The sequence below is a fragment of the Cobetia sp. 5-11-6-3 genome (genome assembly GCF_013374055.1).
Taxonomy (GTDB): domain Bacteria; phylum Pseudomonadota; class Gammaproteobacteria; order Pseudomonadales; family Halomonadaceae; genus Cobetia; species Cobetia marina.
Genome location: NZ_BLWJ01000002.1, coordinates 287840 through 345510, shown reverse-complemented (window position 1 = coordinate 345510; position 57671 = coordinate 287840). Strand labels below are relative to the sequence as shown.

Here is a 57671-nt window from a genome sequence, read left to right as displayed (position 1 = left end):
AAGAACACGAAGATGACGAAGTCATAGAACTCGAGGGCGCCGCCGAGTGCGGAAAGGCCAAGTACCTTGATGTCACCACGCTTGAGCGAATTTTCGTTGGGCAAATCGTGGGCAGCGGTGGCTGAGCCCGCTGCGGGGACGGAATCGTTCATGGATCTCTGTGTTAGCGGGGGCTGGTGTCCAGCGATGGTCAAGAGTGATTCACGCGCCGCGCATCTTGTTGTCGTGTCGTCTTTCAGCACAAGCCTCGCAGACGCCACGGTCAGGCGTCCTAGCGAGCGCAATGGCGGAAAGCACCGGGGTTGCCCCGGGCGTGGCGATGGTGCGGAATCCTGCCAGCGTACGCTGCATCACTGTATTGCGAAAAATACAATATTGCTCGATGCAGTCATGCGTCTCATGTAACGCACCCAGAGTAGCAAACACGCCCGTGGCTGGGTAGCGCCCGCTCACGGATTACGGGCGGTTTCTGCAGCGAGGGACACGAAATGTCGCAAGCGCGCGAAGGGACATGAAAGCCCGGCCAGGCAGATCAGGCACGAAAGACGCAGACGAAACACCCCGGCGCCTGAACAGGCAGACCGGGGTGATGGGAAGTCGTCGGGAGACACACAGGTGCATTGGCGAGGTGAAGATGGCGCATCGACGTGAGCGATGCCCTTCTCGGGGCAGCTTCAGCTGCAGTAACCCCAGCCTTCTAGGCGATGACGGATATCCTCGACCCGCTGACGATTCTTGCCGAGGTCGGAATGTCCCATGCGTGACACGCTGCGTACATGACAGACGCCTTCCTGTTCATTGCAGACGATTTCCACGTCATCGACGAAGCCCAGCAGGGGCGTGTGGAATTCCGCATGCAGATAACCGTCATCCGTACTGATGATTTCCGCATGCCCCATGGATTCGATGATGCTGTGCATCTTCTCCATCGCGCTCAGGCAACAGTCCGTCGGCATCGGGAGCGGCGCTACGTAATGCTTGCTGTCGGAGGCCTGGGAGCTGACCCCGTTGGGGGTACTCGGGGCTGGTGCCAGCAGCCCATCATGCAGGCCGAGGTTATCGGGGCGAGGTGAGGCAAAAAGACCGTGGCGCATTGCGATTCCTTCCTGTCATCTCTGGGCATCGGCAACGGCTTCCCATGTTGCCGGCCTGATTGTTGTTCATTGGTCGTCCATCGATTCCTGCCTTTCTGAAGCCACCCTGACGCTGCCATCGCCGGGGCTTGTCGAATTTCGACACAGGCCTCGACTTTCAGCGTAGCGACTTTTGTCGATTTTGCCCGTGAACGGGATTGATCCAGATCAACTGCCTGAAAATGCGCTCCAGATGCACGACACATGATGCCCTCCCCTTCGCCCGACCAGACGCAATCCGTACACTGAGCACATCCAGACTCGGACGTCAGCTCGACCGGGTTCGTGATTCTTCTTCTGACACCGCAAGGAACGCATCGTGAGCTTCCGCTTTCTGCATACCTCGGACTGGCATCTCGGCCAGAGCTTCCATGGCCAGAGTCGCCATGTCGAACATGCCGCCTTTCTCGACTGGCTGCTGGCACGGCTCAAGTGTCTGACCCCGGACGCCCTGCTGATCGCCGGTGATCTGTTCGATGTAGTCAATCCGAGCCTCGCCGCCCAGGAGCTGCTCTACGACTTCATCGTGCGCGCCCACGAGCAGGACGCGGCGCTCGAGATCGTGATGATCGCCGGCAATCATGACTCCGGCTCACGCATCGAGCTGCCAGCCGCATTGCTCGCGCGTCTCAAGACGCATGCATTGGGTCGCGTGCGCTGGGTGGATGATTCCGCCGACGGCGGCGATGCCCACAGCCTCGACTGCCAGCATCTGCTGGTGCCCTTGCATGATCGTGATGGCAAGCGCCGCGCCCTGTGTCTGGCGGTGCCCTTTCTGCGCCCGGCCGAGGTCACCGGCCTGGGAGCTGGCGAGGATGAGTCGCAGGACGTGGACAAGCCTGAGCGCACCCGCAGCGAGGCCTATCGCGCGGGAGTGGCCCGTGTGCACGAGCAGCTGGTCAGCGCGGCGCGTGCCGCCCGCCAGCCCGGCGAGGCGCTGATCGCCATGGGCCACGCGCACATGCGAGACGGCGAGGTCTCCGAGAACAGCGAGCGTCCGATCCTGATGGGGGGCGAAGAGGCGCTCTCGACCAGCCTGTTCCCCGACGACATCGCCTATGTGGCGCTCGGCCACCTGCATCGTCCGCAACGCGTGGGCGGCCAGGAGCGTATCCGCTATTGCGGCACGCCGCTGGCGATGGACTTCTCCGAGGTCGATTACGGTCACCGCGTGCTGGAGATCACTCTCGAAGACGAGACACTCGTGGGCGTCGAGGAGCATCGCGTGCCCTGCCATGTCGCGCTCACGCGCATCGGGCCTGCACCGCTGACCGAGATCACCGCCCAGCTCACGGCGCTGGTCGCCGAGGCAGACCGTGAACTCGAGCCGGCACGCTGGCCGTGGCTTGAGGTGAGCGTGCAGCTGGAGGCGCCCGTGATCGACCTGCGCGCGCGCATCGAGGCACTGCTGGAAGACGCGCCGCTGCGGCTGATCAAGCTGGTCACCCGCTATCCGGCGCCCAGCGCCGAGAATCGCGCGCCCAAGGGCGTGAAGCTCGATGAACTGGGGCCGATGGGGCTGTTCGAGCGCCACTATCGCGCCACCTATGACAGCGAGCCGGCCCCGTCACTGATCGAGGATTTCGCCCAGCTGCTCGAGGAGGTCGAGATCGCGCGTGAGGCACGCCTGGCAGGGGAACCGAGCAAGACCACCAAGCCCAGTCGCCAGGACGACAAGACAGCCTCGGCAGACAAGGCCAAGGGAGGTCAGTCATGAAGATCCTCGCCCTGCGCCTCGACAACCTGGCCTCGCTGGCCGGCGCGCATGAAGTCGACTTCGAGAAGGCGCCGCTGTCCGATGCGGGCCTGTTCGCCATCACCGGCCCCACCGGCGCTGGCAAGAGCACGCTGCTCGATGCCCTGTGTCTGGCGCTCTACGGCACCACGCCACGCCTGCGCCAGACCCCGAGCGGCGGTCAGCTGGAGGATGTCGGCGAGCATCAGCTGACCCTCAAGGACCCGCGCAGCCTGCTCCGGCGCGGCTGCGGCGAAGGCAAGGCCGAGGTGGACTTCATCGGCCGCGATGGCCTGCGCTATCGCGCCGGCTGGACGGTCAGCCGCGCGCGCGGCAAGCCCGGCGGACGCCTGCAGAACGCCAAGCAACATCTCCAGCTGCTGCCCACGGCCGATGACACCCAGTCAGCTCAGACCCTCAATACCACCAGCAATGACGCCAAGGCGTTGATCATCGACAGACTGGGACTGAACTTCGAGCAGTTCACCCGCGCCGTACTGCTGGCCCAGAGCGAGTTCAGCGCCTTCCTGCGCGCCAACGACAACGAGCGCTCGGAGCTGCTGGAGAAACTGACCGATACCGGCCACTACTCCGATATCTCGATCGCCGCCCACGAGCGTGAGCGCAGCGCCCGCGAGGCCGTCAACGAGCTCGAACGCCAGCTGGATGGCCAGCTGCCGGCAAGCCCGGACGAGCGCCAGGCACTCGAGGATGAGGTCCGTCTACGCCAGACGGCCATGACCCGCCTCAGCGAACAGCATGATGCGCTGACGGCCTATCACCAGTGGACCACCACGGCGGGCGAGCTCGAACAGGCCCTGGGTCAGGCGCAGCTTGAACAGAAGGAGGCTCACGCCGCCAGTGCTGCGCTATCCCGTCAGCGCGAGCAACTCAGCGCCCTGGAAGCCCTCGCGCCGATTCGCCCTGCCCTGCTGCGCCTCAAGGCGATCGCGCCGCAGCATGCCCAGCTGACCACGCAACTCACCCGGGTACAGCAACAGCTCGGCACTCTGTCACCACGCACCGAGCAGGCCCGGGCCGACAAGCAGGCCGCCGATGAACGCATGCAGCGCTGCGAGACCTGGCGTGGCGAGCAACTGCCCAAGCTGGAAGAGGCCCGTCAGGTGGCCTCGCGTCTGGCGCAACAACGCGAGACACATGTCAGCCAGCAGAGTGAGCAGCAACGCCTGCGCGACACGCTCGGCCACCATCAGCAGGAGCTGGAGACACAGGATCGACAGCGCCAGCAGCTGGATCAGCAACTCCAGCAGCTGCAGGCGACGCTAGTCGACGAGTCCGGCCAGCCGCTGAGCGATGCCGAAGACCATCGGGACCAGCTGCAACGTCAGCGCGATGCATTGCTGCAGCTGAAACCTGTGCTCAGCGAGCAGATCAATGGCCTGGCCCGCCGTGATGAGGTCCAGCAGCGCCTTGTCGAGCTGGAGCAGCAGCTGCCTCGGCAGCAAGAGGCGTTGCGCGAGGTGGCTGCCCGGCAGGCCCAGGCATTGCAGGCCCGTGATCAGGCGCGCCACGAGGAAGACGCCGAGCGCCGCCAGCAGGAGCTGGAGCGTCTGGCACGCAGCGACAACGTGATGGCGCTGCGCCGTGGGCTGGTCCATGGCGAGGAATGTCCGGTATGTGGCAGCCATGAGCACCCCGCCGCCGCCCAGGCCGCGCCGGCCGAGGCGCTGATCGCTCAGCTGGAACAGCAGGCCCGCGAGCGCCTTGAACAGCGCCGACAGGCCACGGCCACCGCGCAGCACGCCATGGAGGCGGCCAGTCACGAGCACGCACGTCTCGAGCAGCAGCTCGGCTACCTGCAGCAGGAACAGGCGCAGCTGCACACGGAGCGGCAACATCTGCAGCAGCAGGCGCAGACCTGTCAGTCGAATCTGACCGACATTCTGGCTCGGCATTCGCTGTCAGAGCAGCCGCTGCTTGAGTCCCTGCCCCAGCTGCCTGCCGCACGAGCACTGGAACTGATCGAGCAGCGCCTTGGCGAACTGGACGCCCGTCAGAACGCGCTGGTGACGACGCTGCGTCAGCTGACGCCGCTGCGGGAGCAACGCCAGGCACTGGCGACACGCCACGCCACGCTGACGACGCAATGCCAGCACGGCGAAGCGCAGCTTCAGCAGTGTGAGGCACGCATCGCGGCGCTGGCGAGCGAGATCGAGCAGCTGAGCGGCACGCTTGCCCAGCAGCTGAGCGCAGACCCCAGGCGACAGCATGCCAGCGTGAGCGACTGGTCCGACTGGGTCGAATCGCTGACCACCCGCATGCGCAATGAGCAGGAAGATGCGCGTCAGGCGCTGCAAGAGCTGAGCGACCAGCAACAGCAGCTGACGCAGCAGCAGGCCAACCTGCAGCAACGCCAGACGGAGCTGCAAGAGGAGCAGCGCGCGCTCGACAGCGAACGCGCGCATTGGCAGGCCGCGAACCCTGGCCTGGATGACGCGCGTATCGAGGAGTTGCTGGCCGTCGAGGATCACGACCTGCAGGCACTGCGCCAGCAACTGCGTAGCGCCCACGAGCGAGTCGCACGCGCGGATGCCCTGTGTGAGGAGCGCAATGCGCGTCAGCTCAAACACTGGCAGGCCGCTCGGACCTCCGACTGGCAGGCAGCGCTCGAACAGCTGGCAGCGCCCGCCGAGGACACGACTGGAGACGATACGCAGGCAGACGGTGCATCAGGGGCTGAAGAGCTCGGCGTCATTCGCGGCCAGGCCGAGCAGGCATTGGCGGTGCATGCTGGTCTGCAGGCCCGCTTGCAGGAGGCCCCGGAAGAAGGAGCCGCTGGCACACTGACGGATGCGCCGCCAGGGCCCGAGGACGACACCCGCGAGCTTGGCGAGGCGCTGGCCAGTCTGATCACGGCACTCAAGGCACCGCTCAATGCCGTGCGCGAGGCCCATCAGACGGCACAGGCGGCGATACTCAATGATGATCAGCGCCGCAGTGGCAGCGCCGCGCTTGCCGAGCGTCTCGCAGCCGCGCGTGCCGAACATCAGCGCTGGGGGGCGCTGTCGGAGCTGATCGGCAGCGCCAGCGGCGCCAGGTTCCGCACCATCGCCCAAGCCTTCAATCTCGAGCGCCTGATCGAGCATGCCAATCTGCACCTGACCAATCTGGCACGTCGCTATCGTCTGGCCCGCGGCGCCAGCCCGCTGGGGCTGGTGGTGGTGGATACCGAGATGGGTGATGAACTGCGCAGCGTTCACTCGCTGTCCGGCGGCGAGACCTTCCTTGTCTCGCTGGCACTGGCGCTGGGCCTGGCGGGCATGGCCTCCGGCGAGCTGCGCATCGAATCGCTGTTCATCGATGAGGGCTTCGGCAGTCTCGACCCGGATTCGCTGGCGCTGGCGATGGAGGCATTGGATGGCCTGCAGGCCAGCGGCCGTCGCGTCGGGGTCATATCGCATGTGGCCGAGATGCATGAACGCATTCCGGTGCGTATCGCGGTGCGCCCCTCGGGCAACGGTCAGAGCCGTCTGGAGATCGAAGGCTAAGCGTCGCCAGGCCTCGCAAAGACAGATAACGCAGAGACAGGCAATGCGACGCTAGGCATCACGGAGCCGCTTGAGACGCCGGCTGGCGAGCTGATCCGCCAGTCGGGTCGGCTCGGGCAGCTTGGTCTTGCCCAGACAGTGCAGGGTCATCGAAAGCGCCGTCTCCAGATTCATGCGCTGGCCCGGCGAGACGTACACCGGCTTGACCTTCGCGCGTGAGCGCAGCACGGCGCCCAACTGGCTGCGCTGTTCGCGTTTGGGCAGCTCGGTATTCTCGATGATGCCGAGCTCGCCATCCGCCTCACGCACGCGATCCGTCAGCGCGACCCAGTCGCCGCGCGCATCGCCCGGTTCACCATGCTTGCCGCACAGACGCTTCTTGGCCACGCCGAAGGACGGCAGGTCACACCAAAGGCCAAGATGCGCCGCCACACCCAGGCGGCGCGGATGGGCGATGCCATGACCGTCCACCATCAGGCATTCGGGCGGCCGCTCGAGTGCCTCAATGGCGGCGATGGCAGCGGGCAGCTCCCGAAACGACAGCAGGCCCGGAATGTAGGGCATGCGGGTCGGCTGACGGATCAGCTGCTGCTCGAGGGGTTCCAGGGTCGCCAGATCCAGCGTCACCACCGCCGCACGTGTCACCTCGCCTGCATCCTCGAAGCCGATATCGACCCCCGTGATGGTCGCCGGCCAGGCCTCGGGACTTGCTCCCCAGGGCGGCGTCAGCGTCAGTCGCGTCGCCATTTCGCGTTGCTTGGCGACGGCGTCGGCAGGGTCGAGATTCCAATCGTGCAGTGCTGTCGTCCACTCACTCATGCACTTACTCATGCATTCCCTCACGGCGGTTGCGGGTCTCTCCCTCTCAGATGCTATCGATCGCCCTCACCTTCAAGTTGCTTGCCCAGTGAACGCAGCACCTCCGCCGCCTGGTTGCGGAAGCTGTCCAGCCCGTTGCCGACCTCCCCCATGCCGCGTTCCAGCTGACGCGAGAGCCGATTGGAAAGCGGTTGATCCGCGCGTGCCGCCAGCTGCTCCGGCGTCATGTCGAGCACCAGGCGGTAGCGGATGTCGCCGGGGGCCGTGGCGGCGAGCGGATCACTGACGGCTTCACGAGTGAAGCGCGTGAAGTCGATGCTGGCCGCCTTGTCACCGCCTTCCGGACGGATCAACAGACGATGGATCTGGCCACGCGTATCACTGAGCACATCCTCGACCCGACCCAGCACCTCGCCCTGCGGCGAGACCACCGGTGACAGCCGCAGGGCCTCCAGCGAGACCAGCGGGACGCGAATCTCCGGCGTGGCGCTGCTGGCGGGCATGCCGGACTCGGCGTGGGCCGCGCTGAGCGACAACCAGGGTGTCGCCAGCAGAGCGCATAGTATCAGCTGGCGGGCGGGCGCGGCCTTCAGGCCACGGCGCAGGGCATCGAGTGAAGAGATCATGTGGGCATCCTCGGGAAATGATGGACGGTGGACGCTCCACCGCTATGCCAGAACAGGATACCAGCCCCTGTGGCGCCTTTCGTCCAGGCACAAAAAAACCGGCACCTCGTGAGAGGTACCGGTCTTTTCAGAAGCCGTGGCCAGCACTGTGTTCAGCGCCGGCCAGACTCAGGCCTGATCAGGCGCGACGACGGTCGTCGTTGCCACCTTCACGGCGCTGCGGACGAGCGCCCGCACCGTCTTCTGCCAGTTCCAGCGGACGGCCAGCGACGCGAGCACGCGCCATCTTGGACACGATGCTGGTCGGCAGACCGCTCGGCAGCTCCACGACACTGTGCGTGTTGCGGATGTCGATGCGACCGATGCGCGAACCTTCGATGCCACCTTCGTTGGCGAGAGCGCCAACCAGCTGACCCGGCTTGACGCCGTCACGATGGCCGACGGCCACACGGTAGAGCTTCATGCCTTCACGTGCGACCGGCGCAGAGCTGCGACGCTCACCACGTTCCGGACGCTCGCCGCGCTCAGGACGCTCGTTGCGACGCGCACCCGGCTTCGGCAGGGACTGGATCGGCGTCTCTTCGGCGCGAGCCATCTTGACGAAGACCGCGGCCAGCTCGACCGGATCATGACCTTCCTCGATCAGGCTCTGCACCAGGGCGCGGTGGCCATTGGAGCTGCTGCCCAGGGCTTCGACGACGCGAGCACGGAAGGCCGCGTCACGGTGAGCACGGATCTCTTCTTCGCTCGGCAGCTGGCGTTCGGTGATGCGCTGGCCCAGGGCCTGCTCCATCCAGCGAACCTTACGCATCTCGCGACCGCTGACGAAGGTGATGGCGCGACCTTCACGACCGGCACGACCAGTACGGCCAGTACGGTGCACGAAGGATTCGCTGTCACCCGGCAGGTCGTAGTTGAAGACGTGGGTGATACGCGCCACGTCCAGACCACGAGCGGCGACGTCGGTCGCGACCAGCACGTCGACCTTGCCACGCTTCAGACGCGTCACGGTACGCTCACGCAGGGACTGGTCCAGATCACCGGACAGTGCCGCAGCGGAGATACCGCGAGCCATCAGCTGCTCGACGACGGTGGTACAGGCGGCACGAGTCCGCACGAAGACGATGGCGGCATCGACGGTCTCGACTTCCAGCAGGCGAGACAGCGCTTCCAGCTTGGCACCGCCTTCGACACGCACCATCATCTGCTCGATGGTGGAAGCGGTCTTGGATTCGGACTTGATGGCCACCTTGATCGGGTCAACCAGGTAGCGGTTGACGATACGCTCGATCTCGGTCGGAAGCGTCGCGGAGAAGAACACGCGCTGTGCTTCCTTCGGGGTATCGGCGACGACGCGCTTGACGTCATCGATGAAGCCCATGCGCAGCATCTCGTCGGCTTCGTCCAGCACCAGGGCGGACAGGCCGTCGAGCTTCAGGCTCTTGCGATCCAGGTGGTCGATGACACGACCCGGAGTACCGACGACGATCTGGGCGCCGCTCTTCAGGCTGCGCATCTGCTCGCGGTAGTCCTGACCACCACACAGGGTGGCAACTTCCAGGCCACGCATGAACTGGCCGTAACGAGTGAAGTTGACAGCGACCTGCTGAGCCAGCTCACGGGTCGGAGCCAGCACGAGAACCTGCGGCTCGCGGCGGTCGAGGTCCAGACGGGTCAGCAGCGGCAGAGCGAAGGCCGCAGTCTTGCCGGTACCGGTCTGGGCCTGACCGATCATGTCACGGCCATCGAGCAGGCTCGGGATGGTCTGGGCCTGGATGGGGGACGGTGTTTCGTAGCCCAGCTTCTCGAGAGAGGTCAGGACGGCAGGCAGCAGGGCAAGATCGCTGAAGCGATCGACGACGGAAGTCGTGGTCATGTATATCTCACACCTAAATGGCTACAAGTGAAGCTTGTAGCTGAAGAATGGGTCGGCTTGAACCGACACGAAGCGTAAGGGCTCCGTCTGGCGATGCCGTCAGGCACGAGGCGCTGGCATCATCAGAAAAAACGTACGAGTGCTTGGACGTCTTGGCATGGACGGGCCCGGGTTGCTCTGATGGCAGACGCATTTCCGCTATCAGGCACAACGCTGCGGCGACCGTACAGCAACCAGAGGCTCTCCACTTGAGAGTCTCGGGGCGCTCCATCATGCACACTGTGGACTGGGACGGGTCTTGCGTCGCGGCGGCCGGACATCGAAGGATCGAGGGGTCACGGAGGGCTCGGGGCAAGCTACGCCACTCGGTCCGGGAGGCGCGAAATTACCGTCTGAAGGCCTGTCAAGAAAGGCGATCACCGGCTTCGGCTACTCAGGATGGTGGGTCACTACATGCGAGGAGCTGGCATTCTAGCAGTCCCTCGCGCATTCTGCATCCTTTCTTTTGACCTTGGTCGCAGGCCAAGCGTCTATCGGCGCAGGCCACACTCGCCAATTCCCTCTGACAGGAGACGGCATGACTGACGTGCAAGACCCCACCACCCCCTCACCCGCCGAGCCCATCACCACGCTGTGGGTCGATGCTGACGCCTGCCCGCGCGCGGCGCGCGACATCCTGGTCCGCGCCGCGGAGCGGACCGCGACCCCCACCTGGTTCGTGGCCAATCATCAGGTGCCGCTGCCACGCTCGGTGCATGTCAAGGCGCTGTCCGTCCCTGCCGGTGCCGATGCGGCGGACCAGTTGATCGTCGAGCGCGCCCGGCCCGGCGACATGGTGATCACGTCCGACCTGCCGCTGGCGCTGGAGGCGATCGAGAAAGGCGCCCTGGTGATGACGAGCCGCGGCGAGACACTGGATGCCAACAACATCCGCGCCAAGGTTCAGATGCGCGATTTCATGGAGAGCATGCGTTCCAGCGGCGAACACACCGGCGGCCCCTCCGCCTATGGCCAGCGCGAGCAGCGCGACTTCGGCAATGCGCTGGATCGCTGGCTGGCCAAGGCCAGACGAACCAGGCCGTGAGGCCGAACGCCTCGTCCCGGCCGCCATGGCTTCAGTGGTGGCGGCGAATGCCCTGCCCTGTCAGGCGCTCACGATCATGCGGTGCCTCGAGATCCAGCGTCGGGCCGAGGGGCACGATACCGATCGGATTCACCGCCAGCTGACTGCCGTAGTAGTGGGTCTTGATCTGCGCGAGATCGCAGGTCTCGGCGACGCCCGGCCACTGGTACAGCTCGCGCAGGTAATTCGAGAGATTGGGATAGTCACTGATGCGGCGCTGATTGCACTTGAAGTGGCCGTGATAGACGACATCGAAGCGCAGCAGCGTGGTGAAGAGGCGGATGTCCGCTTCGGTCAACCACTCACCGACCAGATAGCGCGAGTCGGCCAGACGGCGTTCCAGTGAATCCAGGCAGGCGAACAGCGCGGTGAAGTGACGCTCATAGGCCTGCTGACTGGTGGCAAAACCGGTCTTGTAGACGCCATTGTTGACCTTGTCGTAGATCTCGGCATTGAGAGCGTCGATCTCGCCGCGCAGGTCCTCGGGAGAGAAATCCAGGTCATTGCCGGTCAGCGGATCGAAGGCGTCGTTGAAGATGCGCACCAGGTCAGCGGATTCGTTGTTGACGATGCGCCCCGCCTTGCGATCCCACAGCGCCGGTACGGTGACACGGCCGGTGTAGTGCGGGTCGGTCATGGTGTAGAGCTGATGGTGGTAGCGCACGCCGTTGATCGGATCGCCACTGGAGCCCTCTTCCTCGAGATAGCTCCAGCCATGTTCCAGCATGTAGGGGCTGGTGAAGGACATGCCCACGACCGACGTCAGTCCCTTGAGAGAGCGCATCACCAGCGCACGGTGGGCCCACGGACAGGCCAGCGAGACATAGAGATGATAGCGCCCGACTTCGGCGGGCACGGCAGACTGGCCGTCTGGGCCCTGCTCGGCCGCACCGGGGGGCACGACCCAGTCACGCAGGCTGGCACTCTCGCGCTTGAATTCCCCGCCATTGCTGTCGGTATCGTAACCACGGTTCTGCCAGGTGCCATCGACCAGTAAGCCCATGAGGAAATGTCCTGTCATGCAAGGTGAGGATAGCCATTCAAGGGATCGCAGAGGAGCCATGGTCCCCGCACGCAACGAATGACGCCTCTCCGACAGGTGGTAGCGCCCAGAGGCTTTTCCAATCCCCAGCCGCTTTCTCATGTGGCTCAGGAGTGCTTCACCCCCCTTGAACGCTGTGATGCAGCTGCTCGACCATCGCACGCACGCCAGGGCCGGCGCTGTCGGCATCAGGCAGGTAGAGATGAATGTCGATCTCACGCTCGCCGCCGTTGAGCAAGGGCAAGGGCACGAGTGCCCCCTGGGTCAGCGCCTGCGAGATTCGTGAACGCGGCAGCCAGGCAAAGCCCAGGCCACGCTCGGCGAGATCGACAGACGTCGCCAGATGACTCACCGTCCAGCGCTCCTCTGCCTTCAGCCAGCCGGCATCCATGCCTGTCGAGCGACTGCTGTCGCGCACCACCAGCTGTCGATGCTGTTCGAGGTCACGCAGATCCAGCGGCCGTCCCAGCGCATGCAGGGGATGCCTTGGCGCCGCTACCGCCACGAAGGTTTCCCGCACCAGCAGGCTACCAAGCTGCCCTTCCTGTGGCAGCGCGCTGACCAGCAGATCGACCTGGCCGGCATCCCAGAGCTCACTGCCACCCGTCAGGGTGGTTTCGTGCAGCTGTATCCGTACCTGGGGATAGGCCGCGGAGAACCCCTCCAGCGCACGGGCCAGCAGGTCCGAGGGAAACAACTGATCCACGGCCAGGCTTATCTCGCTCTCCATGCCTTGTGACAGCGCCTGGGCCACATCCTCCAGCGCGCTGGCACTCTCGATCAATTGGCGTGCGCGACGCAGGAGCATCTCGCCGGCCTCGGTCAGGCGCACGTTGCGCCCCACCGGCTCCAGCAACGGCACTCCCAGCAACGCCTCCAGGCGATGCACCGCATGATTGAGCGTGGAGGGGCTCTTGTGCACGGCCTCGGCGGCTCGGGCAAAACTGCCATGATCGACCACGGCGGCCAGCATCTGCCATTGGGCCAGAGTCACTCGAGACGACATCGGACATTCTCCACTGATTTCTTGTTGCCACGCGGGCGCACGAAAGGCGAGACAGGGCGACAAGAGCGACGCCACCCTGCTGTCCCTCTGGACAATCTTCGCCCCCTTCAGAGATCTCATGTTGCGACGCCAGAGCATCATGTGCCAACACGTTCGCCACTCTGCGTCACAATCCTCTGACAACAGGACGCTATCCTCGTGATGTACGCACTGACTTGCAGAATATTTCGACGAAGTTACAAAATTTAACAGCAAGCAGATATTACTGTGAGAACAGCGTTTCTTAAGCAAAAATGGCGGGATTTTCGACTGTCCTCATAAAACAGACACCGCTAGCACGACCCCTGATGATCAAAACAGGGTTGAATTCCTAATACTGGACATGTGTCCAGCCTATCGAATGCGCAAAAGCTTGGTTAAGGTTCGGATGCGAATCTGTCGTCTTCTGTTCTGTTCACTTCATCACATCATCGGTCAACTATGCTGCGAATCCTTCATTCGCTCCCACGCGTGCACAAGTATCTTCTTTTACCTGTTGCCACAATGGTCACCGTGCTGGGCGCTCACAAGCTTCTTGAAACTCTGGACTCTCAAGAGATCTCACCTGCCTCTCGCCACCTCGCCATCGACCTGGCCAATGCCAGCTCGGAGGTGACGAACGCATTGCCGGTTGCCATCGCGCACGCGCAACAGACGCCTGCTCCGCTGGCCACGGCCAGTCTTGATGCGGGGCATCAGGCACTGAGCGCAGCTGGCGAGGTGCCGCTCTCCGCGCTGACGCCGAGTGAGGTCATCGATGTCGACTTCGACATGCCGGTGATGTTGACCGACGCCAACTACCCTCCCGGTGAGGCTGAGCCCGGCCCGATCGTGGCACTGGCACCTTCTGCCGTGAAGACGGCCGAGGCGGTGATCGCCACCGCGACCGATGAGCAGGCCGGCGGGACCTCCTACGATGATCTGTCCGTCGATCCGGTCGAGCTGGGCGAGAGCCCGACGCTGCAGACCGAACTGGCAGCCAAGGAAGTCTATGTCCCAGAATGGCAGACCTACACCGTTCAGGCGGGCGACACCTTTGCCGTGATGGCGGAGCGTTCTCTGGGGCTCGGCTATCGCGAGACCACCCGCATCATCAAGTCGCTGCCGGACAAGCGTGTGCTGACCCACTGGCGCATCGGTGACAGCCTCGACTACAAGCTCGACGAGGACGGCAACCTGCTGGCGCTGCGCATCATGAAGGATGCGCGTCGCGGCTTCATGGTCAAGCGTGACCCACAGCAGGATTCCTTCAGCGTCGCCAAGATAGAGAAGGCCACTCAAGCGACCCAGCGTCTGTTCGCCGGTACCGTCAGCGGCAGCTTCTCGCTCTCGGCGGAGGCCACCGGTCTTGGCGTGGCGGATGTCACCCAGCTGACCCAGGTACTGGGCAAGAAGATCGATTTCCGTCGCGATACCCGCAAGGGCGACAAGTTCCAGGTGCTGGTCGAGTCCGACATGATCGATGGCACCAGCACCGACTCCCGCATTCTGGCCGCCCGCTACGAGGGTACCCGCAAGTCATTGACCGTGGTGCGCAATGCCGCCGATGGCCGCTACTACACTCCGGACGGCAAGGGGCTCGACCCGGCCTTCAATCGCTACCCGCTGGCTCACAAGGCGCGCATCAGCTCGCCCTTCAACCTGAGCCGTCGCCATCCGGTCACTGGTCGCATCAGCCCGCACAAGGGCACCGACTTTGCCGTTCGCGTCGGTACACCGGTCCTGTCCACGGCTGATGGCGTGGTCGAACTGGTCGGCAACCACCCGCTGGCGGGCCGCTACCTTGTGCTGCGCATGGACAACGGCTACAAGACCCGCTACCTGCACCTCTCCAGACCTCTGGTCAAGAAAGGCGAGCGCGTGAAGATGGGTGAGAAGATCGCCCTGTCCGGCAATACCGGCCGCTCTACCGGCCCGCACCTTCACTATGAGGTGATGGTCAACAATCGTCAGGTCGATGCCATGCGCGTCCAGCTGCCGAACAACAAGTCACTGTCCGGCAAGGCGCTGGCCGCCTTCAAGCGTGAGTCACAGAACATGCTGGCCAAGCTGGAAGCCGCCGACAACACCGGCGCCATCGCCAAGGCATCGACGCCGACGGGCTCTGACGAAAGCTGATTCGCGCCATGCCCTGAAACGCAAGAGGCCCTCACCGACGTGAGGGCCTCTTGCGTTTCAGGGCGTGGCATCTCCGGATACCCCGGTGATGTCGTTACTTCTTGATACCCTTGTTGGCGGCCTGCTCCAGCAGCTCTTCGGCTTCACTGGACGCCCCCTCCTCGCGCATCCTGGCCACATCCGCATACAGGCAGACGTAAGTGCCGCACGAGGCGCAGAAGACCTTGTCTTCCGGATTGTGCACCTGAGAGACGCGCATCCGCTTGCTACCACAGTCGGGGCACGGCTTGGGGATACGCAGTTCCTCGGATAGATCGGACATGTAACAGCCTCCTGTGCAGTCTCTGGAAGGCATGCATCCACGACGCAAGCCCGGGGAACGGGAAGTGCGCAGGATCCATGCGGTTGTGAAAGACATGGGGGCAGGCATCCTGCTTGCAACCCCATGGCGTGCTTGCCACCGAAGGTCGAGAAGAGCAGCCGTGAGGCGGCTGCCTGCCTCCTGCACACGACTCCCTTCCCGCTCGCGTCGTGTGCCAGGAACGCAAAGCCCCCGGCGTGGGCGGGGGCTTTGCAATGAGCTGGAGACCTCAGAATGCGCGAACTCTCAAGCCGCGCTGATGCGTTCACCGCTGACGATGGCATCCTGACGATTTCTCGCGGAGTGCTCCAGTGGGCGTCGTTGCGCATGGGAGCGGGCACCATCTCGCGTCAGACGAAACTCCTCCTGGAGTGCCATCTCACGTGCTGCCAATCGGAAGTCCCCCATGGAACACAGGACATGACCATTCGGGCATTTCAACAGGTGCTCATCGGGGAGATCACAGGCTGGCCAATGCAATGATTCATTGCACTCGGGGCAGCGAGGACCATTACTGGTCGGGATTGAAGTAGAAAACATGCGCGAACTCCTTTTCGGCGCAAGAGGTGACGTTGTCATGACCAGGCTCTCGATAAGGGGATCATGCAGACATGGCTCAGCATGCGTGCGCATGATGGAGACACGAGGCCGCAGACTCCATTGCACTTTATGTTAGAAATATCAGATTCCTTGCTGATGTCCCGGATAGCTCGAGGCATCTCCAGCATGTCTCATCCGCGATAGGGCATCAGACGCGCCTCATTCTGGCAGGACAATCTTACAAACGAATAACACTCCCACGGATGATGCAGATCAAGGCTGTCTCGAAACACGCTGATTGCCTTGTCGGATGACACACAAAAAAATCCCGGCCAATGGCCGGGAAAACACTCTCAGGCAGAACAGGACCTGAATCGGGAGCCAACGCTCACCGAGGGGGTCGACCAGGACGCTGGACAGTCGCCAGCGGTATCACGAATTCATGTCGCCTCTGACAAGGCACTTGCTCGGGGCTCCGGCAATGGACGATTGACCGAAAGGATGACGATTGCCGAAGCCTGACTCTCACATCTCACTGACCAGCATGCTGGACGACTGATGAATGCCGTATCACCTGCTGGCCGTCAGTGGGAAGAACATCTCAAGCCTGTGCATCAAGCTGCTTGATCACCTGGTTGGCCATCAAGGCAGGGTCGATGGTGGCACGCTTGCGAGCGCTGGCTTCAAGTCGGTCGCGCAGCATGAACCACACCCCGAGAAATTCGTCGCACTCGGCGCAGCTCACAATGTCGTCATCTGCCGGGCTTTCTCCCAGATTGACGCGATTGCTGCCACAACGTGAACACTCCATGGGAACCTTGCGCACTGCGTTCATCTCGATGCCCTCCGCTGGATCCTTGATGAAAACTTTCACGGCCTTCCTCGATAGACTCGACCGTGACCTGCCAGATCTCGAGCAAGGAAAGGACGAGGGCTTGAAAAGCACGCTGCGGATCTCCATTCCCTCTCTTGGCGAGGCGTTCATCGTTGGCCTCGCTGCGCTCTGACACCCTCAAAGTTAGACACTTGAAAACTGTTGTACAAGTTTTTCTGAGTATCAAAACGTATCTGTATAGCTAACGTACACCCTGAACCTCCCATCCTGAACTGCGATTACGCAGCGTTGATCCCCCTGCAAATGTCGACCTCACCACTGACGATCGTCACGCCCCTATCGTAACACTTCGCTACAAATTCAGTGATCGTGCAATGAAAACTGCAGGTTGAGTGCGGCATTCTCCTCCGCCAGCACGGATGACAGCGCGGTTGGCCATCGATATTCACTGATGGACACCTCCATGCCTTGCCCTCCTGTTCTGCCGGAAGACCGCCGTAGCCCCGCCAGACGCCGGCATCTCGCTGGCCGAAAAGTGCACCTGATTCGTGACGAGCGCATGAACTACCGTACAAGTTTTTCCACTCCCCCCTTGAAACTTGATCGCGTCATCTGAATCTTAGGAAGCATGGCTGCACGAGATGGCAGCCCGACATCGTCCATGTCCTGATTGGCCCATCACTGCAGCACGCCACGCAGTCGCCGCCGGATTACATCAGGGCAGACGGCAATGAAGAATCGACACGCAAGGAGTACGGCATGAGCAAGATGAACCGCAAACAGATTCTGGGTGCGATCACCGCGACCACTCTGCTGACCACCTCCGGCCTGGCCATGGCCAATCCGCAGGGGCTCTACTCCGCTGATGAACTGATGGATGCTGACGTCTATCTGCAGAACGACGACCAGCAAGTCGTGGGCGAAGTGGAAGATGTGCTGCTCGACGACAACATGCAGGTCGCCGCGCTGGTGGTCGAGAGTGATGAAGTGCTGGGCCTTGATGATCAGCAGTACGTGGTCGAGACCGGCAAGTTCACGCTGGAAACCCGTCAGGGTGACGACATCGACAATCTCGAATATCGCATCCATGTGAACATGGATGAGGCTCAGCTCAAGGAACAGCCGCAGTACACCACCGACTGGTGGCAGGACACTCGCAAGAGCGCGGCCGCTGCCTGGGATGAGACCAAGGACACTGCTGCCAGCGCCTGGCAGGACACTCGTCAGGCAACCGCCAATGCCCTGACCTCGGCAGGCAACGCGATCAGCGGTGCCGCCAATGACGCCCAGGATGAGATGGCAGACGAGACTCAGTGATCACCACTGACACCGAAGCGTCTCGCGCCATTCTCGTGACAGTGACATGAAGGATTCGTCGCCGCCCGCAAGGCAGTGACATCAGAGCAGTCCTTTACGACGTTCGAGCCGACGCCCCGTCGCCACCAGGCACGGGGCGTTCTGGTATCTGGCAGTGCGAAGGCGAGCCGGAACGACTGACGTGCTGATGCAAGCCCATGCGACCGAGTTCCCCGCCAGCGAAAGGCGACGAGCCACGGAGGAGAGCCGAAAGCGGAAAACCATCGATCTGGCGAAACGGGCAGGCACAAAAAAAGCCGCCGATGGCGACCTGGCAGGCGCTACAGAAAAGCGCCTCGGGATGGTGGGCCCAGCAGGACTTGAACCTGCGACCAATCGATTATGAGTCGAGTGCTCTAACCAACTGAGCTATGGGCCCGGACAGCGCCGCTATGATAGCGAAAGCCAAAGCGTCAGGAAAGCCCGAAAACTCAACAACATAGACCTCGCTGGACACGAGCCGCCGTCACCGCCTCCGATCAGCCCCATCCCGCCTGCCACCCTGTCACGAACCCTTGCGCCACTGGCGTGTCCAATGCCTCAATGCGCCGCACAGAGCTCACCCTTCGTAGCGCCCAGCCATCAGGAGTCACCATGTCATTTCCCTTTCTTCGCTGGACCTCTTCCTTCCACAAGCGCCTTCGCGCCCCTATCAAGGCCCTCGCCCTGGCCGTTGCCATGAGTGGTATCGGCATCAGCGTGCCCAGCCAGGCAGCCTGGCAGCTGATCCCGGATGCCAGTGGCGCCACCGCCACGCTGACCGAACAGAAGGCGCAGGGCAATGTCGAGCACGTCCACCACCTGCGTGGGTTGAGCGGCACCGTCGGTGATGACGGCAAGATGAGCATTCCGCTCAGCGTCGGTCAGACCGACCTGCTGGACAAGGTCGGCGAGCTGCCGCCGTGGCTGTCAGGCGTCAGCCAGATGCGTCTCGCCACCCTGACACTGAATCTGGACCCCGTGGCTCTGGCAGCGCTGGAGACAGGCAGGACGACACGCATGCAGGTGCCCTTCACGGCCACCGATGGCAACCGCACTCACCGCGATACCCTGCCCCTGAACGTGACCCGCGAGAGTGCCGACCGCCTGAGCTTCGCCAACGCCGAGCCCATGGCGCTGGACAGCGCGGAAGTCGCCAAGAACCAGGTCGGCAGTACCCTGCTTGGCCTGCTGGGCTATGGCAATCTGGTCGGCGATATTCCCATCACGCTGCAGGGCGAGATGCAGGACCGCTGATCCCCCGCCGGCGCCATCCTCCGTCGAGGCGCCCCTCTGCCAAGGACCACACTCTGACAAAGCCCGCCCTCTGACAAAGACCGCCCTCTGACAAAGACCGCCCTCTGACAAAGACCGCCCTTCGGGGCGGTCTTTGCATGTCTGAGCGCCACCGGAAGCCCCCGCCAGGCCACGTGCACGGCCCACTGACATCAGATAACAAAAATAATTCTCATTCATGGTTCAGAAATGCCAACCCTGTACGTCTTCCCTCAGGAGAGAACGACAAACAAGAAGCATTCGCAAAAACATCATTCAGGATGGAACATCGTCACTCATGAAAGACTCCGCCACGCGACACCCGCATCAATCCCCATTGCTTTCACTGCCACGGCACCCGCTGGCACTGGCGATTGCCCTGAGCCTACCCTTCACCGGGCAGGCCGTGGCGGCCGACCATCGGGATGCTCAGGACGAGCAGCTGGATACCATGACGGTCACCACCACGGCGGCTACCAAGACGCAGACCGGTTACCTGGAAACTCCCCAGGCTGTCTCCACCATCACCCGTGATGACATCGACAAGCGCGCCGCCGAGACGGTGCAGCGTGCCGCGGACTACACGCCGGGCGTGTTCACCAATCAGATCGGTGCTTCCAACCGCTATGACTATCTGGTCCTGCGCGGCTTCTCCGATGGCAGTGTCAGCAACACCTTCCTGGATGGTCTGAAGCTGATGGGTGACTCGGGCTCCTACAGCTCGATGACCATCGACCCCTACTTCCTCGACAGCATCGAAGTCGTCAAGGGGCCGTCCTCCGTCCTCTACGGCCGCTCCTCGCCGGGTGGTCTGGTCGCGATGCAGTCCAAGCGCCCCGAGTTCCAGGACTCCGGCCAGGTGCGCTTCACCGTCGGTGACGACAACGAGCGCAGCGCGGCCTTCGATCTCACCGGCCCGCTGGATGACGAGAAGCGCATCGCCTATCGCCTGACCGGCCTTGCCAGCGCCGAAGACACCCAGGTCGATTCCGTCAGCGAAGAGCGTTATGCCTTCTCGCCACAGATCACCATGGATGTCACCGACGACACCACCGTCACCCTGATGGGCTACTTCCAGAAGGACCCGGAAGGCGGCTACCACTCAGGCCTCCCCTACGAGGGCACGGTGGTGAGTCACGACGGCATCAAGCTCGGCAACGACTTCTACGAAGGCGACGAGGACTACGAGGAATTCGATCGCACCGAACGCATGCTCGGCTATGACTTCGAGCATCGCTTCAATGACGATGTCACCGCGCGCCAGAAATTCCGCTACCTGCGTTCCGACGTGGATCTCGAGCAGGTCTACGCCTATGGCTGGGCCTCGGATACCGAGCTGACCCGCTACTACTCCGGTGGCGAGGAAAGCCTGCGTGCCTGGACGGTCGACAACCAGCTGGAGACCCGCTTCTCCACCGGCGACATCGATCACACCCTGCTGTTCGGTGCCGATTATCAGACCCGCACCAACGACGTGGACTGGGAATACGGCACCGCCAGCTCGCTGGACGTCACCAGCAGCAGCGATGCCGATGTCTCCATCTATGCCACCGAGAACCAGAAGCGTGAACTGGATCAGACCGGTGTCTACCTGCAGGATCAGCTCAGCTGGGGCCGCTGGAACCTGGCCGCCGGCCTGCGCCAGGACTGGGTCAACATCAAGAATACCGATCGCGACTACAACACCAGCAGTGAGCTGAACGACAACGAGATGAGCGGCCGTATCGGCCTGATCTACGGCTTCGACAACGGCATCTCGCCCTACGTCAGCTACTCCACGTCCTTCTCGCCGAACTCCTACACCGACGAGGATGGCGACCTGCTCGACCCGACCACCGGCAAGCAGGTGGAAGTCGGCATGAAGTACCAGCCCAACGGCACGCGTGATCAGTACAGCGTCTCGCTGTTCCGCATCAATCAGGAAAACGTCGCCTCCAAGGACCCGGAAGACAGCTACTACACGTCCTACGGCGAGATCGAGTCCCAGGGCCTGGAGCTGGAAGCCCGCACCCAGCTGACCCGCGACTTCGCGCTGCAGGCCGGTTACAGCTACACCGACGTGACCTATGCCAAGGCGGAAGATGGCACCGAAGGCAACGATGCCAATCAGGTGCCGAAGCACCAGGTCAGCGTCTGGGGTGACTACGCCTTCAACGAGGGCCCTCTGACCGGCCTGAATGCCGGCCTCGGCGTGCGTTACTACGCCGACATGTGGGCGGATTCCGAGAACACCGAGAAAGTCCCGAACTACGCACTCGTCGATGCCCTGGTCGGCTACGACCTGAGCCAGGTCGGCTGGAGCGGCACCAGCGTGCAGCTCAACGTCAGCAACCTGTTCGACAAGGAATACATCGCGTCCTGCTACAGCACCAGCTTCTGCTACTACGGTGCCGAGCGCAGCGTGACCGCGACACTGACCTATGATTTCTGATTCCGACACGTCCGCCGTCCGTCGATTCTGAATCGACCCGCATGACCCGCCGGCGGCAAGGATGTCGCCGGCACCATCGCCCTGAACCACTCATCATCTGATACCTCTGGCGTGTGCCGCACATGACATCGAGATTGCCCGACACAGGGGCGCTCGGTGACGACTCACTCTCTGCCGATGCCCACGGCAGGCGTGACTGACCGCGCCAACCGCTTTGCCAACAACTTCACCAACAACAACGACCGCATCACGCGGCACTTGATGAATGTCCTGACTGGTCCTCGCACCTGTGCCACCTGCCCTGGCTGGCTGCGAGTCTCTTCCAAGTCTTTATCTGCGAACATTCGCATAAGGTTATGTAATGCACAGCCTTCATGATTCCGCCGCCACCTATGGCGCGGCTGCAGGATCCCCCGCGTCTGCCCCCCAGGCCGCTGCCGCCGCGAGCTCCCTGTCCCGCTCGCCCAGCGCCGCCCTGTTCTCACCTGCCAACATGGATGCCTGGCAGGCCGGCATGCAACGCATCAGCAGTCTGGTCGCCGAACAGCTCGAGAACGTTCAGCAACCCTTCAGCGGCATCACTCCGGAAGCCCTGCGCCCGGCCTTTGCCGAGCTGGATCTCGAGACGCCCCTCGAGAATCTGGAAGCGGGCCTGGAGGAGCTCCAGTCGCTCTACCTGAAGGATGCCGTCTATTTCCATCACCCGCGCTACATCGCACACCTCAACTGCCCGGTCGTGCTGCCGGGTGTCTGGGCGGAAAGCCTGCTCGGCGCGATCAATTCCTCACTCGACACCTGGGATCAGAGCGCCGGCGGCACCCTGATCGAGCAGCGCCTGATCGACTGGACCACCGAACGACTGGGCCTGGGTCCGACCGCGGACGGCATCTTTACCAGCGGCGGCACCCAATCCAACCTGATGGCGCTGCTGCTGGCGCGTGACGCGGTCTGCGAGAAGCTGCCCAACCACCCCGGCAACCAGACCCACGGCCTGCCGCCGGAAGCCGGGCGCCTGCGCGTCTTCGCCTCCGGCATCAGCCATTTCAGCCTGCAGAAGGCCTGTGCCCTGCTCGGCCTCGGCCACAACGCCGTCATCCCCGTCGCCGTGGATGAGCGTCGCCGCATGGACCCGATTGCCCTGCGTGAGGCGCTGGACAAGGCGCGTGCGGAAGGCCTGATTCCGATGGCCGTGGTCGGGACCGCCGGTACCACCGACTTCGGCAGCATCGACCCGCTGCAGGCCATCGGCCGTGAATGCCATGCACGTGGCATCTGGTTCCACATCGATGGCGCCTACGGCGGCGGTCTGATCACCTCGCGTCGTCACGGTCACTGGCTCAAGGGCGTCGAGATGGCGGACTCCGTCACCATCGATTACCACAAGACCTTCTTCCAGCCGGTCAGCTGCAGCGCCTGCGTGGTGCGTGATCGCACCCAGCTGCGCCACGTCACCTATCACGCCGACTACCTCAACCCGGAACTCCAGGCCCGCGAGGGCACGCCGGATCAGGTCAACAAGAGCCTGCAGACCACGCGGCGCTTCGATGCGCTCAAGCTGTGGCTGACGCTGCGCCTGATGGGCGCCGATGCCCTCGGCGACATGCTCGATTGCGTGATCGACCTCACTCGCGAGGGCCATCAGCTACTCGCGGCGGCACCGGACATCGATGTCGTCCAGGCCCCGGAGCTCAGCACCCTGGTGTTCCGCTTCCATGACGCCAACGAAGACACCCTCAGCGATGCACAGTGGGACGCCCTGAATCGCGAGATCCGCAAGCGCCTGTCGCGCAGCGGGGAAGCCATCGTCGCCGCCACCAAGGTCTCCGGCCGTCAGTATCTGAAGTTCACGCTGCTCAACCCGGACACCACCCACGACGATATCGCCGCGGTGGTCGAGCTGATCCGCCAGCATGGTCAGGCCCTGGTCAAGGCGCATCACCTCGCCGTCAGCACCACGGCCCAGGCAGGCCATGGCGCACCACTGGCCGACATTCCGGCCGCCAGCCGTCGCAGCCACACCACAGAAGCAAAGGAAAGCCGTCATGCATGACACCTCGACTCCTCACGTCACCGACACAGCTGAAACGCGCAATGAGGTGCTCGACTTCGTCGCCATCGGCATCGGCCCCTTCAACCTGAGCCTTGCCTGTCTGAGCGAGCCGCTGGAGGACGTGAACGGCGTCTTCCTGGAGCGCAAGGCCGAGTTCGACTGGCACCCGGGCATGCTGCTGGAAGACGCCAGCATGCAGACGCCCTTCATGGCGGACATGGTCTCGCTGGCCGACCCGACCAGCCACTTCAGCTTCCTCAATTACCTGAAGCTGCATGACAAGCTCTACAACTTCTACATCCGCGAAGACTTCTTCCTGCTGCGCCGCGAGTACAACCAGTACTGCCAGTGGGCGGCGCGCGAGCTGACCAGCCTGCGTTTCGATCACGAGGTCCAGGACATCCAGCATGTCGGCGACATCTATGTGGTGCGCGGCACTCGCCCCAGCACCGGCGAGGCCTTCACCTATCGCGCACGCAAGCTGGTGCTGGGCACCGGCACCCAGCCGTATCTGCCCGGCGCTGCCGATGCGGTACGCGGCGAGGTGCCGGTGGCGGGCAGCCGCGTGTGCCACAACGCCCACTACCTGGCGCGCAAGGACGAACTGACGTCCCAGCCGGCCATCACCATCATCGGCTCCGGCCAGAGCGCCGCCGAGATCTATCTCGACCTGCTGCGCGAGATCGACCAGCACGCCTACCAGCTCAACTGGATCACGCGCTCGCCGCGCTTCTTCCCGCTGGAATACGGCAAGCTGACGCTGGAGATGACGTCACCGGATTACATCGACTACTTCCATGCCCTGCCGCGCGAACAGCGCAACACCCTGCTGGCGACCCAGAAGGGCCTCTACAAGGGCATCAATCTCGAACTGATCAACGAGATCTACGACACCCTCTACGCCAAGCAGCTGCAGGGCGTGGTGCCCACCACCCTGATGACCAATACCGAGCTGACCTCGCTGACTCGCGAGAGCGCCGATGGCGACTTCAGCCTGGGGCTCTATCAGCGCGAACAGCAGCAGGCATGGCGCCACGAGACCAGTGCCGTGGTACTGGCCACCGGGTATCACTACGTCGCCCCGCCCTTCCTGAAGAGCATCGAGTCACGCATCCGTCGTGACGCCGAAGGCCGCTACGCCGTCGGGCGCTTCTACGCCGTCGACGCGCAGAGCACCGCAGACGCCGAAGGCAATGAAGGTGACCAGTCGCCCTTTGCCGGCGAGATCTTCGTCCAGAACGCCGAGCTGCATACCCACTCGCTGGCCGCCCCGGACCTGGGCATGGCCTGCTATCGCAACAGCTGCATCCTGCGCGCCATCACCGGGCGTGAGGTCTATCCCATCGAGCGGCGCATCGCCTTCCAGAGCTTCGGCGCCCCGGGCGTTGAAAAGGGCAACGGCAACGGCTTCACGCCTCTTCCCGCCGCCCATCTGGCCTACGGCGAGACCGACCTGCATGCCAGTGCGGCCAGCGAAAAGACCGCCTCGTCCAGCACCGCCCCCACCGAGCCCTCACGCGCAGCGCAACACCGGGAGACCACCGCATGAACATGCCCGTCGACATCACCACCACCCGTGCCAACGCCCACAGCGCCGCGACCCCGGCCCAGCAGATCTTCGGCGAGACATCACTGGACACCTCCCCGGCACTCGACCTGCTGAGCCCGGTACCCGGCACACGTTTCACGCGCCGCTCGGTGGAACTCGAACAGGCCCAGGCGCGCCTGCGCAAGCCGCAGGATGACAGCACGCCGGAGCGAGCGGAATTCGCGCTGCGCCCGCTGGATCTCGCCGCCGACATGGCGCTGGTGGACGAGTGGACCAGTGGCGCGCGCGCCAGCTTCTGGGGCATGAGCGAAGACCTGCTCACCACCAAGCACGATTTCTATCAGGGCCTGGAAGACAGTCGCCACTCCCAGGGCTGGCTCGGCCTCTACAACGACCAGCCGGCGTTTCTGGTCGAGCTGTATGACCCGGCACACGACCCGCTCGGCAAGCATTACGCCGTGCAGCCCGGCGACTTCGGCATGCACTTCCTCATCGCGCCGCGCAGCGATGACCAGGCCCCCATCAGCGGCTTCTCGCGTGCGGTGATCGAATCGATCATGGCGATGATCTTCGCCGGCCAGTTCCGTGACGAGCACGCCGCAGATACCGGTGAGGCAGTCCGCCCGGTCACTCGCGTGGTGGTCGAACCCGACAGCCGCAATACCGCCATTCACCCGCTGAATGCCGCCGTCGGCTTCGTCGATCACGGCCCGCTGGATCTCGACGGCAAGCCCGCGCGTCTGTGCTTCTGCACCCCGCAGGACTTCCGCGCCGCCCTGGCGAGCCGCAGCCCGCGACTGGATACCGCCATCACCGCCAATCCGGCGGCGGCCGGCCAGCATCTCACCGGGCCGGACTGGCAGCAGGCCAATCGCCTGCTGGTGCGCAAGGCACTGGCCGAATTCAGCCATGAGCGCCTGATCCACCCGCAGTGTGCCGACGAGACCAACGCCCGCATCACGGATGGCTGGCATCATTACCGCCTGTCGCTGTCTGCCCCGGCGAGCGACAAGGCCCCCGTCAGTCGTCGTGCGGTGGAATATCGCTTCGTGGCGCGCCGCTTCCAGCTCGATCACTGGTTGATCGACGCGGCCTCTCTTCAGCGTCTGGATGCCAATGGCGAGGCCCTGCCGCTGGATGCCCGCGAGCTGATTCTGGAGCTCAACGACGTGCTGGAGATTCCGCCGCGCCTGCTGCCGGTCTATCTCGAGGAAGTCAGCGCCACGCTCGCTTCCAGCGCCTGGAAGATGCAGCGCGCCGTGCGCGAGAATCAATCCGCCCGCGTGCTGGCAGGTGCCTCCTTCCAGACCCTGGAATCGGCGATGAGTGAAGGTCACCCGTGCTTTGTCGCCAACAATGGCCGCATGGGCTTCGATGCGCTGGACTACCGCGCCTACGCGCCGGAGGCCGCACAGCCCTTCGCGCTGGTGTGGATCGCCGTGCATCGCGACAACGCGCATTACTCCGGCGTGGATGGTCTCGATCCGCGCCGTCTGCTGGAAGAGGAACTGGGTCACGCCGAACTGGCCCGCCTGGAGAATCAGCTGACGGCCAAGGGCCTCGATGCCGCCGATTACCTGATGATGCCGGTGCACCCGTGGCAGTGGAATCACAAGCTGGCGATCACCTTCGCCGCCGAGATCTCAAGCCAGCGCATCGTGTGCCTGGGCCTTGGCGAGGACCGCTACCAGGCCCAGCAGTCGATCCGCACGCTCTACAACCGCAACCAGCCGGGCCGCCGCTACGTGAAGGTCGCGCTGTCGATCCTCAACATGGGCTTCATGCGCGGTCTGTCGCCCTATTACATGCGCGCCACGCCGGCCATCAACCAGTGGCTGCAGGGGCTGATCGACTCCGACCCGTCCTTCGAGACATGGGGCTTCCGCCTGCTGCGTGAAGTCGCCGCCATCGGCTATCGCGATGACGTGCTGGAAGATGCCGACCCGGCGGCCGTCGGCTATCGCAAGATGCTGGCCAGCCTGTGGCGCGAGAGCCCGGAAGACGTCAAGGACGAGGGCGAGCGCCTGATGACCATGGCCGCGCTGCTGCACGTCGACAACGACGAGAAGGCACTGCTGCCTGCGCTGATCGAGCGCTCCGGCATCGGCGCCGAAGCGTGGATCGACAAGTGGCTGACGGCCTACATGACGCCGCTGCTGCACTGCTACTTCAAGCATGATCTGGTGTTCATGCCCCACGGCGAGAACCTGATCATGCGCCTGCGCGATGGCGTGCCGTGTGGTGCACTGATGAAGGACATCGCCGAAGAGGCCGCGCTGTTCGCCACCGACGAGACCCGCGCCCTGGAGCTGCCGGAAGGAGTCGAGCGTCTGGTGGTCGAGGTGCCGGAACCGATCCGCATCCTGTCGCTGCTCACCGATATCTTCGACTGCATCTTCCGCTTCGCGGTACCGCTGCTGGTGCGCGAGCAGGTGATGACGGAAGACGCCTTCTGGTCACGCGTCGCGGCCTGCATCCATGACTACCAGGATGCGCACCCGGAGATGGCCGACAAGTTCGCGCGTCACGACCTGTTCGCGCCACGCTTCACGCTGTCGTGCCTCAACCGACTGCAGCTGCGCAACAACCAGCAGATGGTCGACCTCACCGACCCCTCCGGTGCCTTGCAACTCAAGGGAGAGCTGGACAACCCCATCGCCGCCTTCGCCCGCCACTGACGGCGTCGCGCCTCCCGGATCATGTGGCTGAACGTGATCCGGGAGGCCGGCCCCCTCCGCGCAAGTCCCGCCTTGCGCGTCTGACCGCCTCCGAATGCTTCGCAGGCGGTCAGACGCGTGCCTGCCAGACAGACATTGATAATGATTCGCAACACCAATATGATTGAGCGCCCCATCACGCCAATCCTCATTGCGAGCCGTGGATGTCCTCTTTCTTCTGCGCATTCCAAGCACTGACAGAAGCCCGCTCAGATGAGGGCGCTGACCTGCAGACGCAACGGCCCCCCTGCGATCCGCCGGCACGGGCTGCCTGCCCGGTGGCTGACGCCCGGACGGACACCAGCGCGGTGGCCGAGGATGAGCTGGCGTCGCTGGACGCACTGTTTGCCCGCTATCACCAGGAGCTGATCGGATTCCTGACCCGTCAGCTGGCCTCGCATGATCTGGCGGAAGACATGTGCCATGACGTCTATCTGCGCCTCAGGATGACAGGGGAGCCGCCGCGCAATCCGCGCGCCTGGCTGTATCGGATCGCACGCAATCTGATCATCGATCATCACCGCCACCAGTCGCGCGCCCCGGTCTTCGAGGAAATGGAGGACGACGACGAGCGTCTCTCGGCGACACGCCTGGACCCCGAGCGCTGTCTCGCGCGGCGCCAGAAGCTTCAGGTGATCCAGCAGGCGCTCGCCGAGCAGCCCCACCATCTTCGTCAGTCACTTCTCTGGTATCGACTGGAAGGCGTGACCAAGCGTGAGATCGGCGAGCGTCTGGGGGTCTCGGAGCGCATGGCAGGCCGCTATGTCCAGCAGGCGCAACGCCATTGTGCGGATCGACTGACGGCCGCCGGCTGCTTTCGCGGTGAGCGGGCCGACAACAGGACGCGCGCTGGCGACATCCCCGGGTCTTCATCATGATTTCCACCTTCAAGCACCGCCTCGAATGCGGCTGACGGACGCCTCAATGTTCACTCTCGACCAACTGCGCTTCACCCTCGGTCAGCGCTATCTGCTGCAAGCCTCCGCGCTGGATTTCGCGCCGGGCAAGGTGCATGGCCTGATCGGTCACAACGGGTCCGGCAAGTCGACGCTGCTCAAGTTGCTGGCACGACAGATGCAGCCCACCAGCGGCCGACTGTCGCTGGATGCGCGTGCGCTCTCGGAATTCGGCAACCGTGAATTCGCACGCGCCGTGGCCTATCTCCCCCAGCACCTGCCGGCCGCCGAAGCGCTGACCGGACGAGAGCTGGTCGCCTTCGGGCGCTATCCGTGGCACGGCCTGCTGGGGCGTCCCGGCGCCGAGGATGAGGCCGCCATCGAGCGCGCCATCGCACTGACCCACACCGAGGCCTTCGCCGACCAGCAGGTCGATACGCTCTCCGGCGGCGAGCGTCAGCGCGTGTGGCTGGCGATGCTGCTGGCCCAGGGCAGCCGCTATCTGCTGCTGGATGAACCGCTGGCGGCGCTGGATATCGCCCACCAGATCGAGGTGATGGAGCTGGTCTCGCATCTCAGCCACACCCTGGGACTGGGCATCATCATCGTGCTGCACGACATCAATCTGGCGGCGCGATATTGCGACCGTCTGGTAGCGCTCCACAGTGGCAAGGTGCTGGCCGAAGGCGCGCCCGATGAGATGATGAATCCCGCCACGCTCAAGGATATCTATGGCGTCGAGATGCAGGTGATCACCCCGGCGCATGGCCAGCAGCAGATCGCGGTGCCGGTATGAAGTGGCTGATGGCACTGATCGGCCTGAGCCTGCTGGCCGCGGGGTCCGCCAGCGCCGCCACGACGGGTGACGCCCATGAGGCACCAGCGGGCTTCGTCGATCGCCCCGTCGTGGCGCTGGACTGGACCCTGGCCGAGACCCTGACCGGACTCGGGGTGCGCGCCATGGGCGTGGGCCAGGTGGAGACCTACGCCAGCTGGGTGGCTCAACCGGCGCTGCCTCAAGGCACGCGGGATCTCGGCCTGCGCACCCAACCGAATCTGGAGCAGCTGGCCGCCCTCGCCCCCGATGACATCCTGATCAGCCCGATGCTCGCCAGTCTCACGCCACGCCTGTCGGCCATCGCGCCGGTCACCAGTGTCGCCATCTATACCCCGGATGCCGACACCTGGCAGACGCTGGTCGCGGCGACCCGCCAGCTGGGCAAGCTGACGCAGCGCGAGCCACAGGCCGAGCAACTGATTCGCCAGAGCACGGCCCGACTGGCCGGCTACGCTGCCGCCTTGCGCCAGCAGAGCGCTCGCACTGGCCAGGCGCTGCGCCCCCTGCTGATGGTGCAGTTCATGGATGACCGCCATGTGCGCATCTTCGGTGACAACAGCCTGTTCCAGGCGGTGATCGAGCGCATGGGCATCGACAATGCCTGGCAAGGCGATACCAATGCCTGGGGCTTCGCCACCGTCAGTCTCGAGAAGCTGGTGACCCTCAAGGGCCGCATGGTGGTGGTGGAGCCCCTGCCACCCGGCGGACGCGAGGCCCTGGCGCGCAATGGTCTGTGGCAGGCCATGCCCGGCGTGCGCGAGAACAGCGCTGCCTCGGCGCCACTGTTCCTGCCACCGGTATGGAGCTTCGGCGCCCTGCCCTCGGCCAATCGTTTCGCCGACCTGCTCGCCGATCATCTGCTTGACGAGGATCTGCTTGACGATCATCTGTTCAACGACCACACGGACACGGCACTCGACGGCGAGCCGGCACCTGAGGGAGAGATCACCGATGGCCACCCCTGAGCAGGTCATGAGAGAGCGTTCCTCTTCCGCCCCCAGTCCCCTTCGGCTCACTCCCGGCAGAGCCTGCAGTCTGCTCACGCTGGCCCTGCTGGTGCTGGGCAGCCTCGCCCTCAACCGTGACGGCCTGAGCCTGATGCAGGGCCTGACGGCGTTGTGGTCATCCCCCGATGTCACGAATGCCGCCAGTCTCGGCCAGGCAGACAGTGCCCTGCTCTCCGCCCAGCTGGTGGCCCATGTCAGCTGGTGGCCACGGCTGATCTGCGCGCTGCTGGCCGGGGCTGCGCTGGGCATGGCGGGGGTGCTGATGCAGCAGGTGCTGCGCAATCCACTGGCCGCGCCCACCACCCTCGGGGTCGCCAGTGGCGCGAGTCTGGCGATGATGCTGGCGACGCTGTTCGCCCCGGCGCTGATGGCCGGCACGGGTCTTGGAGGTGACGGCTTCCAGCTCGGCCGAGAATGGGTCGCGCTGGCCGGTGGCCTGGCCGCCATGGGGCTGGTATTCGCGCTGGCCTGGGCACGCGGCATGTCACCGACCGTGGTGGTGCTGGCGGGCCTGGTGGTCAACCTCTACATCGGCGCGCTGGGCATGGTGCTGTTGCTGTTCAATCAGGAAGCCCTGCACGGCACCCTGGTATGGGGCGCAGGCTCGCTGGCGCAGAACGGCTGGGACGGCGTGACCACGCTGATCACCCGTCTGCTGCCGGGCATGCTGCTGGCACTGGTGCTGATGCGCCCGCTGGCGGTGCTGGATCTCGACGAGGCCAATGCCAGAAGCCTGGGCGTCTCGCTGCGCAAGCTGCGTCTGATGAGCCTGGGGCTGGCGGTATTCCTGAGCGCCTGCGTGGTCAGCGTGCTGGGCATCATCGGCTTCATCGGCCTGGCCGCGCCGGCCTGCGTGCGTCTGATGGGCGCACGCCGCCTGGGTCAGCGCCTGCTGTGGGCACCGCTGTTCGGGGCACTGCTGCTGGCGGTGACGGACCTGGTGGTCGCCAGTCTCGATGGCCTGCTGCCCAACCTGATTCCCACCGGCGCGATGACGGCGGCCCTCGGCGCGCCGCTGCTGCTGTGGCTGATTCCGCGCCTGAAGATGGCGCAGGGAGCAGGCCCCGCCAGTCATCACGGCATGTCACTGACGCATCGTCATCCCCGCCCCGACCGTCTGCTGGGCTGGCTGCTGGCCGGGGTCATCATCGCCCTGCTGCTGGCGCTTCTCGTCGGCAATGGCGTCGATGGCTGGACGCTTGGCGGTGACATGCTCCAACAGTTGCTGTCAGGCCAGACCAGCGTGCTGGACTTCCGTCTGCCACGCGTGCTGGCGGCGGCAGGCGCCGGCGTGCTGCTGGCCCTCGCCGGTACGCTGTTGCAGCGCCTGACCAGCAACCCGATGGCCAGCCCCGAGATTCTCGGCATCAGCGGCGGCACCGCCATCGCGTTGATGCTGACGCTGCTGCTGGTGCCGGAACCGGGCCAGCTGACCCTGCTGGGCGCGGGCGTCTGCGGGGCACTGGCCTGTCTGGCGCTGCTGGTGGCGCTCAATCATCGCAGTGGCTTCATTCCCGAACGCGTGCTGCTGTGCGGGGTGGCGATCACGGCGCTCTACGATGCGGTGCGCGGCATCATCCTCGCCGATGGGGACCCGCGCGGTCAGCAGATTCTGGCCTGGCTGTCCGGCTCCACCTATTACGTGGGCCTCTCCGCGGCGGTTGGCGTGCTCGCGCTGGCGATCGTCGCGGTGCTGCTGGTGCGCCCGCTGGCGCGCTGGCTGGACATCCTGCCGCTGGGCATGGCGAGCGCCAGTGCGCTGGGCATCGGCGTGACCCGCGCCCGTCTGGTGCTGCTGGGTGCGGTGGCGGTGCTCACCGCGCTGGCGACCCTGATCGTCGGCCCGCTATCCTTCGTCGGCCTGCTGGCCCCGCATCTGGCGCGTCTGCTGGGGCTGAGCCGCGCGCAAGAGCACATGCTCGGCGCGGTGCTGTGCGGGGCGCTGCTGATGGTGCTGGCGGACTGGCTGGGGCGTCAGCTGCTCTCGCCCTACGAGATCCCCGCCGGCCTGATGGCCTCGCTGATCGGCGGCAGCTACTTCCTGTGGAGCCTGCGCAAGTCGGGCTGAGTCGCTCTCGTTGAGAGGCCTCACCGCCAGAAGACATGACGCCAGAAGACACGACGCCAGAAGACACGAAGCCCGCGACCTCCTGATCGCGGGCTTCGTGTTTCAGCGTTTCTCTTTTCGCAATCTGCACTCAGTTGCCGAACACCACCGTGCGCCTGTCATGCAGGAAGACGCGGCGCTCGAGGTGATAACGCACGCCACGCGACAGGGTCAGGCACTCGATATCACGGCCCTTGGCGATCAGGTCTTCCGGATAGTGGGCGTGATCCACCGTCTCGACGCCCTGGGTGATGATCGGCCCTTCATCGAGATCATCGTTGATGTAGTGCGCGGTGGCACCGACCAGCTTGACGCCCTTCTCGTAGGCCTGGTGATAGGGGCGCGCGCCCTTGAAGCCCGGCAGCAGCGAGTGGTGGATGTTGATCGCCCGCCCCGAGAGCTTCTCGCACATGTCACTCGACAGCACCTGCATGTAGCGCGCCAGAATCACCAGCTCGGCACCGGTGTCCTGCACGATCTGCCACACCTGCGCTTCCTGCTCGGCCTTGGTCTCGGCGGTGATCGGCAGGTGGTGATAGGGCAGACCATGCCACTCGGCCAGCGGCGCCATGTCCGGGTGGTTGGAGATGACGGCGGTGATGTCCATCGGCAGCTGGCCGATGCGATGCCGATAGAGCAGGTCGTTCAGGCAGTGGTCCGAGCGCGAGACCATGATGACCACCTTCATGCGCTCCTCCGGCGCACTCAGGCTGACGTCCATCTCGAAGTCGGCGGCACGCGTGCCCAGCCCCTGCTCGAAACCGGCGGCGTCAAAGCTGTCGCTGAGTTCGCCGGCCTCGGTCTGCGGCCGGAATTCGGCCCGGATGAAGAAGCGCCCCGACAGGCGGTCATCGAAGGAATTGAGCTCGGTGATATAGCAGCCCTGCTCGCGCAGGTAGCGTGTCACGACGTCCACCGTGCCGATACGGCTGGGACATTGGGCGGTCAGAATCCAGGTATCACGCATACATAGGTGCCTGTCATGTAAGGATTATTCATTGTTGGAAGCTGCAACGTCAGGGTTGCATCCGGGGCCCTGCGCGACAAACCAATATTATTGAGGCGGGCTTCAGTATTTCTGAAGCCCGCCTCCTGGCCCGGGCAAGGCCCCTGGCAGCCGATTCAGGTCATGGCGTGCGCCTGCGACAGAGCTCTCTCCAGACGCAGACCTCTCTCCAGACGCAGATCTCAGGCCTTGATGCAGACCCCGAATTCCTCGCTGGCATCCAGCAGCCAGCGGCCGAGGTAATCGGCGAAGCTTCTGCGCACCACTAGCTCGAATTCGCTCTCGCTGACGCGGCGCAGCACCAGCGTCGCCTTGGCGAACACCGCCGGTACGCCCCGCCCGACCGGGAAGGCTCGCGGGTGCACATCGGTAGGCGTCGACTTCATCAGCACCTGACGCGCCTGGTCGCCACTCAGCGAGATGACGGTCTGGCCACCACTGACGTTGACCACCTGATAGCGCCCCGAAAGCCGCTCATGCAGCGCCTTCTCGACAGCGAAGGCTTCCTCGCCGGGCACCAGGATCAGCCACTCATCCGGTGACAGCCACTGGATCGAGCGACCGCCCTCATTCTGGTGGAGAGTTGCCGGTGTCAGCGGCAGCGCCAGACCCAACGCCGCCTCGACACCCTCGGCGAAGCCCGGCTGCGCGGGGTCACCGCGCAGCGTCAGATGACCGAGAAACGCCTTCTCCTGCAGCACGACGCCGGCATCACCGTCATCGCGGGCCGTGAACAGATGCGCCAGCGGCGAACGGGCGCTCTGAGCGTGAACTTCAGGCGTCGGGCGCTGGTCGATCACTGACGTCTGAGAACTTGTCATGTCCTGCGGCTGCGCCTCGACGGCGGCACCCGCTTGCGGGTCGAGTGTGGTGGCATCAGACATGCTGGCGCTCCCCTTTCTTGTCGTAGAACACCGGTGAGGTGATTTCGGCTTCCAGCGTCGTGCCATCGGCCTGCGGCAGGAACACCGTCTCGCCGATGCGCTTGGCACCGCCCTTGACCACCGCCAGCGCGAAGCCATGTCCCAGCGTCGGGCTGTAGTAGCTGGAGGTCACGTGGCCGACCATCGGCATCGGGATGGCGTGCTCCGGGTCGAAGACGATCTGCGAGCCTTCCGGCAGCACGATGCGCTCATCGCCGGCCTTCTTGCGCGTCGGAATCAGGCCGACCATCTGCTTGCGGTCGTCGCGACGGGTATCCGGACGCGACAGCGCACGCTTGCCGATCCAGGAATACGGCTTGTTGTAGCCGACACACCACTGCATGCCGAGGTCTTCCGGGGTGATCGAGCCATCGGTGTCCTGACCGACGATGATGAAGCCCTTCTCGGCGCGCAGCACGTGCATGGTCTCGGTGCCGTAGGGCGTGAGGCCGTACTGCTTGCCGCACTCGAACAGACGCTTCCAGACATGCAGCCCGTAGTTGGCCGGCACGTTGAGCTCGTAGGACAGCTCGCCGGTGAAGGAGATGCGGAAGATGCGCCCGGGAATGTCGGCGATCAGCCCTTCACGCACTTCCATGAACTTGAAGCTGTCGCGGTCGAGGTCGATATCGGTCAGCTCGCCGACCAGCGCGCGCGCCTCGGGGCCGGTGACGGTCAGGGTCGCCCAGTGATCGGTGACGCTGGTCATCTGCACGTCCAGTTCCGGCCATTCGGTCTGGTGCCACAGTTCCAGCCACTCAAGGATCGAGGCCGCGCCACCGGTGGTGGTGGTCATCAGGAAGTGGTCTTCGGCCAGACAGGTGGTGACACCGTCGTCCATCACCATGCCGTCGTCGTGACACATCAGGCCGTAGCGCGCCTTGCCGACGCCCAGCTTGGCCCAGGCGTTGGTGTAGATGCGGTTGAGGAATTCGCGCGCATCGCGACCGGTGATGTCGATCTTGCCCAGGGTCGAGGCATCCAGCACGCCGACCTTCTCGCGCACCGCCAGACACTCGCGCTCGACGGCGGCATGCATGTCCTCACTGCCCTGCGGGTAGTACCAGGGGCGCTTCCACTGGCCGACATCCTCGAACTTGGCGCCTTGCGCCACGTGCCATTCGTGCATCGCGGTGTAGCGGATCGGGTCGAACAGCTCGCCGCAGTGACGGCCGACGATGGCGCCGAAGGTCACCGGTGTGTAGTTGGGGCGGAATACGGTGGTGCCGGTGTCGGGGATGGTCTGCCCCAGACAGCGCGCGGCGACCGCCATGCCGTTGATGTTGCCCAGCTTGCCCTGGTCGGTGCCGAAGCCCATCGCGGTGTAGCGCTTGACGTGCTCGATGGACTCGAAGCCTTCGCGGGTGGCGAGCTCGATCCCGGCGGCGGTGACGTCGTTCTGCAGATCGACGAACTGCTTGGGTGCGCGTGCGGTGGGCTTGTCATGCGGCACCTGATAGAGCGGCAGCATCGGGGATTCCGCAAGCTCGGACACCGCTGGCACCTCGGCCTGGGCGATCTCGAACTCGCAGGCTTCCACCGCGGCGACACCGCTGGCATAGGCCGCGACCAGCGCATCTTCCAGCGCGAAGCTGCCATTGGCGGCGCCGCAGGCATCGAAGCCCTTGAGCATCGGTGCGCCCAGCGCCGGCAGGAAGCCGTGGATCTCATCACTCCATACCGGACGCGCGCCGGTGTGCGCCGCCAGGTGAACCACCGGGCTGTAGCCGCCGGAACTGGCGATGGTGTCGCAGGCGAGCTCTTCCACTTCACCGGTGACAGTAAATCCATCGATATCGATGGCCGCGATGCGCGCGCCTGTCACGCGGCGCTCACCCTTGGCCTCGATCACGGCGGCGCCGGCGATGATGCGGATGCCGGCGGCACGCGCCGCCTCGACCATCACGCCGGCAGGGGCCGGACGCGCATCAGCGATCGCGACCACCTCACGACCGGCCGCCTTCCATGCCAGCGCCGCGCGATAGGCGTGGTCGTTGTTGACCGACAGCACCAGCTTGTTGCCGGCGGCGACGCCGTAACGGGTCAGATAGGTGGTGACGGCACCGGCCAGCAGGTTGCCCGGCACATCGTTGTGGCTGTAGACCAGCGGCCGCTCGTGGGCACCGGTGGCCATGATGACGCGGTGGGCGCGCACACGATGCAGGCGTGAACGTGCCTGCTGGGCACCACGGGCATTGCGCGGTGCGAGATCGGCCTGATGCTCGGTGCGGCGCTCGTGCAGCGTCACGAAGTTGTGATCGTGATAGCCGTTGGCGGTGGTGCGCGGCAGCAACTGCACATCCTCACAGGCCGCAAGCTCCGCCAGCACCGCGTCACGCCATTCGATGGCGGGCTTGCCGTCCAGGGTCTGATCGAGACAGTCCGCCGACATGGAGAGCAGCGAGCCACCCAGCTCTTCCTGCTCGTCACACAGGATGACGCGCGCACCACTGCGGGCCGCGACCAGCGCCGCCATCAGGCCCGCCGGGCCGGAGCCGATCACCAGCACATCGGTGTGCTGATGCAGGTGATCATAGATGTCCGGGTCCTCCTCGAGCGGAGAACGCCCGAGACCGGCGGCCTTGCGGATGTACTTCTCATACGTCATCCACAGCGAGGCCGGCGCCATGAAGGTCTTGTAGTAGAAGCCCGGCGGCATGAACTTGCCGCCCAGCTTGCCGACCTGCGGCAGGAAACGGCTCATCAGGTCCTTCTGGGCCTTGACCCAGCCGCTGACGGCGTGGGCTTCCAGGCCGTCGTAAAGCGCCTGCTGGGTGGCACGCACGTTGGGCACCTGGCCCGCTTCGGTGCTGCCCAGCTGCAGGATGGCGTTGGGCTCTTCGGCACCGGCGGCGACCAGGCCCCGCGGACGCGCATACTTGAAGCTGGCGTTGAGCACATCGAGGCCGTTGGCCATCAGCGCCGAGGCGAGGGTATCGCCTGCCAGGCCCTGATAGCGCTTGCCATTGAAGGTGAAGGTCAACGGCGTGGCGCGGTCGATGCGTCCACCCGAGGCGAGACGGCGCGGGGCAGCGGCGGTCTGGTGGTCTTGCTGGCTCATGCGCTCACCCCCTTGGCTTGCGTGGTCGGATCGGCTTTCGTCTCACCGGTGATGGTGGGCTGCTCGCCCATGCGATAGGTCTCGAGAATCTCGTAGGTCACGGTGTGGCGGGTGATGTTGAAATACTTGCGACAACCCACGGCGTGGATCCACAGCTCGTGGTGGACGCCACGCGGGTTGTTGCGGAAGAACAGATAATCCCCCCACTCGGCATCGGAGCAGGCTTCGGGGTCTTTCGGGCGCTCGATATGCGCCTGGCCCTTGACGTGGAATTCCTCTTCCTCGCGCAGCTCGCCGCAGTAGGGACAGAAGATATGCATCATGGTCGGTCGTCTCCTGACGGCAGGTTCAGTGCGCGACGCCGGCGGCGCCATGTTCGTCGATCAGCTTGCCCGTGTTGAAACGGTCATAGGAGAAGGGTTCTGCCAGCGGATGGGTGCGCCCCTTGGCCAGTGTCCAGGCAAAGACGTTGCCGGAACCCGGCGTGGCCTTGAAGCCACCGGTGCCCCAACCGCAGTTGAAATAGAGCCCCTTCACGGGCGTCTTGGAAATGATCGGGCAGGCGTCCGGACAAGTGTCGACGATGCCGCCCCACTGACGGTTCATGCGCACCCGCGAGAAGATCGGGAACATCTCGACGATGGCCTGCAGGGTGTGCTCGATGGTCGGGTAGCTGCCACGCTGGCCGTAGCCCACGTAGCCGTCGATGCCGGCCCCGATGACCAGGTCACCCTTGTCGGACTGGCTGACATAGCCGTGGACGTGGTTGGACATCACCACGGTGTCGAGAATCGGCTTGAGCGGCTCGGAGACCAGTGCCTGCAGCGGGTGGGATTCCAGCGGCAGACGGAAGCCGGCCTTCTCGGCCATCACCCCGGAGTTGCCGGCGGTGACCACGCCGACACGCTTGGCACCGATGAAGCCGCGCGAGGTTTCCACCCCGACGATGGCGCCATCCTGCTTGCGGAACCCGGTGACCTCGGTCTGCTGGATCAGGTCGACGCCGAGGCTGTCGGCACCGCGCGCGAAGCCCCAGGCCACGGCGTCGTGACGCGCCACGCCACCGCGCGGCTGCCAGGAGGCACCGAGAATCGGATAGCGTGCGCGGCTGGAGCAGTCCATCGCCGGTACCAGTTCCTGCACCTGCCGGGTGTCCAGCACCTCGCCGTCGATGCCCTGCAGACGGTTGGCGTTCACGCGACGCTGGATGTCACGCATGTCCTGCAGGGTGTGGCCCAGGTTGAGCACGCCACGCTGGGAGAACATCACGTTGTAGTTCAGGTCCTGGGAGAGGCCTTCCCAAAGCTTCATGGAGTGCTCGTAGAGCGCCGCCGCCTCGTCCCACAGATAGTTGGAGCGCACCAGGGTGGTGTTGCGCGCGGTGTTGCCGCCGCCCAGCCAGCCCTTCTCGATCACCGCGACATTGGTGATGCCGTGCTCCTTGGCCAGATAGTAGGCCGTGGCCAGACCATGCCCGCCGCCACCGACGATGACGACGTCGTATTCCTTCTTGGGTTCTGGACTGCGCCAGACCTTCTGCCAGTTCTCATGGTGGCTGAGCGCATGCTTGACCAGCCCGAATCCCGAGTAACGCTGCATTTGCCACCCTCCTCACATCTTTGCCACCGCAAGCGCTGTCCGGTGCTCTCGCCCGAGTGATGTCTGTTGTTGTCACCCGAGTGATGTCTCTGCGCTTGCGGCATGTGTCGTGGTTATCGTTGTCTCTCGCCAGCGCCCTGTTCAGGCAATCTCGGCGGTATCAGTGATGCTGGCGGAGGCGTAGACCGGGAAGCGCGCACAGACTTCCTCGACCTTGCCGCGCACTTCAGCCTCGACCTTGTCGCTCTCGCCGCTGGACAGCGCGTCGAGCAGGTCGCAGATCCAGCCGGCCAGCGCCTCGCATTCCGCCTCGCCGAAGCCGCGCGTGGTGGCGGCCGGTGTGCCGATGCGCAGGCCGGAGGTCACGAAGGGACTCTGCGGATCATTCGGCACGCTGTTCTTGTTGACGGTGATGTGGGCGCGACCCAGAGAGGCATCCGCGTCCTTGCCGGTCACGCCCTGACGGATCAGCGAGACGAGGAACAGGTGGTCATCGGTGCCGCCGGAGACGACGTCATAGCCGCGTTCCATGAAGACTTGAGCCATCACGCGAGCATTGGCGATCACGCGCGCCTGATAGCTGACGAAGTCCTGGCTCATCGCCTCCTTGAAGGCCGCGGCCTTGGCAGCGATGACATGCATCAGCGGGCCACCCTGCTGACCCGGGAAGACGGCACCATTGAGCTTCTTGTACAGTGCCTCGTCGCCGGTGGCGGAGAGAATCAGGCCGCCACGCGGGCCGCGCAGGGTCTTGTGCGTGGTGGTGGTGACGACATGGGCGTGGGGGATCGGGCTCGGGTAGTGGCCCGCCGCGACCAGACCGGCCACGTGGGCCATGTCGACCATCAGCCAGGCACCGATCTCGTCGGCGATGTCGCGGAAACGACGCCAGTTGACCACGCGGGAGTAGGCGGAGAAGCCGGCGATGATCATCTTAGGCTTGTGCTCGCGCGCCAGACGCTCCATTTCCTCGTAGTCCAGCTCGCCGCTTTCGGTCAGGCCGTACTGGATGGCGTTGTAGTGCTTGCCGGAGAAGTTGGGGGCGGCACCGTGGGTCAGGTGACCGCCATGCGCCAGGCTCATGCCGAGAATGGTGTCGCCCGGCGAGACCAGCGCCATGAACACGGCGGCATTGGCCTGGGCACCGGAGTGCGGCTGCACGTTGGCGTAGTCACAGCCGAACAGCGCACAGGCACGTTCGATGGCCAGTGTCTCGACCTTGTCGACGAATTCGCAGCCACCGTAGTAGCGCTTGCCCGGATACCCTTCGGCGTACTTGTTGGTCAGCTGGCTGCCCTGGGCTTCCATCACCAGCGGGCTTGCATAGTTCTCGGAAGCGATCAGCTCGATATGCGCTTCCTGACGCGCTGTCTCTTCGAGGATGGCCTCGGCCAGAGCGGGATCGAGTCTGGCCAGTCGGTCATCACGGGTGTAGCCATGTTGCTGAGACATTGCGCGCCTCCGGTTATCGGATGTTGTCGTTGGAAATGCAGAGGGGTCATGGGGACCCGGCAGGTCAAACCTTGCAGATGTGCTCCGATACTAGCCCCGCCCCTGTCGGGCAGGCTGCTTGTCAGCGTCACCGTGCAGTGCGAATGCGACATGCCTGCGCAGTTGCGACTCGGGCTGGCGCCACAAGGCAGGTATGCTAGCGACAGGCATATGCGAAGATACGCAGACAGCAAGGGCTGTCGCGCTCAGGGCGATACGGGAAGACAAGGAGGAAGGTGGCATGTTGATGGAACTGCTGGCGGTGATGGCTCCGGTGCTGTGTGGCGCCGCCATCGGCTTCTTCTGGGTGCGCCTGGGCAATGAATACCCCATGGCCTTCGTCACCCGGCTGGTGCTCTACATCGGCACACCGGCACTGATTCTCAACGCGTTGGGCAGTGCCGAGATCGACAATTCCAGCTTCCTGCGCACAGGCCTGGCGACCCTCACGGTAATGGCGCTGCTGCTGGCCCTGAGCTGGCCGTTCTCTCGCCTGATCGGCAAGCCGTGGAAGGTCGCGGTGGCCCCGCTGCTGTTCTCCAACGTCGGCAACATGGGCCTGCCCGTGTCCCTGTATGCCTTCGGCCAGGCCGGCTTCGCCTACGCCATCACCATCATGGTCACCATGTCGCTTCTGCAGTTCACGCTCGGTGCCTGGCTTGCCAGCACCAGCGGCAACCCGCTGCGCAGCGTCGTGCGATCCCCGACCATCTGGGCCAGTATCCTCGCCACCACCCTGCTGCTCAGCGACATCCACATGCCGCGCTTCGTGGCCAACAGCCTGGAGCTGATCTCCGGCTTCACCGTGCCGCTGATGCTGATCACCCTTGGCGTCTCGCTGGCCAGTATCCGCGTCAGGAATCTGGCGTCAGGCGTGGGCTTCAGCGCCCTGCGCATCCCCTTCGCCGCCGCCTGCGCCTGGGGAATCGGCACGCTGCTGGAGCTGCCGCCGCTGGCGTTGCACGTGCTGGTGATGCAGATGGCCATGCCGGTGGCGGTCTACAACTACATGTTTGCCCAGAAGGCAGGCCGCGAGCCGGAATACGTGGCTACGCTGGTCTTCTGCTCGACCCTGGCGGCCTTCCTCTACCTGCCGGCGCTGCTCGCCGTGCTGGGGGCCGAGATGGGGCAGTGATGCCTGCCGGGCACGCCCCGGCGCTTGCTCGGCGCATGAAAAAACCACGCAGGCCGAGGCATGCGTGGTCGTGGGTATCTTCCTGCAGAAAGTAGCCGCACCGCGGGAGCCCATCTCCACATACCCAGGCATGCGTCGTGCTCCCGCAGTGCGAAACTTTCCTGTTCTGCCGGCTGTTCTAGTCGTCCGTCACTGCCTCTCAGCCTGGGGGCAGTGAACCGTTCCCTTGATGAGACATTGCCCTTTCTTCCGATTTTCCCGTGACGGGAGTGGCCATCACGCATCGTTCAGGATGTCTTCCGCTCTCGATCTGCAGCTGGAAGCTGGCAGAGGAAGTGTCGGTCTCTGGTGCACGATACGGGGATCGCGCTTGCGGGCACCCCGCAACGACCTTCCTGACAGCCAGCAGGCTTCCTGTCGGCAACACCTGAAGCGTAGTCTCGAGGCCGGCATTTCCTCCAGATGGTTTGTGCCGTCATCCTGCGCGAGTCGACTTGCTCATGAACCTGAGCATGAAGTCGTAGAACTCTCATGCTTGAGGCGCTCAACCGTGCGCCTGCAGCGGTCGTCCCGCCTGTGCGGTCTGCCGTGTCGTGTCCCGCAGTTTCGCCAGGGAGACCACGGCATGGCCCTTGTCCGCCCATTCGGCGCGCTCGGCATCATCGGCGCGAACGATGAAGCGTCCCGCCAGGGTGTAAAGCAGCCCGATCAGCGGCGATAGCCAGCAGGCGAAGGCCAGCGGAATGTAGAGCAGCCCCTCGAGACTGCCACCACTGGTGATCAGCCCCAGCGAACTGATGACCACGGCGCCACTGGCATTCCAGGGCACCAGCGGCGAGACCAGCGTGCCACCCTCTTCCAGAGAGCGGGACAGATTGAGGGTCGAGTAGCCTTCGCCACGGAAGATCGGTGCGTACATGCGCCCCGGCAAGGCGATCGAGAGGTAGGGGTCGCCCGCGATGACGTTGGTCAGCGCGGCAGTGGAACTGGCCGCGACCTGCAGCCCGAAGATGCCGCGCACCTTGACCAGCACGGCGGCGCACAGCGCTTCGAGACAGCCGATCACTTCCAGCATCCCGCCGAAGGCCAGTGCGATCATCACCAGCAGGATGACCCAGGCCATCGACATGAGGCCGCCACGATTGAGCAGGCTGTCGATCTCGCTGACGCCGGTATTCAGGGTGTAGCCGCTCTGCATGTAACCGAACAGCGCCTTGATGGCCTCACCCTGGACACCATAGGCCACTACCGCCCCGGCCAGCACCCCGACGAACAGCGCCGGCAACGCCGGCATGCGGGCGATGGCCAGTGTCATCACCAGCAGCGGCGGCACCAGCACCCACAGATTGAATTCGAAGGCCCCGTCCAGGCCCTGGGTAATCGCGGTGATGCGTTCGAGATCCAGTGTCTGCCCGGCGGCGAGCAGGTTGCCGGCGACCAGGTAGATCACCAGGGCGATCAGCATCGAGGGGATGGTGGTGGGCATCATGTTGCGGATGTGGGCGAACAGATTCACCCCGGTGACGGCGGGAGCGAGGTTGGTGGTGTCCGACAGGGGAGAGACCTTGTCGCCGAAGAAGGCCCCGGAGACCACGGCACCGGCCGTCCACCACGGTGGGATGCCGAAACCGGCGCCGATGCCCATCAAGGCCAGCCCCACGGTGCCCACGGTGCCCCAGCTGGTGCCGAGCGTGACCGAGACCACCGAGCACAGCAGCATCGCCGTCGCGAGGAAGTATTCCGGCGAGATCAGCTTGAGCCCGTAATAGATGATCATCGGCACGCTGCCCGAGGCGATCCACACCCCGACCGTCATGCCGACAAGAATGAGGATGGCGATGGAGGGCAGGCCGACACGCACGATGCGCATCATGCCCTCTTCCATCGCCGACCAGCCGTGCCCCAGCTTCCAACCGACCAGCGCCGTCATGGCGACACCACAGATCAGCGGCACGTGAGGAGTGAATTCGCCAAAGACGAAGAGTTGCAGGGCCAGCACGGCCAGGGTTGCCAGAATCGGCAGGCTGGCCATGGGCAGAGAGGGGCGTTGCGGTGCATCAACATCACGAGTCATGAGGTATTGCTCCATTAGCCAGTTGTACTTGTTGTACCCCCACGCTAATCGACTGACGCCGCTCCAGATGGCTGACAGCGGCATCTACCTCCCTGAATGCGACATCGTCTACGACTTTCTGCCAATCACTTGCACGAGATTCATTCACCTCTCCTCAAACCTGTCGCCATTGTCATCTTGCCGGCGAGTGGTGGGCGAGATCAGTAATCGATCACCACATCCCCATTGGGCACGCTGCAGCAGGACAGGATGAAGCCATCCGCGACGTCTTCATCGGTGATGCCGCCGTTGTGCTCCATCGCGACCTCCCCGGAGACCTTCTGCACGCGGCAGGTGCCGCAGATGCCCATGCCGCAGGCCTTCGGGATATGCAGGCCGAGCTTGGCGGCGGCGGCGTGGACAGTCTCGCCCGGGGCGATCTGCACCGACTTGCCGGTCGTGGCGAACTCGACGCGCGTCAGGTCGGCGCGGTCCAGCTCATCGGCCAGCACTTCCGCCTGCTCGGCCTGCTCGATGGCCTCCTCCTCGACCTCCACCGGCGTGGCCCCGAAGGACTCCTCGTGGTAGCGGCTCATGTCGAAGCCATGGCTGCGAAGCAGATGCTTGATCGCATTCATGTAGGGGGTCGGGCCGCAGCAGAAGATCTCGCGCTCCATGAAGTCCGGCGCGATCATCTCGAGCATCGCGTCGGTCAGATAGCCGCGATAGCCCGACCAGGTCTGACCGGTCTCGAAGCGCTCGCAGATGATGTGCATGTTGAATTCCGGCACCCGCGAATCCATGAACTCGAGCTGACGCCAGAAGATGATGTCGCGCGGGCTGCGGGCGCTGTGCAAGAAGGCAATGTCCACGTTGGCATTGGTGTCGAAGTACCAGCGGGCCATCGACATCAGCGGCGTGATGCCAACCCCGCCTGACAGCATCAGGATGCGTTCCGCCGGATAGTCGATGCAGTTGAAGTTGCCCACCGGGCCGTGCACGGCCAGCTCGTCACCTTCGTTCAGATTGTCATGCAGCCAGTTGGAGACCAGTCCGCCCGGCACACGCTTGACGGTGATCGAGAAGCTGTAGGGCACCGACGGCGAGCTGGAGATGGTGTAGGAGCGCATGATCTGCTGCGCATCGATCTCCAGCTCCAGGGTCACGAACTGCCCCGGCTTGAAGAAGAACATCACCGGCTGTTCGGCCATGAAACAGAAGGTGCGCACATCCCAGGTTTCCTGAATGACCTTCACGCAGCGCACGCTATGTCGACCGTTGGTCCAGGTCTGCGTCGTAACCGGATTGAAGTTGCTGAGTGTGGTGCTCATGAAGGCCTCGCTGGGCATGTTGTTCTTGGAGACATGTTCTTGGAGACATGTTCTTGAAGGGGCAGTGTCAGTTCTTGAAGAGACAGTGTCAGGCCACCCTGCGCTGCGTGCGCGACCAACGGTGGGACATGCTCTGGATTGTCGAGTCAGCGTCCGGCAAGCATTTATCCGTGCACGACAGAAACATGCCCGATCCCTCCAATCACGACCCCGCAGTGCCCTGCCCCCGCCTCACCGCTGCACCTGCCTGTGCCTCGAAGGCCCTGCGCAGACGACCGGCGTCGGAAATACATCATTGAGCGTCGCCATCAGACACAAGTCGCGACTTGACCTCAGCCACACTGCGATCCATGCGTGGCAAAGCCACTCGGATATCATGCGGGCTGCCTGAACTTCCACGCTGACTATCCTGTTGAGCGAGCGGCCCCTCTGCCTGCGCCGCCCTCGACACCCGAACCGACCAGGACAGGATGACGCACCGCGCGATGCATCGGCACTCACTCATAGGTGCGCTGACTCATAGGTGCGCTGACTCATAGGTGCGCTGACTCATAGATGCGCTGATGTCTGCCGCGGTGCTGCCCGGCAATGGTCTGTTCACTCGTTTCCTCTGTCCCGGCTTCACAACAACAATGATCAGCACACTCACTCAACCCAAGGCGACCCTACTCCCGGCGCCTACCGACCGTGCGAGGACATCGCGATGAGCGATCTATTGGAACACGCTCAGGACCAGCAGCGTCAGGCGGTACGCGAGGCCGCCGCGCGGCTTCTAGAGGCCCGCAGTCCCGGCTATACCCTGCCCCAGCCCTTCTACAATGATCAGCGCCTGTTCGATCTCGACATGAAGGAGATCTTCGAGCGCGAGTGGCTGTTTGCCGGTCTCGGCAGCGAGATCCCGCTCAAGGGCAACTTCATGACCATGGACGTGGGCAACAGCCCGATCATCATCGTGCGCGGTGACAACGGGGCCATCCATGCCTTCCATAACGTCTGTCGCCATCGCGGGTCTCGCCTGTGCAGCACCGAGCGCGGCAAGGTCGCCAAGCTGGTGTGCGGCTATCACAAGTGGACCTATGAACTGGATGGCCGTCTGCTGTTCGCCGGTTCCGACATGGGCACCACCTTCGATACCAGTGACTACGGCCTGCACCCCGTCCACGTACGTTCAGCCGGCGGCATGCTGTTCATCAACCTCGCCGAGCAGCCCGAGAACTGTGAGCCGTTCTTCAAGACGCTGGAGTTCTACCTCAAGCCCTACGACATGGAGAACGTCAAGGTCGCGGCCAGCTCCTCCATCATCGAGGAAGGCAACTGGAAGCTGGTGATCGAGAACAATCGCGAGTGCTATCACTGCGACGGCTCCCACCCGGAGCTGCTCAACACCCTGCAGGAATTCGATGACACCGATGACCCGCGAGCCACCGAAGCCTACAAGGCGCTGGTCGCCAAGAAGCAGGCCGACTGGGATGCCGAGAAGGTGCCCTATCAGCTGGTGCGCTTCGGTCGCCGCAATCGCATGACGCGCACGCCGCTGCTGGAAGGCACCGTCTCGATGACCACGGACGGCACGCCGGCGTGCAAGAAGCTGCTGGGTCGCCTGCAGAGCCCCGACATGGGCTCGCTGCGAATCCTCAACCTGCCCAACTCCTGGAACCACTTCATGGGCGATCACGCCGTGGTCTTCCAGGTCGACCCGATCGGCCCCCTCAAGACCCGCGTGACCACCAAGTGGCTGGTGCACAAGGACGCGGTGGAAGGGGTCGACTACGACCTGGCGAAGCTGCGCAAGGTGTGGGACGCCACCAATGATCAGGACCGTCAGCTGGTGGAAGAGAACCAGCGCGGCGTCAACTCCAGCGCCTATCAGCCCGGCCCCTACTCGGCGACCTTCGAGTTCGGCGTCGTCGACTTCGTCGACTGGTATGCCGAGCGCATGCAGGAAGCGCTCAAGGAACAGCAGGAGCCGCATCTGCAGCTGGCCTGAGGGCTTGAGTCCTGGGTTCCTTGAGTCCTCGAAACCTGGACTCCAAAGGACAGGCAAGAAAAAACCCGCCACCGGCAAGCCGGTGGCGGGTTTTTTTGGCTTTCACCCGGGCAACACGCCGAAGGCGGTCACCCGAGAGATACTACGGCTGGATTACAGCTGCGTGTCCAGACTCATCATCAGGCTGAGCGCCATGACGATGATGATGGAGAAGCCGAACAGCTTGCGTGCCCAGGAGGCATCAGGCTGGTCCTTGAGGCGCCAGGCGGCCAGATACAGCCACCAGCCACCCGTGACGGTCGCGACTACCAGATACCAGATGCCGGTATATCCCCACAATGTCAGCAACAGCGACACCGGGATGAAGCCGGCAATGTACCCCGTCACTACACGCTTGGCATGCTCCATGCCTCGCGCTGCCGGGAGTACCGGAATATTGGCGGCCCGATAGTCATCGACACGGAACATGGCAATCGCATAGGAATGCGGCATCTGCCACATGCTGAAGATGATCAACAGCAGCAGCGCCCCCATGTCCGCCTGGCCGGTGACAGCCAGGTAACCGACCACTGGCGGCGCGGCGCCGGACAGTGAACCGATGAGGGTGCCATACACCGAGCCACGCTTGAGCCACATGCTGTAGGCCCCGACGTAGATCACGAAGCCCAGACCCACGGCGATCATCGCCATGAGATTGGTCATCGCGGCCAGAAGCCAGAAGCCCGCAAGGCCCAGCACGCTGCCGAAGACGAAGGCCCCCGTCAGCGAGATGTCGCCCTGCACCAGAGCACGGCCCTGGGTACGCGCCATGTGACGATCGATGTCGCGATCGATGCAGTTGTTGAACACACAGCCTGAGGCCACGATCAACGCCACCCCGACCAGGGTGGCGATGAACAGCGCCCAATCCACCTCACCACCGGAAGCGAGAAAGAAGCCGCCGCTGACGGTGATCAGGTTGCCGAAGATAATGCCCGGCTTGGTGGTACGCAGGTAGTCCTTGATCATCAGGCTCACGCTATCAGATGGGCATCATGTTCTGATTCAGCTCGATCATGATCCACATGGAACCACCAACGACGATTGCCACGATCACCAGGGTGAACAGCATGGCCATGACATTCCAGCTCTGCTCCTTGGAGCCGTCCAGGTGCAGGAAGAAGTACAGCTGCACGAAGACCTGAGCGATGGCGAAGCCGTAGATGGCCCAGATCACGCCGACACCCGGATCGTCCATCATCATCACCATCCCGAACGGGATGATGGTCAGGATGATGGAGAGGATCAGACCGGTCACGTACTGCTTGACGCTGCCGTGATTGTCGTTGTGGTCGTTGTTGGAATGGCTCATAGCATCACTCCTGTGAGATAGACGACGGTGAAGACGCAGATCCAGATGACGTCCAGGAAGTGCCAGAACAGGCTGAGCATCATCAGACGACCACGATGCATTTCCGTCAGGCCTTTCTGCTTGACCTGGATGATCAGCAGCGCCATCCAGACCAGACCGACGGTCACGTGCAGACCGTGGGTACCGACCAGCGTGAAGAAGGCTGACAGGAACGCGGACTTGTCCGGGCCATGGCCATTCACGATCAGGTGATGGAACTCATAGATTTCCATCGCGATGAAGCCCGCACCACAGGCGAAGGTGATCATCAGCCACTTGATCACCGCGGAGCTGTCTCCGCGGTTCATGCCCAGCATCGCCAGGCCGTAGGTGAAGCTCGAGGCCAGCAGCAGCGCGGTCTCGACCAGCACGAAGTCAAGCTCGAAGATCTCGGCGCCCGTCGGGCCACCGGCATACGCCTGGCTGAGTACCACATAGCCTGCGAACAGCATCGCGAACAGGATGCAGTCGCTCAGCAGATAGAGCCAGAAACCGAAGACCTTCAGGCCATTGGTATCGTGATGCTCGTGATCGTCATGGGCGTCGTGCGCCCCATCATGAGATGTCATTGCATTGTTCGCCATGATTACCCCTGAACCACTGTGTCGTTAGGTGTGCGGGCGCTGGGCAGGGCACGACGCTCGCGACCTTCGCGCTCGACACGCTCCACTTCCTCGACGGACACGTAGTAGTCGATGTCATAGTTGAAGGTGCGCACGATGAAGCTGACGGCCATGCCGACCAGCCCGACCACGGCCATCCACCAGATGTGCCAGATCAGCGCGAAACCGAACACCAGGCTGAAGGCGGAGATGATGACACCAGCCGCTGCGTTGCGCGGCATGTGGATCGGCGCATAAGGCTTCTTGGCCTCCTGCTCGATACCGCGTTCCTTCATTTCCCAGAACTCGTCGAGTTCAGAGACCTGCGGCTCGTGAGCGAAGTTGTAGAACGGTGCCGGTGAAGTGGTGCTCCACTCCAGCGTACGCGCGCCCCAGATATCGCCAGTGGTGTCCTGCAGCTTCTTGCGGTCCTTGATGCTGACCGCGATCTGGATCACGGTGCACGCGATACCGATCATGATCAGGCAGGCACCGATGAAGGCGACGACCAGGTACGGCACCCACAGCGGGTTGTCGACGTGCTGCAGACGACGGGTCATGCCCATGAAGCCGAGGATGTACAGCGGCATGAAGGCGAGGTAGAAGCCAGTGATCCAGAACCAGAAGGAACGCTTGCCCCACTTCTCGCACAGCATGAAGCCGGTCGCTTTCGGGAACCAGTAAGTGATACCGGCCATCGCACCGAAGACCACGCCGCCGATGATGACGTTGTGGAAGTGGGCGATCAGGAACAGCGAGTTGTGCAGGACGTAGTTGGCGCCCGGCACGGCCAGCAGGACACCGGTCATGCCACCGATGGTGAAGGTGACCATGAAGCCGAGGGTCCACAGCACCGGAGAGGTCATCTCGACACGACCGCGGTACATGGTGAACAGCCAGTTGAAGATCTTCACGCCCGTCGGGATCGAGATGATCATCGTCGCGATACCGAAGAAGGCATTCACGTCAGCGCCGGCACCCATGGTGAAGAAGTGGTGCAGCCAGACGACGAACGACAGGATCGTGATGACGATGGTCGCCCACACCAGAGAGGTGTAACCGAACAGCTTCTTCTTGGAGAAGGTGGAGATGACTTCGGAGAACACACCGAAGACCGGCAACACCAGGATGTACACCTCAGGATGGCCCCAGGCCCAGATGAGGTTGACGTACATCATCATGTTTCCACCAAGGTCATTGGTGAAGAAGTGGAAATCAAGATAACGGTCGAGCGTCAGCATCGCGATGGTCGCGGTCAGGATCGGGAAGGCCGCGATGATCAGGACGTTGGCGCACAGTGCGGTCCAGGTGAAGACCGGCATTTTCATCAGGGTCATGCCCGGCGCACGCATCTTGAGGATGGTGGCGACGAAGTTGACACCTGTCAGCAGGGTACCGACACCGGAAATCTGCAATGACCAGATCCAGTAATCCACCCCGACCCCGGGACTGTAATTGGCCCCCGACAACGGCGGATAGGCCAGCCAGCCGGTCTTGGCGAACTCGCCCAGACCCAGCGAGATGTTGACCAGCAGCGCGCCGACCACGAACAGCCAGAAGCTCAGCGAGTTCAGGAACGGGAAGGCCACGTCACGTGCGCCGATCTGCAGCGGCACGACGACGTTGATCAGACCGATGACCAGCGGCATCGCCACGAAGAAGATCATGATCACGCCGTGGGCAGTGAAGATCTGGTCGTAGTGATCCGGGGGCAGATAGCCGTGACCGCCGGTGGACGCCAGCATCTGCTGGGAACGCATCATGATCGCATCGGAGAAACCACGGATCAGCATCACCAGCGCGACGATGATGTACATCATGCCGATCTTCTTGTGATCGACAGAGGTGAACCACTCATTCCACAGGTAGGCCCACTTTTTCTTTACCGTGATGAAGCCGAACAGGGCTGCACCACCGAGGATTACCGCCGCAAGCACGATCATGACGATCGGCTCGTGATACGGAACAGCCTCTATTGTGAGTTTTCCAAGCATTGCTTATTCCTCGGTTGCCATCGCAGATTCAGCGTGACCGGCAGCGTCATGGCCTGACATGTCGTGGGCGGACTCGCCGTGATGCTTGCCCCCCATCTTCATGTCACCCATGCCCAGCTCCATGCCATCCATGTAGGGCGCCATGATCTGTTCGTACAGATTCGGCTTGACCTGACCATAGAAGGTGGGTGCCACGTCTTCGCTCGGCTCCTTGAGTGCCTCGTAGCCGGCGTCATCCAGCACCTTGCTGCTGCCACGCGCTTTCTCGATCCAGGCGTCGAAGTCGCCTTCGCTCATCACATGCGCCTTGAAGTGCATGTCAGCGAAGCCGGCGCCGCTGTAGCTGGCAGAGATACCGTCATAGGTACCCACTTCGTTGCCGATCAGGTGCAGGCGGTTTTCCATGCCTGCCATCGCGTAGATCTGGCTGCCGAGCTGCGGGACGAAGAACGAGTTCATCACGGTCTCGGAGGTGATGTGGAAGCGCACCTGGCGATCCACCGGCATGGCCAGCTCATTGACTGTCGCGATGCCCTGCTCCGGATAGATGAACAGCCACTTCCAGTCCATCGACACGACCTGAACCTCGATCGGCTCGCCGCCATCCTGGATCTCGGCACGCGGGTCCAGCTCATGCGTGCTCTTCCAGGTCAGGATGCCCAGCGCGAGGATGATCAGGCACGGAATGCCCCAGACCACGATCTCGATCTTGGTGGAATGCGCCCAGTTGGGCGTATAGGTCGCCTTGCTCTGCTTGGTATCGCGATAGCGCCAAGCAAACCACAGCGTCATGAAGATGACCGGGACAACGACCACGAGCATCAGGTAGGTAGCAGTCAGAATCAGCGACTTCTCGGATTCACCGATGGGTCCCTTGGGATCGAAGAGCACGGCATCACAGCCGGACAGCATCAACAATCCCGCGAGGATGGGGAGTCCCCGCAGAGCCCCCCGCATTAGGCTTTTTCTCATCTCACGACCTCGTTGGAACACGCCATGACGTCATGACGAGCCCACATGTGGAACACAGCGTTCGAAGAAATGACCAACAGGAAGCCGTCGATCGTTCGAACGAAATCAGAGGATTTCCCGCAGGCGGGGCACAGGATAGAGAAAAATCAGGGGGGCTGACTACGGGGCACACTGACGCAGGTAGTCGCACCTGCCGATCAATTTCCCCTCGCGCGCGCAGCCAATCACCATCGGGAGAGGACGATGCCCTCCCTCACGCGTTCGGGTTATGCCCTGACCACTGAACGAGGAACCTGACGAAGGCGTCAATCATGTTGACAGGCAACACGGCGTCACTTGGGCGACCAGACGCCAATCCGGTATTTCCTCCCTTCGAGGTGCCCTGACTCCTCCCGCCGACAAGGCTCTGGCCACCCCCGCATTGCGCGATGACCATTTCCCGACTCACGTGCCTTCCCAGGTCCACGAGCGACCGCCGAGCCCCCACGGGAAACGCCAACCCCAAGCACGACAAGAGCATAAAATTTCAACAAAACAATAAATACAGCAATATTCATCCAAAGAAGTGCGCGCAATGACACCCGCGCAAGGAGTGCCGCCTGGCAGAAACACCTCGTCACATCGAGACGCCTGACTGCCTGTCTACCGACGGACCGAGATCACCGACGTCTTTTTCACACTCTCAATTGCAAAAAATGCCGCACTTCGTTCCATTATAATTTCCCATCCTGCTCTGGAAATCGTGACGTAATTCTTCTTATATTGATTCACCATGACATTTTTCATTCCCGCACGAATGAATGAAATCGTTGTCACAATCCAGCGACTTCGTCCTCATCATTTGTTCATATTCAGTCTTTTTTCATCAGATGACGCCTCGCGCCATTTCATAAAAATTTTACAAATAAATACCAAATAGACACCATATGGATACAAAAACACCACACAAGTGCCAGCCAAGTCTCTGAAAAGTCCTGCGGAGCCACCAGGCCTGAAGACCGTGATGGCATCTCAGGAACCATGTTTCAGCATCAGGTCAAGGGATGCGACAATTGACCACACCAGAAATGTCACCAATGATCTTTCTGATTTTTCACTTTCCTTTTCCCGTACAGACTATCCTCCCGAATCATTGATACGCATGTCGCGGCGCAACGAGACTTGAAGGTTTGTTCCTGCAGGGACACGCGCTATCCTGCTGTTCACCCCCTTGCCGCAAGGGAGCAGGCGGCACGTCGAGACGAGATTCGAGACCCTGATGCAGCGCCGCTGAGCGATCACGAGCCCTGCCTTCCGATGCCGCTTCTCGTCACCGCCCCTCGCTTGCGCATCGCCCTCCCCTGCCAGGGGCACCTGTCTACCCGATGGAGCAGCGCCCGATGACGACTGACCAGTCCCCCTCCGCCAGCCATGGCCTGCTCGACGCCGACCAGCTGCCCGCCAGCATTCTCTATCGGCTGTTCTCGGGCAGCATCGCGCCGCGGCCCATTGCCTGGGTCTCGACGATCGATGCCGCCGGCAATGCCAATCTGGCGCCGTTCTCGTTCTTCACCGTGGCAAGCGTCAATCCACCGGTGCTGGCCTTCAGCCCGCTGCGCAACGGCGAAGGGCGTACCAAGGACACTCTCGACAACCTCGGACAGGTGGCGGAATGTGTCATCCATATCGGGGGCGAGGCCATGAGCGAGGCACTCAATCTCACCAGTGCCAGCCTCGCGGCCAGCGAGGATGAATTCGCCCACGCCGGTTTGAACAAGCTAGCCATGCCGCCGCTGCAGGTCCCCCGCGTGGACGGCGCGCCGATCGCCTTCGGTTGCCGACTCCGCGACATCATCCACCTGGGAGACCAGCCCCTGTCCGGCTCACTGGTGCTCGCCGAGGTCGTGGTGGTCCATGCAGACCCCGAGGTCTGGGATGGCCGCCATGTCGACAATGAGGTACTGCGCGCCATCGGGCGCATGGCCGGCAGCGATTATGCGCGCACCGACAGTCTCTTCAGCCTTGAGCGACCTGCCTGATCAGCCTTGAGCGGGCCGAAACGCAGAGCGGGCCTGTCTGATGACAGGCCCGCTCAAGATGCTCTCGTGACTCTGGTGACTCTGGTGACTCACCTATCCCGCAATCGCTGCCCCAGAGGATTGACGGTGGCGGGGAAGCTTCAGCGCAACCCCGGCAGCAGGTACTTGTCGAGTGCCTGACGCACCGAAGGCAGCAGGATATCGGAGTGCATCACCAGCTCGCGCACCAGCTCCTGCAAGCCGGGCACCCCGACTTCCACATGCTTTCTCAACGCCATGCGCGCACAGGTGTCCGCGCAGGCATGTTCGGAAATCTGCACGCCCAGTGCCACCAGCCGCTCACGAAAGTCTTCGTGATCAATCAGCTCCACGATCATCATCGTCATTCTCCTTGCTCGCTGACGGCGGGCATTGTCATTGGTATTGACCCACTCTGTTCTGAGCATGGCCCTTCTGAGGATAGCCGAAACGTGCGGCGAGCCGTCTCCGACATTCTGGTCAGACCGAGGCACGCCCTGCGTATCCGCCTGCGCCACTGCCATAGGCATTTGCGCCAGACATGCCCTGCCCTTTCCTTTCCCTCCTCTCACCTACCCTCGCGTTCACATGTCCAGACTGGCCGAAGCAGATTCGGCTCTGGCCAGGCGGCAGGCGGCGTACTTGAACTCGGGGATCTTGCCCACCGGGTCCAGCGCCGGATTGGTCAGCAGGTTGGCAGCGGCCTCGGCGTAGCAGAATGGCACGAAGACCATGCCGGCCGGCGTCAGCGGGTCCGCGCGGGTGGCCAGCGTGATCTGACCGCGCCGCGTGGTGATCGAGAGCGCCTCCCCCGCCGCGATCCCCAGTCGCTCCAGCTCGACGGGGTTGAGCGTGGCCACGGCGGCAGGTTCCAGACTGTCGAGCACGTACGCGCGGCGCGTCATCGAGCCGGTATGCCAGTGCTCCAGCTGACGGCCGGTGGTCAGTACCGTCGGATAGTCGTCATCCAGCGTCTCATCCGGCGGCGTGGGCCAGGTCGGCACGAAGCGGGCCCGACCGCTGGCGCGCGGGAAGCCATCGCCGAACACCACATCCTCACCCTCGCCCCCCGGCGTCAGACACGGGTAGGTCACCGAGTTCTCCACGGACAGCCGCGCCCAGTCGATGTTGTCGAGGGAATCCATGCCCTGCTGCATCTCGGCGTAGATCTCCTGCGGCCCGGCGTAATCCCAGGCAAGCCCCATGCGCCGCGCCAGCTGCTGGGTGATCCACCAGTCCGGCTTGGCCTCGCCCGGGGCACGCAGTGCCGCCCGCCCGCGCTGCACCTGGCGATTGGTGTTGGTGACGCTGCCGTCCTTCTCCGGCCAGGCGTACGAGGGCAGCACCACATCGGCGAACTGCGCCGTCTCGGTGACGAAGATGTCCTGCACCACCAGATGCTCGAGATGCGCCAGCGCGCTGCGCGCGTGATCGAGATCCGGGTCCGACATCGCCGGATTCTCGCCGAGGATGTACATGCCGCGAATCTGATCGGCATGGATGGCGTGCATGATCTCCACCACCGTCAGGCCCGGTGTGGCCGAGAGCGGCGTATCCCATAGCGCTTCCAGTCGCGCGCGCGCCGCCGTGTCACCCACCGGCTGATAATCCGGGAAGACCATCGGAATCATCCCGGCATCCGAGGCGCCCTGGACATTGTTCTGCCCGCGCAGCGGGTGCAGGCCGGTGCCTTCCCGCCCGACATGGCCACACACCAGCGCCAGCGCGATCAGACAGCGGGCATTGTCGGTGCCGTGGGTGTGCTGCGAGATGCCCATGCCCCAGAAGATCATCGCGCGCTCGGCCGTCGCGTACTCACGGGCCACGGCACGAATCTCCTCGGCCGCCACGCCGCACAGCGGCGACATCGCCTCCGGCGTCAATGCCGTGACGTGCTCGGCCAGGGCGGCGAAGTCCTCGGTATGCGCCTCGATATAGGCCTGATTGGCCAGCCCTTCGGTGATGATGACATTGAGCATGGCATTGAACAGCGCCACGTCCGCCCCCGGCGTGAACTGGATCGAGCGATGCGCATGACGCCGCAGCGCCAGCGCGCGCGGGTCGATCACCACGATGCGCGTGCCTCGCCTGGCGGCGCGCTTGAAGAAGGTGGCGGCCACCGGATGATTGACGCCCGGGTTGCAGCCGGTCAGCACGATGAGATCCGACTGCTCGGCCTGCATGAAGGAGGCGCTCACGCCTCCCGAGCCGACGCCTTCCATCAGCGCCGCCACCGAACTTGCATGACACAGCCGTGTGCAGTGATCGACATGATTGGAGCCGAAGCCGGTGCGCACCAGCTTCTGGAACAGCCACGCCTCCTCGTTGGTGCACTTGGCGCTGCCGAAGCCCGCCAGGCTATCGGGGCCATGCGTTCGCTTGAGACGCATGAGCCCCTCGGCCGCGACCTCGAGGGCCTCGTCCCAGCTGGCCTCACGGAAGTGGGTCAGCGGGTGGGCGGGGTCAAAGTTCGCATCCAGCCCCTTGGCCACGCCGTCACGGCGGATCAGAGGGCGAATCAGGCGCTCCGGATGACGCGGATAATCGAAGCCGAAGCGTCCCTTCACGCACAGGCGCCCGTGATTGGAGGGACCATCACGACCACTGACCGCGATGATGTTGTCGAGCCGCGCATCCGCGACCGGCTGACGGTGGCTGGTCGCTTCGCGAGTGATCGCGTCTGAGGGCGCACTGAGCTCTCGGACATCCGCCAGCGTCGCGGCCTGCAGGCCTTCGCCGACCAACGCCTCGCCGCTGCCACGACTGACCTGATACTCCAGCTGACAGCCCACGCCGCAGTACGGGCAGACGGAGACGACGCGCGCATCGACGGCGGCGCTGTCGCCATGACCCTGCTCATCCACCTGGGCGGCGGGCATCAGGGCACCGGTCGGGCAGGCCTGCACGCACTCGCCGCAGGCGACGCAGGTGCTGTCGCCCATCGGGTCCTCGAGATCGAACACGATGCGCGTATTGCTGCCACGCCCCGCCAGCCCGATCACGTCATTGACCTGCACCTCGCGACAGGCGCGTACGCACAGGCCGCAGCTGATGCAGGCGTCATGATTGACCGCCATCGCGGCATGGGAGTGATCGAGAGCGCTGGCCGGCGTCGGCAGCCACT

The 57671-nt window shown here is 63.7% G+C and carries 43 protein-coding genes and 1 tRNA gene (2 of these 44 running past the window's edge); 18 read left to right on the top strand and 26 right to left on the bottom strand.

Going from position 1 to position 57671, the window contains the following annotated elements:
• Positions 1–152 carry the start of an MFS transporter gene (locus tag HXS66_RS05395; RefSeq protein ID WP_176503025.1) on the bottom strand. 1189 nt of this gene lie to the left of the window's left edge, so only the first 152 of its 1341 coding nucleotides appear in the window; the start codon lies at positions 150–152; its stop codon lies off the left edge, out of view.
• Between the two features lie 522 nt (positions 153–674).
• Positions 675–1094 carry a DUF1499 domain-containing protein gene (locus HXS66_RS05390; protein ID WP_077379176.1) on the bottom strand — a complete coding sequence of 140 codons (420 nt, stop codon included), beginning with the start codon at positions 1092–1094 and terminating at the stop codon, positions 675–677.
• A gap of 358 nt (positions 1095–1452) precedes the next feature.
• Between HXS66_RS05390 and HXS66_RS05385 the strand changes: the two genes are divergently transcribed.
• Both HXS66_RS05385 and HXS66_RS05380 read left to right on the top strand, forming a co-directional pair.
• Positions 1453–2850 carry an exonuclease SbcCD subunit D C-terminal domain-containing protein gene (locus HXS66_RS05385; RefSeq protein WP_176503024.1) on the top strand — a complete coding sequence of 466 codons (1398 nt, stop codon included), beginning with the start codon at positions 1453–1455 and terminating at the stop codon, positions 2848–2850.
• Positions 2847–6377: an AAA family ATPase gene (locus HXS66_RS05380; protein ID WP_176503023.1), complete on the top strand. Its 3531-nt coding sequence runs from the start codon at positions 2847–2849 to the stop codon at positions 6375–6377. Before HXS66_RS05385 ends, HXS66_RS05380 begins: the two co-directional genes overlap by 4 nt.
• A 51-nt stretch (positions 6378–6428) precedes the next feature.
• On the opposite strand, the gene HXS66_RS05375 is transcribed toward HXS66_RS05380, so the two are convergent.
• The 3 genes from HXS66_RS05375 to HXS66_RS05365 all read right to left on the bottom strand — a co-directional run bounded on the left by HXS66_RS05375 (position 6429) and on the right by HXS66_RS05365 (position 9698).
• Complete coding sequence (locus tag HXS66_RS05375; RefSeq protein ID WP_176503022.1) at positions 6429–7196, bottom strand: endonuclease V; 768 nt, start codon at positions 7194–7196, stop codon at positions 6429–6431.
• 53 nt (positions 7197–7249) lie between these two features.
• Positions 7250–7822, bottom strand: a complete 573-nt coding sequence (locus HXS66_RS05370) for a PRC-barrel domain-containing protein (RefSeq protein WP_176503021.1) — start codon at positions 7820–7822, stop codon at positions 7250–7252.
• Between the two features lie 178 nt (positions 7823–8000).
• Complete coding sequence (locus HXS66_RS05365; protein ID WP_065392493.1) at positions 8001–9698, bottom strand: DEAD/DEAH box helicase; 1698 nt, start codon at positions 9696–9698, stop codon at positions 8001–8003.
• 577 nt (positions 9699–10275) lie between these two features.
• Between HXS66_RS05365 and HXS66_RS05360 the strand changes: the two genes are divergently transcribed.
• The gene (locus HXS66_RS05360; protein ID WP_077379167.1) at positions 10276–10782 is read left to right on the top strand and encodes a YaiI/YqxD family protein; all 507 of its coding nucleotides are present in this window, start codon (positions 10276–10278) and stop codon (positions 10780–10782) included.
• Positions 10783–10813: 31 nt separating this feature from the next.
• On the opposite strand, the gene HXS66_RS05355 is transcribed toward HXS66_RS05360, so the two are convergent.
• Both HXS66_RS05355 and HXS66_RS05350 read right to left on the bottom strand, forming a co-directional pair.
• Complete coding sequence (locus HXS66_RS05355; RefSeq protein WP_176503020.1) at positions 10814–11824, bottom strand: glutathione S-transferase family protein; 1011 nt, start codon at positions 11822–11824, stop codon at positions 10814–10816.
• Positions 11825–11981: 157 nt separating this feature from the next.
• Positions 11982–12869 (bottom strand): LysR family transcriptional regulator, encoded by an 888-nt coding sequence (locus HXS66_RS05350; protein ID WP_077379163.1) that lies wholly within the window; start codon positions 12867–12869, stop codon positions 11982–11984.
• A 543-nt stretch (positions 12870–13412) separates the two neighbouring features.
• Here HXS66_RS05350 and HXS66_RS05345 point away from each other — a divergent pair.
• Entirely contained in the window at positions 13413–15026 is a 1614-nt protein-coding gene (locus tag HXS66_RS05345) for a peptidoglycan DD-metalloendopeptidase family protein (RefSeq protein ID WP_255303107.1), read from the top strand.
• A 94-nt stretch (positions 15027–15120) separates the two neighbouring features.
• Here HXS66_RS05345 and HXS66_RS05340 read toward each other — a convergent pair whose 3' ends face one another.
• The 3 genes from HXS66_RS05340 to HXS66_RS05330 all read right to left on the bottom strand — a co-directional run bounded on the left by HXS66_RS05340 (position 15121) and on the right by HXS66_RS05330 (position 16738).
• Complete coding sequence (locus tag HXS66_RS05340; protein WP_077379159.1) at positions 15121–15348, bottom strand: hypothetical protein; 228 nt, start codon at positions 15346–15348, stop codon at positions 15121–15123.
• A gap of 285 nt (positions 15349–15633) precedes the next feature.
• Complete coding sequence (locus HXS66_RS05335) at positions 15634–15927, bottom strand: hypothetical protein (protein ID WP_136939025.1); 294 nt, start codon at positions 15925–15927, stop codon at positions 15634–15636.
• A 601-nt stretch (positions 15928–16528) separates the two neighbouring features.
• Entirely contained in the window at positions 16529–16738 is a 210-nt protein-coding gene (locus tag HXS66_RS05330; RefSeq protein ID WP_084209331.1) for a hypothetical protein, read from the bottom strand.
• Between HXS66_RS05330 and HXS66_RS05325 the strand changes: the two genes are divergently transcribed.
• Positions 16737–16934, top strand: coding sequence for a hypothetical protein (locus HXS66_RS05325; protein ID WP_176503018.1), 198 nt, complete (start codon positions 16737–16739; stop codon positions 16932–16934). The two genes, HXS66_RS05330 and HXS66_RS05325, sit on opposite strands and share 2 nt — an antisense overlap.
• Positions 16935–17521: 587 nt before the next feature.
• Entirely contained in the window at positions 17522–18079 is a 558-nt protein-coding gene (locus tag HXS66_RS05320) for a PRC-barrel domain-containing protein (protein ID WP_065392634.1), read from the top strand.
• A gap of 341 nt (positions 18080–18420) precedes the next feature.
• Here the strand turns inward: HXS66_RS05320 and HXS66_RS05315 are convergent.
• A tRNA-Ile gene (locus HXS66_RS05315) sits at positions 18421–18497 on the bottom strand.
• A 215-nt stretch (positions 18498–18712) separates the two neighbouring features.
• On the opposite strand from HXS66_RS05315, the gene HXS66_RS05310 reads away from it, so the two are divergent.
• From HXS66_RS05310 to fhuB, 9 genes are all read left to right on the top strand, one after another.
• A complete protein-coding gene (locus HXS66_RS05310; protein ID WP_136939026.1) occupies positions 18713–19354 on the top strand; it encodes a hypothetical protein in 642 nt (213 codons plus the stop codon).
• A 316-nt stretch (positions 19355–19670) separates the two neighbouring features.
• Positions 19671–21803: a TonB-dependent siderophore receptor gene (locus HXS66_RS05305; RefSeq protein ID WP_136939027.1), complete on the top strand. Its 2133-nt coding sequence runs from the start codon at positions 19671–19673 to the stop codon at positions 21801–21803.
• A gap of 361 nt (positions 21804–22164) precedes the next feature.
• Complete coding sequence (locus HXS66_RS05300; RefSeq protein WP_176503017.1) at positions 22165–23853, top strand: aspartate aminotransferase family protein; 1689 nt, start codon at positions 22165–22167, stop codon at positions 23851–23853.
• Positions 23846–25402 carry a lysine N(6)-hydroxylase/L-ornithine N(5)-oxygenase family protein gene (locus HXS66_RS05295; RefSeq protein ID WP_176503016.1) on the top strand — a complete coding sequence of 519 codons (1557 nt, stop codon included), beginning with the start codon at positions 23846–23848 and terminating at the stop codon, positions 25400–25402. The genes HXS66_RS05300 and HXS66_RS05295 overlap by 8 nt, the downstream gene beginning before the upstream one ends.
• Entirely contained in the window at positions 25399–28080 is a 2682-nt protein-coding gene (locus HXS66_RS05290; protein WP_218015143.1) for a GNAT family N-acetyltransferase, read from the top strand. The genes HXS66_RS05295 and HXS66_RS05290 overlap by 4 nt, the downstream gene beginning before the upstream one ends.
• Before the next feature lie 317 nt (positions 28081–28397).
• Positions 28398–28997, top strand: coding sequence for an RNA polymerase sigma factor (locus HXS66_RS05285; protein WP_240499599.1), 600 nt, complete (start codon positions 28398–28400; stop codon positions 28995–28997).
• 46 nt (positions 28998–29043) lie between these two features.
• Positions 29044–29811, top strand: a complete 768-nt coding sequence (locus HXS66_RS05280; protein ID WP_176503014.1) for an ABC transporter ATP-binding protein — start codon at positions 29044–29046, stop codon at positions 29809–29811.
• On the top strand, positions 29808–30818 hold the full coding sequence (locus HXS66_RS05275; RefSeq protein WP_176503013.1) for an ABC transporter substrate-binding protein: 1011 nt from the start codon (positions 29808–29810) through the stop codon (positions 30816–30818). Before HXS66_RS05280 ends, HXS66_RS05275 begins: the two co-directional genes overlap by 4 nt.
• Complete coding sequence (fhuB, locus tag HXS66_RS05270; RefSeq protein ID WP_255303106.1) at positions 30805–32928, top strand: Fe(3+)-hydroxamate ABC transporter permease FhuB; 2124 nt, start codon at positions 30805–30807, stop codon at positions 32926–32928. Before HXS66_RS05275 ends, fhuB begins: the two co-directional genes overlap by 14 nt.
• A gap of 130 nt (positions 32929–33058) precedes the next feature.
• Here the strand turns inward: fhuB and purU are convergent, their stop codons facing one another.
• From purU to glyA, 6 genes are all read right to left on the bottom strand, one after another.
• A complete protein-coding gene (purU, locus tag HXS66_RS05265) occupies positions 33059–33934 on the bottom strand; it encodes a formyltetrahydrofolate deformylase (RefSeq protein WP_136939031.1) in 876 nt (291 codons plus the stop codon).
• Between the two features lie 221 nt (positions 33935–34155).
• Positions 34156–34857, bottom strand: coding sequence for a sarcosine oxidase subunit gamma (locus tag HXS66_RS05260; protein ID WP_240499601.1), 702 nt, complete (start codon positions 34855–34857; stop codon positions 34156–34158).
• Positions 34850–37957 (bottom strand): sarcosine oxidase subunit alpha family protein, encoded by a 3108-nt coding sequence (locus HXS66_RS05255; RefSeq protein ID WP_176503012.1) that lies wholly within the window; start codon positions 37955–37957, stop codon positions 34850–34852. The genes HXS66_RS05260 and HXS66_RS05255 overlap by 8 nt, the downstream gene beginning before the upstream one ends.
• A complete protein-coding gene (locus HXS66_RS05250) occupies positions 37954–38280 on the bottom strand; it encodes a sarcosine oxidase subunit delta (protein ID WP_043333138.1) in 327 nt (108 codons plus the stop codon). Before HXS66_RS05250 ends, HXS66_RS05255 begins: the two co-directional genes overlap by 4 nt.
• Positions 38281–38305: 25 nt before the next feature.
• The gene (locus HXS66_RS05245; protein WP_176503011.1) at positions 38306–39556 is read right to left on the bottom strand and encodes a sarcosine oxidase subunit beta family protein; all 1251 of its coding nucleotides are present in this window, start codon (positions 39554–39556) and stop codon (positions 38306–38308) included.
• 141 nt (positions 39557–39697) lie between these two features.
• The gene (glyA, locus tag HXS66_RS05240) at positions 39698–41008 is read right to left on the bottom strand and encodes a serine hydroxymethyltransferase (RefSeq protein WP_176503010.1); all 1311 of its coding nucleotides are present in this window, start codon (positions 41006–41008) and stop codon (positions 39698–39700) included.
• 280 nt (positions 41009–41288) lie between these two features.
• Here glyA and HXS66_RS05235 point away from each other — a divergent pair, with 280 nt between their 5' ends.
• Positions 41289–42182: an AEC family transporter gene (locus HXS66_RS05235; RefSeq protein WP_176503009.1), complete on the top strand. Its 894-nt coding sequence runs from the start codon at positions 41289–41291 to the stop codon at positions 42180–42182.
• Between the two features lie 544 nt (positions 42183–42726).
• On the opposite strand, the gene nhaC is transcribed toward HXS66_RS05235, so the two are convergent.
• A complete protein-coding gene (gene nhaC, locus HXS66_RS05230) occupies positions 42727–44256 on the bottom strand; it encodes a Na+/H+ antiporter NhaC (protein ID WP_255303105.1) in 1530 nt (509 codons plus the stop codon).
• Positions 44257–44456: 200 nt separating this feature from the next.
• On the bottom strand, positions 44457–45566 hold the full coding sequence (locus HXS66_RS05225; protein ID WP_077379384.1) for a hybrid-cluster NAD(P)-dependent oxidoreductase: 1110 nt from the start codon (positions 45564–45566) through the stop codon (positions 44457–44459).
• A gap of 703 nt (positions 45567–46269) precedes the next feature.
• Here HXS66_RS05225 and HXS66_RS05220 point away from each other — a divergent pair.
• On the top strand, positions 46270–47553 hold the full coding sequence (locus tag HXS66_RS05220; RefSeq protein WP_141392589.1) for an SRPBCC family protein: 1284 nt from the start codon (positions 46270–46272) through the stop codon (positions 47551–47553).
• A gap of 153 nt (positions 47554–47706) precedes the next feature.
• Here HXS66_RS05220 and cyoE read toward each other — a convergent pair whose 3' ends face one another.
• From cyoE to cyoA, 5 genes are read right to left on the bottom strand one after another with little or no spacing between them, the layout of a single operon-like run.
• Positions 47707–48561 (bottom strand): heme o synthase, encoded by an 855-nt coding sequence (gene cyoE / locus HXS66_RS05215; RefSeq protein WP_176503008.1) that lies wholly within the window; start codon positions 48559–48561, stop codon positions 47707–47709.
• A 13-nt stretch (positions 48562–48574) separates the two neighbouring features.
• Complete coding sequence (gene cyoD / locus HXS66_RS05210) at positions 48575–48904, bottom strand: cytochrome o ubiquinol oxidase subunit IV (protein WP_054555337.1); 330 nt, start codon at positions 48902–48904, stop codon at positions 48575–48577.
• Positions 48901–49527 carry a cytochrome o ubiquinol oxidase subunit III gene (cyoC, locus tag HXS66_RS05205; RefSeq protein ID WP_077379079.1) on the bottom strand — a complete coding sequence of 209 codons (627 nt, stop codon included), beginning with the start codon at positions 49525–49527 and terminating at the stop codon, positions 48901–48903. Before cyoC ends, cyoD begins: the two co-directional genes overlap by 4 nt.
• 2 nt (positions 49528–49529) lie before the next feature.
• On the bottom strand, positions 49530–51539 hold the full coding sequence (cyoB, locus tag HXS66_RS05200; RefSeq protein WP_136939036.1) for a cytochrome o ubiquinol oxidase subunit I: 2010 nt from the start codon (positions 51537–51539) through the stop codon (positions 49530–49532).
• Positions 51540–51542: 3 nt separating this feature from the next.
• Positions 51543–52511, bottom strand: coding sequence for a ubiquinol oxidase subunit II (cyoA, locus tag HXS66_RS05195; RefSeq protein ID WP_077379075.1), 969 nt, complete (start codon positions 52509–52511; stop codon positions 51543–51545).
• A gap of 1379 nt (positions 52512–53890) precedes the next feature.
• On the opposite strand from cyoA, the gene HXS66_RS05190 reads away from it, so the two are divergent.
• Complete coding sequence (locus tag HXS66_RS05190; RefSeq protein WP_176503007.1) at positions 53891–54529, top strand: flavin reductase family protein; 639 nt, start codon at positions 53891–53893, stop codon at positions 54527–54529.
• A 140-nt stretch (positions 54530–54669) separates the two neighbouring features.
• Here the strand turns inward: HXS66_RS05190 and HXS66_RS05185 are convergent, their stop codons facing one another.
• Entirely contained in the window at positions 54670–54909 is a 240-nt protein-coding gene (locus HXS66_RS05185) for a hypothetical protein (RefSeq protein WP_077379069.1), read from the bottom strand.
• Positions 54910–55131: 222 nt separating this feature from the next.
• Positions 55132–57671: the 3' portion of a molybdopterin-dependent oxidoreductase gene (locus HXS66_RS05180; RefSeq protein ID WP_176503006.1), read on the bottom strand. The gene runs 493 nt beyond the window's last position; only the last 2540 of its 3033 coding nucleotides appear in the window; its start codon lies off the right edge, out of view; it ends in the stop codon at positions 55132–55134.

Excerpts from the sequence above, each read along its gene's own strand:
- fhuB (WP_255303106.1), top strand. The coding sequence starts at position 30,805 with ATGGCCACCCCTGAGCAGGTCATGAGAGAGCGTTCCTCTTCCGCCCCC.
- cyoC (WP_077379079.1), bottom strand. The coding sequence starts at position 49,527 with ATGGCGAACAATGCAATGACATCTCATGATGGGGCGCACGACGCCCAT.
- HXS66_RS05220 (WP_141392589.1), top strand. The coding sequence starts at position 46,270 with ATGAGCGATCTATTGGAACACGCTCAGGACCAGCAGCGTCAGGCGGTA.
- HXS66_RS05330 (WP_084209331.1), bottom strand. The coding sequence starts at position 16,738 with ATGGAGTGTTCACGTTGTGGCAGCAATCGCGTCAATCTGGGAGAAAGC.
- HXS66_RS05360 (WP_077379167.1), top strand. The coding sequence starts at position 10,276 with ATGACTGACGTGCAAGACCCCACCACCCCCTCACCCGCCGAGCCCATC.
- HXS66_RS05345 (WP_255303107.1), top strand. The coding sequence starts at position 13,413 with ATGGTCACCGTGCTGGGCGCTCACAAGCTTCTTGAAACTCTGGACTCT.
- HXS66_RS05335 (WP_136939025.1), bottom strand. The coding sequence starts at position 15,927 with ATGTTTTCTACTTCAATCCCGACCAGTAATGGTCCTCGCTGCCCCGAG.
- HXS66_RS05290 (WP_218015143.1), top strand. The coding sequence starts at position 25,399 with ATGAACATGCCCGTCGACATCACCACCACCCGTGCCAACGCCCACAGC.
- HXS66_RS05225 (WP_077379384.1), bottom strand. The coding sequence starts at position 45,566 with ATGAGCACCACACTCAGCAACTTCAATCCGGTTACGACGCAGACCTGG.
- HXS66_RS05300 (WP_176503017.1), top strand. The coding sequence starts at position 22,165 with ATGCACAGCCTTCATGATTCCGCCGCCACCTATGGCGCGGCTGCAGGA.
- HXS66_RS05275 (WP_176503013.1), top strand. The coding sequence starts at position 29,808 with ATGAAGTGGCTGATGGCACTGATCGGCCTGAGCCTGCTGGCCGCGGGG.
- HXS66_RS05375 (WP_176503022.1), bottom strand. The coding sequence starts at position 7,196 with ATGAGTGAGTGGACGACAGCACTGCACGATTGGAATCTCGACCCTGCC.
- purU (WP_136939031.1), bottom strand. The coding sequence starts at position 33,934 with ATGCGTGATACCTGGATTCTGACCGCCCAATGTCCCAGCCGTATCGGC.
- HXS66_RS05250 (WP_043333138.1), bottom strand. The coding sequence starts at position 38,280 with ATGATGCATATCTTCTGTCCCTACTGCGGCGAGCTGCGCGAGGAAGAG.
- HXS66_RS05355 (WP_176503020.1), bottom strand. The coding sequence starts at position 11,824 with ATGGGCTTACTGGTCGATGGCACCTGGCAGAACCGTGGTTACGATACC.
- cyoA (WP_077379075.1), bottom strand. The coding sequence starts at position 52,511 with ATGAGAAAAAGCCTAATGCGGGGGGCTCTGCGGGGACTCCCCATCCTC.
- cyoB (WP_136939036.1), bottom strand. The coding sequence starts at position 51,539 with ATGCTTGGAAAACTCACAATAGAGGCTGTTCCGTATCACGAGCCGATC.
- HXS66_RS05235 (WP_176503009.1), top strand. The coding sequence starts at position 41,289 with ATGTTGATGGAACTGCTGGCGGTGATGGCTCCGGTGCTGTGTGGCGCC.
- HXS66_RS05280 (WP_176503014.1), top strand. The coding sequence starts at position 29,044 with ATGTTCACTCTCGACCAACTGCGCTTCACCCTCGGTCAGCGCTATCTG.
- HXS66_RS05305 (WP_136939027.1), top strand. The coding sequence starts at position 19,671 with ATGAAAGACTCCGCCACGCGACACCCGCATCAATCCCCATTGCTTTCA.
- HXS66_RS05260 (WP_240499601.1), bottom strand. The coding sequence starts at position 34,857 with ATGTCTGATGCCACCACACTCGACCCGCAAGCGGGTGCCGCCGTCGAG.
- HXS66_RS05325 (WP_176503018.1), top strand. The coding sequence starts at position 16,737 with ATGGGAACCTTGCGCACTGCGTTCATCTCGATGCCCTCCGCTGGATCC.
- HXS66_RS05295 (WP_176503016.1), top strand. The coding sequence starts at position 23,846 with ATGCATGACACCTCGACTCCTCACGTCACCGACACAGCTGAAACGCGC.
- glyA (WP_176503010.1), bottom strand. The coding sequence starts at position 41,008 with ATGTCTCAGCAACATGGCTACACCCGTGATGACCGACTGGCCAGACTC.
- HXS66_RS05340 (WP_077379159.1), bottom strand. The coding sequence starts at position 15,348 with ATGTCCGATCTATCCGAGGAACTGCGTATCCCCAAGCCGTGCCCCGAC.
- HXS66_RS05320 (WP_065392634.1), top strand. The coding sequence starts at position 17,522 with ATGAGCAAGATGAACCGCAAACAGATTCTGGGTGCGATCACCGCGACC.
- HXS66_RS05310 (WP_136939026.1), top strand. The coding sequence starts at position 18,713 with ATGTCATTTCCCTTTCTTCGCTGGACCTCTTCCTTCCACAAGCGCCTT.
- HXS66_RS05350 (WP_077379163.1), bottom strand. The coding sequence starts at position 12,869 with ATGTCGTCTCGAGTGACTCTGGCCCAATGGCAGATGCTGGCCGCCGTG.
- HXS66_RS05380 (WP_176503023.1), top strand. The coding sequence starts at position 2,847 with ATGAAGATCCTCGCCCTGCGCCTCGACAACCTGGCCTCGCTGGCCGGC.
- cyoE (WP_176503008.1), bottom strand. The coding sequence starts at position 48,561 with ATGATCAAGGACTACCTGCGTACCACCAAGCCGGGCATTATCTTCGGC.
- HXS66_RS05185 (WP_077379069.1), bottom strand. The coding sequence starts at position 54,909 with ATGATGATCGTGGAGCTGATTGATCACGAAGACTTTCGTGAGCGGCTG.
- HXS66_RS05390 (WP_077379176.1), bottom strand. The coding sequence starts at position 1,094 with ATGCGCCACGGTCTTTTTGCCTCACCTCGCCCCGATAACCTCGGCCTG.
- HXS66_RS05370 (WP_176503021.1), bottom strand. The coding sequence starts at position 7,822 with ATGATCTCTTCACTCGATGCCCTGCGCCGTGGCCTGAAGGCCGCGCCC.
- nhaC (WP_255303105.1), bottom strand. The coding sequence starts at position 44,256 with ATGACTCGTGATGTTGATGCACCGCAACGCCCCTCTCTGCCCATGGCC.
- HXS66_RS05255 (WP_176503012.1), bottom strand. The coding sequence starts at position 37,957 with ATGAGCCAGCAAGACCACCAGACCGCCGCTGCCCCGCGCCGTCTCGCC.
- HXS66_RS05190 (WP_176503007.1), top strand. The coding sequence starts at position 53,891 with ATGACGACTGACCAGTCCCCCTCCGCCAGCCATGGCCTGCTCGACGCC.
- cyoD (WP_054555337.1), bottom strand. The coding sequence starts at position 48,904 with ATGAGCCATTCCAACAACGACCACAACGACAATCACGGCAGCGTCAAG.
- HXS66_RS05365 (WP_065392493.1), bottom strand. The coding sequence starts at position 9,698 with ATGACCACGACTTCCGTCGTCGATCGCTTCAGCGATCTTGCCCTGCTG.
- HXS66_RS05245 (WP_176503011.1), bottom strand. The coding sequence starts at position 39,556 with ATGCAGCGTTACTCGGGATTCGGGCTGGTCAAGCATGCGCTCAGCCAC.